The organism is Lawsonibacter sp. OA9 (genome assembly GCF_022440585.1).
Genome location: NZ_JAKNTI010000022.1, coordinates 1483218 through 1539904 on the forward strand (window position 1 = coordinate 1483218; position 56687 = coordinate 1539904).

At 54.6% G+C, this 56687-nt stretch carries 61 protein-coding genes (2 of these 61 cut by a window edge); 14 read left to right on the plus strand and 47 right to left on the minus strand.

Going from position 1 to position 56687, the window contains the following annotated elements; all coding sequences use genetic code 11:
* Positions 1–128: the 3' portion of a 4-hydroxy-tetrahydrodipicolinate reductase gene (gene dapB / locus MCG44_RS08310; protein ID WP_147571758.1), read on the plus strand. 628 nt of this gene lie to the left of the window's left edge; the window shows 128 of its 756 coding nt (coding positions 629–756); its start codon lies beyond the left edge, outside the window; the stop codon is at positions 126–128.
* 100 nt (positions 129–228) lie between these two features.
* Here the strand turns inward: dapB and MCG44_RS08315 are convergent, their stop codons facing one another.
* From MCG44_RS08315 to ruvC, 8 genes are all read right to left on the minus strand, one after another.
* The gene (locus MCG44_RS08315) at positions 229–510 is read right to left on the minus strand and encodes a zinc-ribbon domain containing protein (protein WP_147571757.1); all 282 of its coding nucleotides are present in this window, start codon (positions 508–510) and stop codon (positions 229–231) included.
* 93 nt (positions 511–603) lie between these two features.
* Positions 604–1212, minus strand: coding sequence for a sigma-70 family RNA polymerase sigma factor (locus tag MCG44_RS08320; protein WP_240287696.1), 609 nt, complete (start codon positions 1210–1212; stop codon positions 604–606).
* 85 nt (positions 1213–1297) lie between these two features.
* The gene (glmM, locus tag MCG44_RS08325; protein ID WP_147571756.1) at positions 1298–2656 is read right to left on the minus strand and encodes a phosphoglucosamine mutase; all 1359 of its coding nucleotides are present in this window, start codon (positions 2654–2656) and stop codon (positions 1298–1300) included.
* Between the two features lie 34 nt (positions 2657–2690).
* Entirely contained in the window at positions 2691–3764 is a 1074-nt protein-coding gene (ruvB, locus tag MCG44_RS08330) for a Holliday junction branch migration DNA helicase RuvB (RefSeq protein ID WP_240287698.1), read from the minus strand.
* Positions 3765–3785: 21 nt separating this feature from the next.
* Positions 3786–4118, minus strand: coding sequence for a DUF6054 family protein (locus tag MCG44_RS08335; protein WP_186852549.1), 333 nt, complete (start codon positions 4116–4118; stop codon positions 3786–3788).
* A 106-nt stretch (positions 4119–4224) separates the two neighbouring features.
* Positions 4225–4833: a Holliday junction branch migration protein RuvA gene (gene ruvA / locus MCG44_RS08340; protein ID WP_240287700.1), complete on the minus strand. Its 609-nt coding sequence runs from the start codon at positions 4831–4833 to the stop codon at positions 4225–4227.
* A gap of 33 nt (positions 4834–4866) precedes the next feature.
* Entirely contained in the window at positions 4867–5298 is a 432-nt protein-coding gene (locus MCG44_RS08345; protein WP_240287702.1) for a hypothetical protein, read from the minus strand.
* Between the two features lie 4 nt (positions 5299–5302).
* The gene (gene ruvC / locus MCG44_RS08350) at positions 5303–5824 is read right to left on the minus strand and encodes a crossover junction endodeoxyribonuclease RuvC (RefSeq protein WP_147572012.1); all 522 of its coding nucleotides are present in this window, start codon (positions 5822–5824) and stop codon (positions 5303–5305) included.
* A 199-nt stretch (positions 5825–6023) separates the two neighbouring features.
* Between ruvC and MCG44_RS08355 the strand changes: the two genes are divergently transcribed.
* Genes MCG44_RS08355 through MCG44_RS08365 form a run of 3 tightly spaced genes read left to right on the plus strand, consistent with a single transcriptional unit; the run spans position 6024 to position 8665 of the window.
* Positions 6024–6527 carry an RNA polymerase sigma factor gene (locus tag MCG44_RS08355; RefSeq protein ID WP_147571749.1) on the plus strand — a complete coding sequence of 168 codons (504 nt, stop codon included), beginning with the start codon at positions 6024–6026 and terminating at the stop codon, positions 6525–6527.
* Positions 6520–8061, plus strand: a complete 1542-nt coding sequence (locus tag MCG44_RS08360) for a hypothetical protein (protein ID WP_240287704.1) — start codon at positions 6520–6522, stop codon at positions 8059–8061. Before MCG44_RS08355 ends, MCG44_RS08360 begins: the two co-directional genes overlap by 8 nt.
* 58 nt (positions 8062–8119) lie before the next feature.
* A complete protein-coding gene (locus MCG44_RS08365) occupies positions 8120–8665 on the plus strand; it encodes a nitroreductase family protein (RefSeq protein WP_186852546.1) in 546 nt (181 codons plus the stop codon).
* 49 nt (positions 8666–8714) lie between these two features.
* On the opposite strand, the gene MCG44_RS08370 is transcribed toward MCG44_RS08365, so the two are convergent.
* The 13 genes from MCG44_RS08370 to MCG44_RS08430 form a co-directional block, all read right to left on the minus strand.
* Positions 8715–9431, minus strand: coding sequence for a Bax inhibitor-1 family protein (locus tag MCG44_RS08370; RefSeq protein WP_240287705.1), 717 nt, complete (start codon positions 9429–9431; stop codon positions 8715–8717).
* A 14-nt stretch (positions 9432–9445) separates the two neighbouring features.
* Positions 9446–9772 carry a phosphoribosyl-ATP diphosphatase gene (gene hisE, locus MCG44_RS08375; RefSeq protein WP_147571745.1) on the minus strand — a complete coding sequence of 109 codons (327 nt, stop codon included), beginning with the start codon at positions 9770–9772 and terminating at the stop codon, positions 9446–9448.
* 61 nt (positions 9773–9833) lie between these two features.
* The gene (gene hisI / locus MCG44_RS08380) at positions 9834–10154 is read right to left on the minus strand and encodes a phosphoribosyl-AMP cyclohydrolase (protein WP_147571744.1); all 321 of its coding nucleotides are present in this window, start codon (positions 10152–10154) and stop codon (positions 9834–9836) included.
* Between the two features lie 5 nt (positions 10155–10159).
* Positions 10160–10915 carry an imidazole glycerol phosphate synthase subunit HisF gene (gene hisF / locus MCG44_RS08385; protein ID WP_186852545.1) on the minus strand — a complete coding sequence of 252 codons (756 nt, stop codon included), beginning with the start codon at positions 10913–10915 and terminating at the stop codon, positions 10160–10162.
* On the minus strand, positions 10909–11409 hold the full coding sequence (locus MCG44_RS08390; RefSeq protein ID WP_147571742.1) for a DNA topology modulation protein FlaR: 501 nt from the start codon (positions 11407–11409) through the stop codon (positions 10909–10911). Before MCG44_RS08390 ends, hisF begins: the two co-directional genes overlap by 7 nt.
* On the minus strand, positions 11406–12125 hold the full coding sequence (hisA, locus tag MCG44_RS08395) for a 1-(5-phosphoribosyl)-5-[(5-phosphoribosylamino)methylideneamino]imidazole-4-carboxamide isomerase (RefSeq protein ID WP_147571741.1): 720 nt from the start codon (positions 12123–12125) through the stop codon (positions 11406–11408). Before hisA ends, MCG44_RS08390 begins: the two co-directional genes overlap by 4 nt.
* Before the next feature lie 64 nt (positions 12126–12189).
* A complete protein-coding gene (locus MCG44_RS15005) occupies positions 12190–14100 on the minus strand; it encodes an LTA synthase family protein (protein WP_240287707.1) in 1911 nt (636 codons plus the stop codon).
* A gap of 234 nt (positions 14101–14334) precedes the next feature.
* Complete coding sequence (gene hisH / locus MCG44_RS08405; protein ID WP_240287709.1) at positions 14335–14943, minus strand: imidazole glycerol phosphate synthase subunit HisH; 609 nt, start codon at positions 14941–14943, stop codon at positions 14335–14337.
* A 19-nt stretch (positions 14944–14962) separates the two neighbouring features.
* Positions 14963–15538, minus strand: a complete 576-nt coding sequence (hisB, locus tag MCG44_RS08410) for an imidazoleglycerol-phosphate dehydratase HisB (RefSeq protein ID WP_240287711.1) — start codon at positions 15536–15538, stop codon at positions 14963–14965.
* A gap of 112 nt (positions 15539–15650) precedes the next feature.
* The gene (gene hisD, locus MCG44_RS08415) at positions 15651–16952 is read right to left on the minus strand and encodes a histidinol dehydrogenase (protein ID WP_186852539.1); all 1302 of its coding nucleotides are present in this window, start codon (positions 16950–16952) and stop codon (positions 15651–15653) included.
* Positions 16949–17590, minus strand: coding sequence for an ATP phosphoribosyltransferase (gene hisG / locus MCG44_RS08420; protein ID WP_147571736.1), 642 nt, complete (start codon positions 17588–17590; stop codon positions 16949–16951). Before hisG ends, hisD begins: the two co-directional genes overlap by 4 nt.
* Positions 17587–18756, minus strand: a complete 1170-nt coding sequence (gene hisZ, locus MCG44_RS08425; RefSeq protein WP_147571735.1) for an ATP phosphoribosyltransferase regulatory subunit — start codon at positions 18754–18756, stop codon at positions 17587–17589. The genes hisG and hisZ overlap by 4 nt, the downstream gene beginning before the upstream one ends.
* Positions 18757–18888: 132 nt before the next feature.
* Entirely contained in the window at positions 18889–20271 is a 1383-nt protein-coding gene (locus tag MCG44_RS08430) for a sodium-dependent transporter (protein WP_240287713.1), read from the minus strand.
* A 203-nt stretch (positions 20272–20474) separates the two neighbouring features.
* Between MCG44_RS08430 and MCG44_RS08435 the strand changes: the two genes are divergently transcribed.
* From MCG44_RS08435 to MCG44_RS08445, 3 genes are all read left to right on the plus strand, one after another.
* Entirely contained in the window at positions 20475–21086 is a 612-nt protein-coding gene (locus MCG44_RS08435; protein ID WP_240287715.1) for a TetR/AcrR family transcriptional regulator, read from the plus strand.
* A gap of 130 nt (positions 21087–21216) precedes the next feature.
* Positions 21217–21699 (plus strand): hypothetical protein, encoded by a 483-nt coding sequence (locus MCG44_RS08440; protein WP_240287717.1) that lies wholly within the window; start codon positions 21217–21219, stop codon positions 21697–21699.
* Positions 21700–21702: 3 nt separating this feature from the next.
* Positions 21703–21876, plus strand: a complete 174-nt coding sequence (locus MCG44_RS08445) for a hypothetical protein (RefSeq protein ID WP_186852535.1) — start codon at positions 21703–21705, stop codon at positions 21874–21876.
* 52 nt (positions 21877–21928) lie between these two features.
* Here MCG44_RS08445 and MCG44_RS08450 read toward each other — a convergent pair whose 3' ends face one another.
* From MCG44_RS08450 to pyrH, 10 genes are all read right to left on the minus strand, one after another.
* Complete coding sequence (locus tag MCG44_RS08450; RefSeq protein WP_240287719.1) at positions 21929–22441, minus strand: ferritin; 513 nt, start codon at positions 22439–22441, stop codon at positions 21929–21931.
* A gap of 124 nt (positions 22442–22565) precedes the next feature.
* A complete protein-coding gene (locus tag MCG44_RS08455; RefSeq protein ID WP_240287721.1) occupies positions 22566–26750 on the minus strand; it encodes a PolC-type DNA polymerase III in 4185 nt (1394 codons plus the stop codon).
* A 64-nt stretch (positions 26751–26814) separates the two neighbouring features.
* Positions 26815–27852 carry a flavodoxin-dependent (E)-4-hydroxy-3-methylbut-2-enyl-diphosphate synthase gene (gene ispG / locus MCG44_RS08460; RefSeq protein WP_240287723.1) on the minus strand — a complete coding sequence of 346 codons (1038 nt, stop codon included), beginning with the start codon at positions 27850–27852 and terminating at the stop codon, positions 26815–26817.
* Between the two features lie 29 nt (positions 27853–27881).
* Positions 27882–28946, minus strand: coding sequence for a M50 family metallopeptidase (locus MCG44_RS08465; RefSeq protein WP_186852531.1), 1065 nt, complete (start codon positions 28944–28946; stop codon positions 27882–27884).
* Between the two features lie 22 nt (positions 28947–28968).
* Positions 28969–30105 carry a 1-deoxy-D-xylulose-5-phosphate reductoisomerase gene (locus MCG44_RS08470; protein ID WP_147571727.1) on the minus strand — a complete coding sequence of 379 codons (1137 nt, stop codon included), beginning with the start codon at positions 30103–30105 and terminating at the stop codon, positions 28969–28971.
* 1 nt (position 30106) lies between these two features.
* Positions 30107–30289: a hypothetical protein gene (locus tag MCG44_RS08475; protein WP_147571726.1), complete on the minus strand. Its 183-nt coding sequence runs from the start codon at positions 30287–30289 to the stop codon at positions 30107–30109.
* A gap of 85 nt (positions 30290–30374) precedes the next feature.
* The gene (locus MCG44_RS08480) at positions 30375–31196 is read right to left on the minus strand and encodes a phosphatidate cytidylyltransferase (RefSeq protein WP_186852530.1); all 822 of its coding nucleotides are present in this window, start codon (positions 31194–31196) and stop codon (positions 30375–30377) included.
* A 1-nt stretch (position 31197) separates the two neighbouring features.
* On the minus strand, positions 31198–31944 hold the full coding sequence (locus MCG44_RS08485) for an isoprenyl transferase (protein ID WP_186852529.1): 747 nt from the start codon (positions 31942–31944) through the stop codon (positions 31198–31200).
* An 80-nt stretch (positions 31945–32024) separates the two neighbouring features.
* Positions 32025–32579, minus strand: coding sequence for a ribosome recycling factor (gene frr / locus MCG44_RS08490; protein ID WP_147572011.1), 555 nt, complete (start codon positions 32577–32579; stop codon positions 32025–32027).
* Positions 32580–32621: 42 nt separating this feature from the next.
* On the minus strand, positions 32622–33338 hold the full coding sequence (gene pyrH / locus MCG44_RS08495; RefSeq protein WP_147571723.1) for a UMP kinase: 717 nt from the start codon (positions 33336–33338) through the stop codon (positions 32622–32624).
* 200 nt (positions 33339–33538) lie between these two features.
* On the opposite strand from pyrH, the gene MCG44_RS08500 reads away from it, so the two are divergent.
* Positions 33539–34366, plus strand: a complete 828-nt coding sequence (locus tag MCG44_RS08500; protein WP_147571722.1) for a putative RNA methyltransferase — start codon at positions 33539–33541, stop codon at positions 34364–34366.
* Positions 34367–34377: 11 nt separating this feature from the next.
* The gene (locus MCG44_RS08505) at positions 34378–35166 is read left to right on the plus strand and encodes a ZIP family metal transporter (protein ID WP_147571721.1); all 789 of its coding nucleotides are present in this window, start codon (positions 34378–34380) and stop codon (positions 35164–35166) included.
* A gap of 144 nt (positions 35167–35310) precedes the next feature.
* Here MCG44_RS08505 and gltX read toward each other — a convergent pair whose 3' ends face one another.
* Positions 35311–36798, minus strand: coding sequence for a glutamate--tRNA ligase (gene gltX / locus MCG44_RS08510; RefSeq protein WP_240287725.1), 1488 nt, complete (start codon positions 36796–36798; stop codon positions 35311–35313).
* 157 nt (positions 36799–36955) lie between these two features.
* Here gltX and MCG44_RS08515 point away from each other — a divergent pair, with 157 nt between their 5' ends.
* Genes MCG44_RS08515 through MCG44_RS08530 form a run of 4 tightly spaced genes read left to right on the plus strand, consistent with a single transcriptional unit; the run spans position 36956 to position 39953 of the window.
* Positions 36956–37696, plus strand: a complete 741-nt coding sequence (locus tag MCG44_RS08515; protein ID WP_147571719.1) for an SH3 domain-containing protein — start codon at positions 36956–36958, stop codon at positions 37694–37696.
* Between the two features lie 27 nt (positions 37697–37723).
* Entirely contained in the window at positions 37724–39043 is a 1320-nt protein-coding gene (locus MCG44_RS08520) for a LysM peptidoglycan-binding domain-containing protein (protein WP_240287727.1), read from the plus strand.
* Positions 39044–39076: 33 nt separating this feature from the next.
* The gene (locus tag MCG44_RS08525; protein WP_147571717.1) at positions 39077–39469 is read left to right on the plus strand and encodes a thioesterase family protein; all 393 of its coding nucleotides are present in this window, start codon (positions 39077–39079) and stop codon (positions 39467–39469) included.
* Between the two features lie 4 nt (positions 39470–39473).
* A complete protein-coding gene (locus MCG44_RS08530) occupies positions 39474–39953 on the plus strand; it encodes a YbaK/EbsC family protein (RefSeq protein ID WP_240287729.1) in 480 nt (159 codons plus the stop codon).
* Between the two features lie 83 nt (positions 39954–40036).
* Here the strand turns inward: MCG44_RS08530 and MCG44_RS08535 are convergent, their stop codons facing one another.
* On the minus strand, positions 40037–40804 hold the full coding sequence (locus tag MCG44_RS08535) for an SDR family NAD(P)-dependent oxidoreductase (protein ID WP_147571715.1): 768 nt from the start codon (positions 40802–40804) through the stop codon (positions 40037–40039).
* Between the two features lie 323 nt (positions 40805–41127).
* On the opposite strand from MCG44_RS08535, the gene MCG44_RS08540 reads away from it, so the two are divergent.
* Positions 41128–41991, plus strand: a complete 864-nt coding sequence (locus MCG44_RS08540) for a MurR/RpiR family transcriptional regulator (RefSeq protein WP_147571714.1) — start codon at positions 41128–41130, stop codon at positions 41989–41991.
* A gap of 87 nt (positions 41992–42078) precedes the next feature.
* Here MCG44_RS08540 and MCG44_RS08545 read toward each other — a convergent pair whose 3' ends face one another.
* The 14 genes from MCG44_RS08545 to rlmN form a co-directional block, all read right to left on the minus strand.
* Entirely contained in the window at positions 42079–43101 is a 1023-nt protein-coding gene (locus tag MCG44_RS08545) for a zinc-dependent alcohol dehydrogenase (RefSeq protein ID WP_147572283.1), read from the minus strand.
* An 18-nt stretch (positions 43102–43119) separates the two neighbouring features.
* Positions 43120–44049, minus strand: a complete 930-nt coding sequence (locus MCG44_RS08550) for a transketolase family protein (RefSeq protein ID WP_240287732.1) — start codon at positions 44047–44049, stop codon at positions 43120–43122.
* Position 44050: 1 nt separating this feature from the next.
* Complete coding sequence (locus tag MCG44_RS08555) at positions 44051–44881, minus strand: transketolase (RefSeq protein WP_240287733.1); 831 nt, start codon at positions 44879–44881, stop codon at positions 44051–44053.
* A gap of 158 nt (positions 44882–45039) precedes the next feature.
* Positions 45040–46317 carry a TRAP transporter large permease gene (locus MCG44_RS08560; protein ID WP_147572281.1) on the minus strand — a complete coding sequence of 426 codons (1278 nt, stop codon included), beginning with the start codon at positions 46315–46317 and terminating at the stop codon, positions 45040–45042.
* A 3-nt stretch (positions 46318–46320) separates the two neighbouring features.
* Complete coding sequence (locus tag MCG44_RS08565; RefSeq protein WP_240287736.1) at positions 46321–46791, minus strand: TRAP transporter small permease; 471 nt, start codon at positions 46789–46791, stop codon at positions 46321–46323.
* A 41-nt stretch (positions 46792–46832) separates the two neighbouring features.
* Positions 46833–47888 (minus strand): DctP family TRAP transporter solute-binding subunit, encoded by a 1056-nt coding sequence (locus MCG44_RS08570; protein WP_147572279.1) that lies wholly within the window; start codon positions 47886–47888, stop codon positions 46833–46835.
* 345 nt (positions 47889–48233) lie between these two features.
* Positions 48234–49016 (minus strand): FadR/GntR family transcriptional regulator, encoded by a 783-nt coding sequence (locus MCG44_RS08575; RefSeq protein ID WP_240287738.1) that lies wholly within the window; start codon positions 49014–49016, stop codon positions 48234–48236.
* Positions 49017–49056: 40 nt separating this feature from the next.
* Positions 49057–49227 (minus strand): hypothetical protein, encoded by a 171-nt coding sequence (locus MCG44_RS08580; RefSeq protein ID WP_240287740.1) that lies wholly within the window; start codon positions 49225–49227, stop codon positions 49057–49059.
* Positions 49228–49232: 5 nt separating this feature from the next.
* Positions 49233–50711, minus strand: a complete 1479-nt coding sequence (spoIVA, locus tag MCG44_RS08585) for a stage IV sporulation protein A (protein WP_186852521.1) — start codon at positions 50709–50711, stop codon at positions 49233–49235.
* 170 nt (positions 50712–50881) lie between these two features.
* The gene (locus MCG44_RS08590) at positions 50882–52411 is read right to left on the minus strand and encodes a DUF3794 and LysM peptidoglycan-binding domain-containing protein (RefSeq protein ID WP_240287741.1); all 1530 of its coding nucleotides are present in this window, start codon (positions 52409–52411) and stop codon (positions 50882–50884) included.
* A gap of 342 nt (positions 52412–52753) precedes the next feature.
* Positions 52754–53638 (minus strand): ribosome small subunit-dependent GTPase A, encoded by an 885-nt coding sequence (rsgA, locus tag MCG44_RS08595; RefSeq protein ID WP_240287742.1) that lies wholly within the window; start codon positions 53636–53638, stop codon positions 52754–52756.
* Positions 53638–55644, minus strand: a complete 2007-nt coding sequence (gene pknB, locus MCG44_RS08600; RefSeq protein WP_240287743.1) for a Stk1 family PASTA domain-containing Ser/Thr kinase — start codon at positions 55642–55644, stop codon at positions 53638–53640. The genes rsgA and pknB overlap by 1 nt, the downstream gene beginning before the upstream one ends.
* Positions 55645–55684: 40 nt before the next feature.
* A complete protein-coding gene (locus tag MCG44_RS08605; protein ID WP_147572275.1) occupies positions 55685–56398 on the minus strand; it encodes a Stp1/IreP family PP2C-type Ser/Thr phosphatase in 714 nt (237 codons plus the stop codon).
* 46 nt (positions 56399–56444) lie between these two features.
* Positions 56445–56687 carry the 3' end of a 23S rRNA (adenine(2503)-C(2))-methyltransferase RlmN gene (gene rlmN, locus MCG44_RS08610; RefSeq protein WP_147572274.1) on the minus strand. 783 nt of this gene lie beyond the right edge of the window, so the window shows 243 of its 1026 coding nt (coding positions 784–1026); its start codon lies off the right edge, out of view; its stop codon occupies positions 56445–56447.

Sequence of the window (56687 nt, forward strand, 5' to 3'; positions counted from 1 at the left end):
AAGTAATGGAGATCCGTCATATCGCCCATTCCCGTGAGATTTTTGCCAAAGGGGCTCTTGAAGCCGCAAAATTCATGGCCACAGTGGATGCTCCGGGCCTGTACGATATGAGTATGCTAGTCAAATAAGTCCATCAAAAACGCTCGGATGCCGATGTGGCGATCCGAGCGTTTTTGATGGGGCAAGAAAAAGGACGCCCGATTGGGCGCCCTTTTTTCTTGGCAGATATCAGCCCTGCTGCTCACGCATCTTGGCGAAGCAGTCGCTGCAGTAAACAGGACGGTCAGACTTGGGCTCGAAAGGAACCTTAGCCTCACCACCACAGGCAGCGCACACCGCAGTAAAATACTCACGGGGGCCGCGAGCAGCGTTCTTGCGGGCATCACGGCAGGCCTTGCAGCGCTGGGGCTCGTTCTGGAAGCCGCGCTCGGCATAGAACTCCTGCTCACCAGCGGTGAAGGTGAACTCGTTGCCACACTCTTTACATACCAGGATCTTGTCTTCGTACATGGACTTTCCCTCTCTTTGACTCGTTGCCCAAATCAATTCGCTTGGGCGATTGTAATATGCGATCAGCTCACGCTGGATACGCCGGGGATAAAATCACCGCGCCATTTTGCGGCGAATGCGTTGGATGGCGTTGTCTACCGACTTTTGGGAGCGGTCTACCTGCTTTGCAATCTCTCCACAGGAGAGGCCGTTTAAATAGAGCGGCAAAATATTGGCTTCAAGCTCAGACAACTGGCCCTTCAGAGCATCTAGCCGCTCTTTCAGTTCCTCCCTGCCGATGATGACGTCCTCCGGGCTTTCCACGATGGAAAACAGTCGCGCGTTGGTCCCGTCAAAAAGAGGGGGTTCAAAAGAGATGCTGTGATTCAATGGGGAATGCTTGCCGCCTTGGGCGGCTCGGACAGCAGTAATCAGACGGCTTCGGATACAAATTTCAGCATAAGTGCGAAAAGCCGTGTCCCGCCGGAGATCAAAGCCACGGATGGCAGTCAGTAGGCCCAACATACCTTCCTGGATCAGGTCCTCGCTATCCCCGCCTGCTAAGAACAGAGGGCGGGCACAAGCACGTACCAGCTGACCATATCGAAGGACCAATTCATCCTCCGCCTCACGGCAGCCATTGGAGATCTGCTGACATAATTCCTCATCGGACAAACTCTGGAATCGCGTTACTTCCATATCAATAGGATGGCTCTTAATCATAATAAACAAAATCAACGGATTTGTCAAGCCCTTGGCAGAAATATTTTGTCAAAACCTCCAAGCTCGACCATATCCGATTCATCTTTTATAGTTGGGGGATCAGATCTGCCAGCCGTTTGGCAGCCGCCTGGGCAATCTCCTCTGTCTTGGCCTCCACCATCACCCGCATCAGGGCCTCGGTTCCTGACGGGCGGACCAGCACCCGGCCCTCGCCGTTTAGGGCGCTCTCCTCCTGCTGGACAGCCTGGGCCAGTAACGGGCTGGCCATCGCCGACTTTTTTACATCGTTATCCGTGACCGGAACATTGATAAGCACCTGTGGGAAACGGGGACAGCATCCAAACAGCTCCGAAGCCCTTTTTCCACTCTCCTTCAGCAGGGCCAACATCTGTAACGCAGTCAACTGGCCGTCGCCAGTAGTTGCGTACTCCAGGAAAATCATGTGGCCAGACTGCTCGCCGCCTAGACGGTACCCCTTTTCCAGCATCCGCTCTAGAACATTCCGATCGCCTACCGCAGTACATTCCAGGTCCATACCTTTTTCCTTGCTGTAAAGATGTAGGCCCAGATTGGACATGACAGTGGCCACGATGGCATTCCCAGGCAGCTTTCCCTTGGCTTTCATATCCAGTCCACAGGCGGCCATGATCTGATCCCCGTCGATGAGATTTCCCAGTTCATCGACCGCCAGACATCGGTCCGCGTCCCCATCAAAGGCGATGCCAATGTCGTAGCCGCCTGCCTTGACCATAGCGGCCAATCCATCAATATGGGTAGAGCCGCACTTTTCGTTGATATTGATTCCATCCGGGTCGGCGTTGATGACGTCGGTACGCAGCTTAGAGAAGCGGTCAAACAGCCGCGCGGCAGTGGTAGAGGCCGCTCCGTTGGCACAGTCTACAAGGATACGCAGGCCACCCAGGGTGGAGTCTATAGTGCTCTCCAGGTGGTCGATGTAGTCCTCGCTGGCCTTGGGGGCCACATAGCTCACCTTGCCAATATCGCCACCTGTTTTCATAGGGACATTGTTGTGGCCAAAGAGGACAATATCCTCGATTTTTTCCTCCAGTTCATCGGACAGCTTGAAGCCCTGGCCGTTGAAGATCTTGATGCCGTTGTGCTCAAATGGATTGTGACTGGCGGAGATAACGATGCCAGCGTCCGCCCCCTCGTCCACAGTCACCCAGGCCACGCCTGGGGTGGGAAGAGTGCCCAAGTCCAGCACATCGGCCCCAGCAGTGCACAGCCCAGCGATGAGGGAGCCTTTCAGCAGATCCCCGGAGATCCGGGTATCCTTCCCGATGGTAACCAGAGGCTTCTCCCCCGGTTTTTTGTCCTTGGACAGCACAATAGCGGCAGCCAGTCCTACTTTATACGCCAAATCGGCATCAAGCCCGGCGTTGACTACGCCGCGGATTCCGTCAGTCCCAAATAATTTACCCATAAATTCGCACCTCTATCATACAAAATGTGTCAAGTCAGAATGTCAGTTGATCCAGCTGGTCCACGGCTGCCGCTCCCGCGACAGGCAGTCCTAAATGTCGATAGGCTTTTTCCGTGACGCACCGCCCTCTTGGGGTACGGGTGAGGAAGCCAAGCTGCATCAGATAGGGCTCATAAACGTCCTCTAGGGTAACAGCCTCCTCGTTGATGGTAGCGGCCAGAGTATCTAACCCCACTGGTCCCCCCCGATAGTTTTCAATAATAGAGCGAAGCATCCGGTGATCGATGGAATCCAGCCCCAGGTAGTCGATCTCCAGGGCGGTGAGGGCTTCATCAGCCACCTTCTTGGTGATGACACCGCCAGCCCTCACCTGGGCGAAGTCCCGTACCCGGCGTAGCATTCGGTTGGCGATGCGGGGGGTTCCACGGCTACGGCGCGCGATCTCCATGGCCCCGTCGGCTTCAATGGGCACCTCCAAGATGCCGGCGGATCGGGTAACGATCAACGCCAGTTCCGCCGGGGTATAGAGTTCAAGCCTTAAGGTCACACCGAACCGGTCCCGCAATGGGGCAGACAGTTGGCCAGCCCTGGTAGTAGCCCCAATCAGGGTAAACTTGGGCAGGTCCAAGCGGATAGAGTTGGCCGATGGGCCCTTGCCGATGATGATGTCGATGGCGTAGTCCTCCATGGCCGGGTACAGAACCTCCTCCACCGAGCGGTTGAGGCGGTGGATCTCATCCACAAAGAGTATGTCGTTCTCATTCAGGTTGGTGAGCAGGGCAGCCAGGTCCCCAGCCTTTTCAATGGCGGGGCCAGAGGTAATGCGCACATTGACCCCCATCTCGTTGGCGATAATGCCGCTAAGGGTAGTCTTACCTAATCCGGGTGGTCCGTGGAGGAGCACATGGTCCAGGGGCTCATGGCGCATCTTGGCCGCCTGGATGAACACCTCCAGGTTTCCCTTTGCCTTCTCCTGGCCGATATACTCCCGGAGGGTTCTGGGCCGAAGAGAATACTCCCCCTCGTCCTCCCTGGTGAGAGAGGTGGTCACCAGCGGTTCACCCGGCTCCTCACGGTCAAATTCTATGTTGGAAAAATCGATTGCCATGGGTTCACTTCCTGTTTTATTTTAGAGCTTTTCCGCCAGATCCCGGAGGGTATCTAAAAAGGCCTCCTCCCCCCAGGTGTTGAGCTTAAAAAACATGGCCTGGCTGCCGCCAGAGGTGATGGCGGACAGGAACAGCTCATCCCCATCCCCTGCCAAAGTCATGGCCAGGGACACTCGGTTACCACCGCCGAAGCTGTACCGCTCGTACACCCGTACACAGCAGCGCACTCCGGCGGACTGGAAATAACTCTCATCCTCAAAGCTTGCCGACATGCTGGCGTTCAAAATGCCCTCATGGATATACCGCAAGGTGTCGTCAAAGTCCCCATGAAGCCTTACTTCATACTTGGCCATAGCGTTTCACCTCAATCTCTTTTTTGAAATCAGTCCGCCCATAAAATGGCACAAGGTGCCTTGCGTCATATCGGGCCTTCACTACCTCGGAACTCAAGTCCGGCGCTCATCCCTTCATCATCTTTTTCAGGGCCTGCTTGATAATCTCCTCCAGCGCCAGGCTGTCCAAATCGATTCCCTTCAAAGCCAGATTGATCTCTCCCTGGGAATAGCCCAGTACCGCCAAAGCGGCGGACGCCTCTGACAGCTTATTCTCCGGGATGACGGTGATGCCAGTTCCGCCATAGGCCTCTCCCTTGGCAGAGATGGTCTGTCCTTTGGCCAGTTTATCTTTTAATTCCAAAATCACCCTCTGGGCAATTTTTTTGCCGATTCCTTGGGCGCAGGTAAGAGCCTTTTCGTCCCCAGTAATGATGGACAGCGCCAAATTGGCCGGTGTACTGGCAGACAGAATAGACAGCGCCGCCTTGGGTCCCACGCCGGACACAGAGATAAGATGCTGAAACAAGTTCAGCTCCTCCTGGGTGGCGAAGCCGTAGAGCTCCATGGCATCCTCACGGACATTCAGGTATGTAAAAAGTTTTCCCTTGTCTCCTTTTTTCAGCGCTGACAAGGTGTAGCTGGTGGTACGGCAGGCAAACCCTACCCCGCCGCAATCAATCACGGCCAGGTAGGGCTCAATATGGGCCACCGTGCCGCTGAGATAGTAAAACATAAGTTCCTCCGCATACCGCCTTTTGGGCGGTGTTTATTCTTTTAGCAAATACCGTATTTCCCCGGTATAGTAGATCTCCAGTTTAAATTCTAATATGTGGTCCTGCAGATTCAGAAAACCGCTCAACATGGTCAGCCGAAAGCCATAGCTCTCGTCCATAATGTCCAGGGTACCGTCGGAATGCTCCAGCAGGAAGGTCTCCAGGGTCATTTTTTTGCCAGTAAAAGCTCCACAGTTGCCGCACAGGACGTCCTGGTACTCTATTATGTAGATGTAAGAGGACTCCCAGTCCACCCCGGTGAGCTCCACATCCCCATCCACCTGTCCATAGGGGGCGGCGGTGCACACATAGCCGTACTGGGTCACCAGACGCAGGGTATCCTTCTCCGCCTGCAGTTCCATAATATGGGCGTCATGGAGGCTGTACTCCGGTTCTGAAGCGGGCTTTTTGACGATCATCCTCATCCCATTACCTCGTATCGTACTTTTTGGGGTCAAAGACCCGCTCAGTGTTCAGCAGAGATGTGGCCGCCCGGCTGTGGCAGATGGCGATGGCCAGGGCGTCGGCGGCATCGTCAGGCCGGGGGATCTCCTTCATGTTGAGAAGCCGCTGGGTCATGAGCATGACCTGCCGCTTGTCCGCCCCTCCGTAGCCAGCGACAGCTTGTTTCACCTGCATAGGGGTGTACTCAAAGACGGGCACGCCCAGCTTCTCCGCGGCCAGCAGAATGACTCCCCGTCCATGGGCTACGGCGATGCCAGTGGTAATATTTTTGGTAAAAAACAGTTCCTCTACGGCCATCTCGTCCGGATGAAAGGTGTGGATCAGCTCCTCCATATCGTCAGATATCTGACAAAGGCGGCGGGACAGAGGGAGCCCCGGCGGTGTGGTGATGACACCATATTGGAGCAGAGCGTTCCTGCCCCGATCAGCCCGAATGAGGCCAAAGCCAATGGTAGCGACCCCAGGGTCGATGCCTAAGACGACCATAATTCCCTCCGTGTCCATATCAATACATTGTAATGATAACATACTTTTGTTAGAATTGGAAGTTGGAAATAAACTTTGTTTTCAGAGGTGGTCGTCACAGGACTTCAGGGGCTTGCGATCTATCCGTCTAAAAATATTTCTTAAAGCGGTGACATTTGGCCTTCCAGAGTTGAGTTATGGTAGAAAGGAGGTTTTGCCGATGGACGCTAAACCGCTGCGTACGGGCGGCCAAGTGGAGGATATCCTGGTCCGCTATCAAAATACGGTATACGGTCTGGCTCTGGCTAGGACCGGCAGCCGAGCAGACGCAGAGGATGTATTTCAGGAGGTCTTTCTCGCTTACTTCCAATCAAACAAAGCTTTTCGAGATGAGGAACATCAAAAGGCATGGCTGCTTCGGACCACGATCAATTTCTGCCGGCGGGTCACCTCCTCCAGTTGGAGGAAAAGGACGGTCCCTCTTTCCCAGCGGGAAGACAGGCCTCTTCCCTTCCAGTCCGCGGAAGAAAACTCCGTGTGGCAGGCTGTGATGGAGCTGGAGGAGTCCCTCCGTGTCCCCATCTACCTCTTTTATTTTCAGGGGCTGACCACACAGGAAATCGCCCGCGCTCTGTCTATCCGTCCTGGTGCGGTCCGAATGCGGTTGTCCCGTGGTCGGGAGAGGCTGCGCCAGACTCTGAAAGGAGATTATTTCGATGAATAAGAATCTGTTTTGCTCCATGCAGAGAAAACTGATACCCAGCCAACAGGCAGTGGACCAACTGAAAGAGCGGCTTGTCCAATCCGCTCCCGCCGGACGGCAGCCCATCCCCTGGAAGTATGGGGCGCTGGCTGCCTGCGCCGCTTTATTGATCGCCGCGTATCCCATTTATCACACACTCTCCCCCACACTTCATCCTGTGTTGGATGGTGGTCAGGGCGGATATGGCACCTATGAGATAGCCAACGAGGATGCCTATGGCGAAATCGGGACGGAGCTGCCCCGGCTTAACATCTGGGATACCCAGGCACCATCCCAAGCCAGCGCGCACAGCTACGCCGCTGGAGAGGGGGTAAACCGAGAGGTTACTCAGTCCGACTTGGAGACCCTGCTGGGCGGCTTTATTCCCCAGGTATTGGGGTGGGAGGGGTTTGACCAGCTCTCCGGTATGTTAGCCTTCGGACCGGGGCACGGCGACCCCTTGGACACGCTGTTTTATGGTCACTTCTATGCCGACTGCGACTGGGGTAAGCTGACCCTAATGGTAGGAGGTCTAGGCACCAAGGTCTCTCCTGATGCCATTGGCCGCCCGGAGGGCTATCCGGGGGATGCCCTCACAGTCATCGAGGGTATCGAGGTCTTGGCAGCCCGATTCACCGATCTGGACGGCACAAACTATGGAGAGGTGTCCTTTACCACTAGGGACGGTTACAGCGTTTTTTACGCGGTAAACACTCCATCCCCGGAGCAGACGGAGGAACTTCTCGCCCGGCTGGTTCAGCTTGCGGTGTTGGAGGACGGCCTATCCCCTGAGGCTCTGGCCCCCGACCCTGACGCCTATGCCCAGGGCAGAGGAGAAACCGACCCCATGGAATCCAAAGACGCGGCCGCGCCGCCTCCTCTAGCCGGGGTATCTGCCTGGCAGAGTCAGCCTTGGTTCGGTGGATACTATTATGACAATGACACTGGCCGGTACGTCATCGTGCAGGTAGAGGGTCAGCCGCTCCCTGACCTGGACTTCGGAAACGCCGTCTTTGTCCCTGGAAAATATTCTTACACCTGCCTCAGCGGGCTGATGGACCAGCTCAACGAGCTTGTCCGTACTGACCCAGTGTGCAAGGCTGTCATGTCTGGCTGGTGGATCAATGAGATCGACAACCGTATCGACCTGACCATCACAGAGGAAGATCCCCATCTGCTGGCCATTCTGGCCCAGCTGGACCCGGAGGGGGACGCTGTCCAGGTCTCTCTGGGCGGTTTTGCTGCTACAGACGAGGATGTGTCCGTGTCCTATCAGGTCCTTCCCAGCGCCCTTCCAGGCAGCCTACGAGACGGAGATCCGGCAGGCTGCCCCACTTCGGAGGAACCAATAGTCATCGAACCTACCGAGCCACAGGACGGTGGGGAAGTCAGTCAGCCGGCCCGTGAGGATTTAGCGCAGGAGCCCTTCTGTAATCAGACTGCCTCCTCCTACTCCGGCAGCATACCTTCAGGCGCACGGGCGGCGAATACCGGGTCCTATGAGCCCCAGGCTTGACAATCCCTTTCGGGCGAGATACCATGAATACAGCTTATGAGAAAAGGAGCGTGTCGATATGGACGCCCAACGGTGTATTTTGACCCGGCGCAGCGTGCGCCAGTTTGCTGACCGGCCGGTCAGCCGCGAGCTGCTGGAGAAAGTCGTTTCTCTGGCCTCCTATGCCCCAAGCTGGAAAAACACTCAGATCAGCCGCTATATCGCCATCGAGGATCCGGCCACACGGGAAACCATCGCTTCGGAGTACTGTCTGCCAGGGGCTAACAACCCCACCATTATCCGTGCTTGTCCCCTGCTTGTGGCCCAAACCTTCGTGAAGGCACGCAGCGGCTATGAGCGGGACGGCAGCTTTACCACAGACCGAGAGGCCGGTTGGCAGTATTACGACTGCGGTATCGCAGCCCAGACCTTCTGCTTGGCCGCTCATGAATTAGGGCTAGGTACCGTCATCATGGGAATCTTTGACCGGAAGAGGCTTCAAGCCTATCTAGAGGTGCCAGAGGATCAAGAGCTGATGGCCCTCATCGCGGTCGGCTGGCCAGGAGGGGCCGAGCTGACTGCTCCAAAGCGGAAGGACGTAGACATTCTGCTCTCCTATCGATAAATTGAGACAAAAAGCTCCCCAGTGCTAATTTAGCACCGGGGAGCTTTTTTTACCGTCTGCGATTTCCCAGGAAACGAAGGAGATATAAAAACAGGTTCAGGAAATCCAGATAAAGCTGCAAAGCGGAGAAGATAGACGCCTTGGCCAGCATGTCGGGATAGCTGGCATAATATTGATAGAAAGCCTTGATCTTCTGCGTGTCATAGGCGGTATAGGCCAGGAACACCGCGATGCCGAACAGGCAGGCCACCCGGTCGAACATTGCCAGTCCGGGGATAAACATGGATAAAAGGCCAAAGGCGATGAGGAAAAGCAACCCGAAGAACAGAAACGGCCGCAAATTGGACATGTCCCTGCGTGTCAAAAAGCCGTAGGCAGACAGGGCGCCAAAATAAAGCCCCGTGAGCAGGAAACTCCAAATGACTGACTCTATCTCATAGACAAACAGGTAGATGGACAGTGTAAAACCAAACAGGACGGAGAACAGAACGAATATCAGAACAGCCGTGCTGACCCGCATCCGCTCGATCCTTCGAGCCATGGTAAAAGATAAAATCATTGTAGCCACCAGAGCCAGCAGATGGAGATAGGGGACAGAAACCAAAGCATAGATGGTGAAATAGGACATCCGGCAGGCCAGCGCCGTACCAAAGGTGATTAATAGGCCCAGCATCACCCACAGGAAGGTCTTGGCTGTATACTGACCAAGGGGCTCAACATAACCGCTTGCGTAGCTGCGGTCAAATTCATTGGGATCAAAACTCAATGGAAACACTCCTTTCAGGTCTCATGATCGCTGACATGGAATTGTTTTAAGTTGCCGATCTTGGTGCTGCGGCGATCCAGCTCCTCCATGACCGCCTCCAACGGGATATCCTGTTGGACCATCATAACAGTCAGATGATAGAGAAGATCGGAAATCTCCCCCACCGTTTCCTCCTGCCTGCCGTTCTTGGCGGCAATAATGGTTTCCGAACACTCCTCCCCTACTTTTTTCAATATCTTATCCAGGCCCTTTTCTAACAAATAGCAGGTGTAAGAACCCTCTTGCGGTTGCGCTCTCCGGCTCTCTATCACCCGGTATAGCTGGGCCAAAGTATCATTCATCCTTATCGCTCCCATCCTAGGACAGTTTTCCCTCATTGAAAAAGGATACACTGTGTTTTTATTATATCTCGATTTCCCGGAAAAAGCAACTGTGTGCTCCGGTGTGGCAGGTAGGTCCATCTGGAATGCACAGGTAAAGCAGGGTATCGGTGTCACAGTCTGTCATAATGCGCTTCACATGGAGAAAGTTGCCGGAAGTGCTCCCCTTGTTCCAGAGCTCCTGCCGGCTTCGGCTCCAGAACCAAGCCGTCCCCGTTTCCAGTGTCAGCTCCACCGCTTTTCTATTCGTGAAACCCAGCATCAGGACATCCTTGGTGTCCACATGCTGAATAATCACCGGAATCAGCTCTGACTTTTGAAAAAGGAGGTCTAAATCAAACATATCCATCACCTCACCGGGATATTCTTGCCCCGGAGAAAATCCTTGACCTGGGGCACCGTCAGCTCGCCAAAATGAAACAGGGAAGCCGCCAGGGCCGCATCGCAGCCTGTTTCCTGGAAAACCTGAGCAAAATGCTCCAGAGTGCCGCAGCCGCCGGAGGCGATCACCGGGATCGATACCGCCTGAGTGACCGCACGGGTCATTTCCAGGTCAAAGCCGGCCTTGGTGCCGTCCGCATCCATGGATGTAAGGAGGATCTCCCCCGCGCCCAGAGCTTCCCCCTGTTGAGCCCACTCCACAGCGTCCAGGCCAGTCGGAGTCCGGCCTCCGGCGGTGACCACCTCAAAGGTGCCGTCGGTCCGCTTGCGGGCATCGATGGCCAAAACGACACATTGGGAGCCAAAGCGTTCCGCGGCTCTGGAGATCAGAGTCGGGTCCTGAACCGCAGCCGAATTCACAGATATCTTATCCGCTCCCGCCCGGAGCAGACGCTGAAAATCCTCCAGCGTGCGGATCCCGCCGCCAACGGTCAGCGGAACAAAGACCTGGCTGGCTGTGCGCTCCACCACATCAGCCACCGTATCCCTTTTGTCGCTGGTGGCAGTGATGTCCAAAAAGACGATCTCGTCCGCCCCCTGATCCGAGTAAAATTTGGCCAGCGCCACCGGATCGCCCGCGTCCCGGATGTTGACAAAGTTGACTCCCTTCACCACCCGTCCGTCACGGACATCGAGGCAGGGAATGATTCGTTTGGCTAACATGACAGTCCCTCCAAAAATCGATTGATGGCCCTCTGGTCGTTCAGAACCACCGTCTTGTGGGGATACCGCAAGGCAACCGCTCTATAAAAAGCTCGGTTCCGCCCCTTCCACAGCAGCCAGGCAAGGAATTCCGGGTCCAACTTTTCCAGGCAACCTTCCGCCATATCCTCCCGAGTGCGGCCGTGGTAGATAACATATCTTTTGACCGACCTTACCAGACAGGAAAAGCGGTTCAAAAGTAGGATTATAACACAGTCCGCCTCTTCCAGTCTTCGTTCTTGGAGAAAGGCACTATAATTTCCATCTATAACCCAGCTCTCTTGGGACATAAACTGTTCCACCTGGGACAGGGCTTCTCCCCTGTCCCGTTCTATCCATCCAGCCTCAAACTGCACCTGGTCCAGATGAAGGACAGGACAGCCGTACCGCTTCCCCAACTCCCGGGATAACGTGGACTTTCCGGCCCCGCTGTATCCCAGGACCGCAATCTTCATTCCTGTGTGCCTCCGTCCGCCACCGCCCGCGCCAGATCAATCGTTCCGGCGTAGTACGCCTTGCCAATGATAGCGCCGTACAGTCCCATGGCGGCTAGTACACGGATATCTCCGTTATTCGATACGCCGCCGGAGGCCACGATATGGCAGCCGACGGTCCTCTGCAGCTCCTCCAGTCTTCCAAAGTTGGGGCCGGACAGAGTCCCATCTGTCTCAATATCTGTAAAGATGATCGTCCTTACACCGAGCTTCTCCATGGACCGCGCAAATTCCAGGTAATCCAGGCCAGAGTCCTCTACCCAGCCAGCGGTCTTGACCCGTCCGTCTTTGGTATCGACGCCCACCGCGATCTTATCTCCCCATCGTTTCACAGCGTCGGATACCAGTTGGGGATGGGTGACAGCGGCGGAACCGATGACGGCCCGAGATACGCCCAGGTCAAAGACCTCCTCCAGATCCGACATAGAGCGGATTCCCCCGCCCAGTTCGACATGAAGCCCCACATCTGACACCGCTTGGACGATCTCTCCATTTTTTCTGGTTCCATCTCTGGCTCCATCCAAATCCACAATATGGACCCAGCGAGTTCCAGCGCGCAAAAAGGCCCGTGCCGTCTCCACCGGATCTCTTGCCACCTGGTGGACTGTATCAAAATCCCCCTTGTAGAGTCGGACAACCTTTCTGTCTTTCAAATCGATGGCGGGAAGTATCTGCATAGGACAGCTCCTCCTTTGATTCAGATAAAAGCGGGACGGGGCCACTGGTCCCGCCCCAGCTTATTTAGCCATTCCCAAACACATAGCCGTAAAAATCATTCTCTATGACCAACGCTGTGCTGTCCAGCTTATATTGTACTAGCTTCTTCATGGCGGACACATAGTCCTCCTGTTCCTCTGCGGTCATGGAGACTCCCGCAGCCGGGGTAAAGGTACTGGTATAGCGGTCATAGAACCCCCGATCTGACCTCCAGCACTTGGAGGAAAAGACCACCAATCCCTCGTTGTCTGACAGAATATCGCTTCCGTCCAGCATCCGTGAGTCGTACTCCAGCCCCAGAAGATTGGACACCGTAGGCAGGATATCCACCTGGCAGCACACCTTATCTACCTCTACAGGCTCCTCCATGCTGGCCGACCACAGGATCAGGGAATTTCTGTATACGTCAAAATTGATGTTGCCCTCCTTCAGATACTCCAGGTCCTCTGAGCTTCCAAAGGATTCACCCGCCAGCTCCTCCAGTGTCGCTACATCGAAGTAAGGGATATGGTCGGGGGCAGCAACAATCAAGGTAGAGTCCAGCTTGCCCGCCTCCTCCAGCCGCTGGATGAGATACTCCAAAGCCCGATCCACTTCAATCACGGTGGCCACATAGTTCTTGGTGGTATCGCTGTAAGGCAACGGGTCCACAAGATCTCTGTACTGATTGGCCACACGGTTGTTGGAGTATGGCATGTGGCCGCTGATGGTCAGATAGTACACATGGAAGGGCGCCTCGCTATTGAGATAGTTGTCGATGCTGGCTTGGATCATATACTTGTCCCGCTGGGGCCACAGCAGCTTGCCGCTTTCGGACAGCTCCAAATTGTCAAAGCCCATGCCGAACTGTCGCCAATCGTAGCCCAGGTTAGGATGAGACTTCTCCCGGTTATACATATTGGAGTTGGGGTGATAGCCCTGGACCAGGTATCCCTCCCGTCCCAACTGCTGGGCCAGGGAGAAGTACAGGTTGGTCCCCAGGTCCCCGGTCCGGGGCAGGGTGGCCGGATTCCCGTTTTTCGGGTATAGTCCTAGCAAGTTCTGACACTCGCCGCCGGAGGTGCTGGTAAAATGGAGGGCGGTATAGAAGTTGTTGAATACAAAGCCCTCGTGGGTCAGCTTATAGAGTGTAGGGGTCAGCTCCGGGTCAATAGCGTAGCCAGAGAAACCTTCCAGTGTCAGGAAAATCACGTTATAGCCCTCGAACATCCCGGTATATTCATTCTTTCTGGTGGGAGTCACGCTGTTGAAATAGTTGGCTAACCACTGGATGTCCTGATTCGTAGCCGTTTCCGCAATTTGGGACAGGTCCACATCCATCACGTTGGGTGATGTGTCGATGACCGGCTCCGGGTCCTCTAGATTCTGGGAGGAGCCGCCCTCTTCCGAGGAGGAACTGCCTCCCAAGTCGCCCAGACCACTAAAGTCCGCATCTAATGTGTTGTCCGCCGGGAAAAAGAGGTGCTTCACATCCAGTCTCAGCGATGTCCACATACCGAGCTGCTCTACCTGGTCATCCATATTGGTGTCCATGCGGTACAGCTGCTTCGGAGTCAAATCCCCCTTCCAGGGCAGATGGACCATACCCAGGCCAAGCAGATGAAAAATTACCGCCCCGGCCAACACTACCCCGGAAAAACGGATATCAAATCGTCCAAAGCCCAGTAGGCGCCCCCCAAAGGCGATGATCAAAATCGCCGGAAGGAAAAGCAGCAAAATGATGGGAATGGAGCGCACTAGGGTAGATACGATCACGTCGGCGTAGTCAATGAGCCGATTTCCCGCCGCCATTTTCACAGCGCTGAACCCATAATAAGTGGTCAAAATCTTTTTTGCGATAATCTCCACCACATAAATCAGAGAAAACAGGAACGCCAGCACTTTGGTGATAATACAGTTGGCCAGCCGAGAGAACGGCAGGGTAAATGCGGCCACAAAAAGGCCTCCCGCCAGGCTGAACACCAGATAAATAGGCAAGTACCCTAAATAATTGCCCATATAAATATGAAGCACCAGCTCCAAATAGAGGATCTGTAGGGGAAAGAACATCACTCGCCCCAAAGTCTGCCCAGAGCCGGACCCTGTTCGGCTAGACCGGCGCTCCTGATAAATGCGTTTACCACTGTAAGGACGGGACATGGGAAATTACCCCCTGGAAATTCAATAGGTTCAGCGGGTTAAACCCGCAAAATTTTGTAAGATAGCCAGCCCGGTCTCTCCGCTCTTTTCCGGGTGGAACTGACAGCCAAAAAAGTTCCCGTTTTGGACGGCGGCAATCACAGGGACCCCATATTGGGACACAGCACTAACCTGGTCTGGATCTGTGTGCTGTGCGGAGAAGGAATGGACAAAATATACATAGCTGCCCTCATCTACCCCTTCAAACAACGGGGATCGACTAGGAAATGTCAGGCTGTTCCAGCCGATATGGGGCAGTTTTTCTTCCGTGGGGATCCTGGCACAGACTCCTTTTATGACACCCAGACCTGGGCAGGGTCTGACCTCCTCTCCCCTGTCCAACAGCAGCTGCATTCCAAGGCAGATCCCCAGCACAGGCTTTTTACGGCCCTGTTTCACCACAGACTGATCCAAGCCTGTGGCCCTTAGTTTGTCTGCCGCATCCGGAAAGGCACCCACTCCAGGCAGGACGATGGCCTGAGCCAGCTCCAACTCGTCCGGGTCTCCGGTAATTTTCGTTTCTATTCCCAGATAGGCAAAGGCGTTGGATACGCTTTTCAGGTTGCCTACACCATAATCTACAACAGCGATATAGCTCATAACTAGTCTCTCTCCCGGCTTACAGCAGCCCCTTAGTGGACACCACCTGATCCCCTTCCACTCTGATGGCCTCTTTGACGGCCAGTCCCAAGGACTTGAACAGCCCTTCTGTGATATGGTGGGCATTGGACCCGTAATGGCACTTCTGGTGCAGTGTCAGCCCACCGTTCATCGCTAAGGCACGCATAAACTCGACCGTCAAACAGGAGTCGTAGCCACCGATCATCCCCTGGGGCATCTCCGCGTCAAAAACCAGGAAGGGCCGGTTAGAAAAATCCAGGGCGGTAAAGCACAGGGCTTCATCCATGGGAACAAAGGCAGCGCCAAAACGCCGGATGCCCGTTTTTTCCCCAAGCGCCTGCTTCAGTGCCTGGCCCAAGACGATCCCCGTGTCCTCTACCGTGTGGTGTCCATCCACATGAAGGTCGCCCTCTACCTCCAGTTCCAAACCCCAGCCGGCATAGAAGGCCAGGGCGGTGAGCATATGATCAAAAAAGCCGATTCTTGTTTTTATTTCAATTTTTCCGCCTTCTAAGGTCAACTTGACCTGTATATTTGTCTCCTTTGTCACACGGGAAATTTCAGCCGTCCGCACAGCACGACCCCTCCCTCTATGTTCTATTCTGATTCGCTTCTCGGGACTTTGTCCCGGCAGTTTTTTAGTCAAGAAGATTAAGTGTAGTAGCGGATGTCTATCCACCGCGGTTTTACCCCCGCCTAATCTCAGGCTCCCCTTCCTCAAACCTCACACGGATCGAGTTGGCATGGGCGGTAAGCTTTTCTGTCTGGGCCAACGTCATGATCTCGGAAGAAATAGGTGCCAGACTGGACCGGTCAAACTGAATAACACTCATTGTTTTCAAAAAGCTGTCAACGCTCAGTGGGGAGAAGAACCTGGCCGTCCCACTGGTAGGAAGCACATGGTCAGGTCCCGCCAGATAATCACCCAGGGGCTCCGGACTGTAGGCCCCCAGGAATACGGCTCCAGCGTTTTTGACGCGGGGCAGCAGCTCCCGTGGCTGGCAGGTCATGATCTCCAGGTGCTCCGGCGCGATTTCATTGGCCAGCTCCACACACCAGTCCAGATTCGGGCAGACGATGGCGCAGCCGAAATCCCGCAGAGACGCCTCCATGATCTCAGACCGCTCCAGATAGCCGGTCTGGCGGATGATCTCTCGGTCCACGCTTCGAGCTAACTCCATGCTGTCCGTCAACAGTACCGCGGATGCTAGTTTATCATGTTCCGCCTGACTTAGCAAGTCCGCCGCCACATATTTCCCATCGGCTGAACCGTCAGCAATAATCAACACCTCAGAGGGGCCGGCCACCATATCGATATCCAGCGTACCATAGGCCATCCGCTTTGCCGCGGCGACAAAGGCATTGCCAGGGCCCACCAGTTTATCCACCTTGGGAATAAAGCCGGCGCCATAGGTCAAAGCGGCCACAGCCTGGGCCCCACCCACAGCGATAACCCGGTCCACTCCGGCGATCTTAGCAGCAGCCAGAACGCCGTCATTCAGATTATCTGTAGGAGGAGTCACCATAATGATCTCCTCCACACCAGCCACCTTGGCGGGAATGGCGTTCATCAGTACGGAGCTGGGGTAGGCGGCTGTTCCACCGGGAACATAGATTCCAACCCTGGTCAGTCCCCGTACGATCCTCCCAACAGTGCCACCGTCCGGAGAGGTCCACTCCACTGTTTTGGTCAATAATCGCTGATTATAGTCACGGATATTGTCCGCCGCATGTTCCAGGGCAGATATCAACTCCGGCGGGCAGCTCTGATAGGCCTGTTCCAGCCTCTCATTAGGTACCTCATAGGGCATCCGGTGGTCAAACTCCCTGGTATATCGCTCTACTGCCGGCAGGCCTTCTTCCTTTACATTCTCCATAATGGAGGAGACAGCCAGTTCTATCGCTTCGTTCTTTTGGGCAGCCCGGGCCCGCATGGCCTCCAACTGCTCACGCTCTCGCCGTCCATCCGCTTCGATAATAGTAATCATAGCTCTTTCTCCAATCCAGTCTCACATTTGGCAATCAAATCGTTGATCTGACCCTTATAGAGCTTCATACTGGCCGTGTTGATGATAAGGCGGGCGGATACATCAGCCACTGTCTCAATGGGCTCCAGTCCGTTTGCCTTTAAGGTAGCCCCGGTCTCCACGATGTCCACGATGGCGTCAGTTAGGTCCAGGAGCGGGGCCAGCTCCACACTGCCCTCAATCTTGATGATATCTACATCCATCCCTTTCTTCTCAAAAAAGGCCCGTGTCACCTCAGGATATTTGGAGGCCACCCGGCGGGTCTTATACGTCCCATAAAAATCGCTGCCTGACTTCACTGCCAAAGCAAAGCGGCACCGTCCAAAGCCCAGGTCCAGGACCTCATAAAAGCTGCCGCCCTTCTCCAGAATGGTATCCTTTCCCACGATGCCCAGATCGCATACCCCATGCTCCACATAGGTAATAACGTCTGGAGCCTTGGCCAGCACGGCATCCAGCGGATAGTTAGGCAGCGAGTGGATAAGCCGGCGGCCCGGGTCCCGGATGGGTCCGCAATCCAGCCCGACCCGTTCAAACAACTCCACAGACTGGTCCAGGAGCCGCCCCTTTGTGATTGCGATTCGCAGCCGTTCGCTCATACCAACACTCTCCTCTCTCCGTCCTTATCAAAGACTAGCACCATCTCCGCCCCCTTCTCCCGTGCCATATTTCTGCTGGACTCCAAGGTACGGCAGGGGGACAGCTCACAGGTGCCGGCGGGGCGCCCGTCCACAGCCTCCAATGCCTGGGATAGGTAGCCGGGCTCATAATGGACCACCGCCCGAAGCTGGGGCAGCGCGGTCTCCGGCAGGGTACGGGCCACAGCATCCACATCCACCGCAAAGCCAGTGGCCTGGGCCTCACGGCCAAATATCTCTACCAGCGCGTCATACCGGCCGCCTGACAGGACCGCGTCACCAGCCCCCTCTACATAGCCCCGAAAAACGACACCAGTATAGTAGTCGATCTGGTGGACCATCCCAAGGTCAAAACGGACATACTGTCCGTATCCAGCGGCGGACAGCTCGTCATAGAGGGCATGGAGATAGTCCACCGCCTCTGTTTTCCCCGCCAGCCTCTCCGCTTCGGCCAGGACCTCTGTCCCGCCGAAGAGTCGGGACAGCCGCTCCAGCGCGGCACAAGCCGGGTTACCTCTATAAGGAGATAAAAAGGCGTTCAGTGCCGCAAAATTTTTTCCCTCTACCAGGGTGCGTATCTCCTCCTCCTGGCCATCGTCCAGGTCCAGACGGGCGGCCAGGTCCCGGAAAAAGCCGGCGTGTCCCAACTCCACATGGAAGCGGGGCGCTCCACAAGACCGCAGGGAGTCAATGGCGGTAACGATGATTTCCAGATCAGCTTTCAACCCTTTGGCTCCAATAAGCTCAACACCACACTGGGGAATCTCCCGGCTGCTGCCGTTGTGGGCAGGGTTGGCCCGGTAAACCTTCTGGTCGTAGTACAGCCTCTGGGGCAGCGCCATAGAGCGGAGCTTTGTGGCAGCCACACGGGCGATTGGAGTGGTTGAGTCTGGCCGCATCACACAAATTTTTCCACTTGGATCCCCGACTTTTAACATCCGCTCCTGGGGAATCGCACTGCCAGACAGCGCAAATAGATCATAGTACTCTGTTTCCGGTGTAGAAACCTCTAAGTAGCCTCGCTGCCGAAACAAGCGGATCAGACGGCTCTGGACTTGGCGGCGCTCCTGGCACTCCGAGAAAAGACGGTCCCTCGTTCCCTCTGGCGTATTGACTGTCAGCTTCATGGTATCGCTCCCTCTGTCTGGTGAGAAGCTTCCTTCTCAAATTCTTTACCACGCTAATATACTACCATACTAAAAATATGTCAAGAAAAATAAAAAGCAGGGCGCTTAACGCGCCCTGCTGACACAGCCGGTTCAGCCCTTCCAAAAGGTATTCCAATATCCCATCACGAAAATGAACAGCACAATCAGCGGCAGGACATAGGTGACATAGAAGCGAGTAGCGGCCGGAAAACGCAGTCCGCTGCCGGCGTTGGCCTCGGCAAGGAAGGCGTCCCAGCCCCATCCCCGTTTGGAGACGCAGAACAATAGGTAGAGCAGCGAACCTAGGGGCAGAATGTTCTGGGACACTAAAAAGTCCTCTATACCAGAGATATCCATTCCAAGGGGCCGGAAAGCTGCCCACAGGTTAGAGCCCAGCACACAGGGCATGGACAGGATCAAGACCCAGATAAAATTGACCAGCACAGCTTTTTTCCGGCTCCATCCCTTGTCCATACAAAAGGAGATGATATTCTCAAAGACAGCAATGATGGTGGACAAAGCCGCAAAGGACAGGAATAGGAAAAAGAGAGCTCCCCACAGCCGCCCCATTGGCATATGGTCAAAAATATTGGGCAGGGTAACAAAAACCAGAGAGGGCCCCTCTCCGGTGGGGACTCCAAAGGCGGAGCAGGCCGGGAAGATGATTAGCCCGGCTACAAAAGCTACGCAGGTATCCAGTACGCCGATCCGCAGAGCCTCCCCGGTCAAGCGGTGCTCTTTGCCGATGTAACTCCCAAAAATGGCGATGGCGCCAATTCCAAGCGACAGGGTGAAGAATGCCTGCCCCATAGCGGCAAAGATCGCCTCACCCAAAATCCAATTTCCTTGGGCGTCATACATCAAATTCCGAAAATTGGGCTGAAGATAAAACTTCAGCCCCTCCCCCGCTCCCTCCAGAGTGATGGAGTTGACCGCCAGCACCAACATCAGCGCCAGCAGGCACAGCATCATGACCTTGTTAACTCGCTCCACTCCATTCCGCAGCCCCTGGGCACACACCAGCATTCCGATACATACCACGATCACCATATATATGGTCATAATGCCGGGGCGGGCCTGCATCTGGCTGAATTGCTCTGCCACGCCGGCGGCATCCAAACCCATAAAATCGCCCCGTAGCATTTTGACAAAGTAGTAGAGCAGCCACCCAGCTATGACCGTGTAGAACATCATCAGTAAATAGTTGCCCGCAAAACCGAGATAGCTGTACCAATGCCATTTGGAACCGGCCGGCTCCAGAACGTGGAAGGACAAGGCCATGCTCCTCTGGCTGGCCCGGCCGACCGCCAGCTCCGTCACCATGACGGGCAGTCCAAGAATGACCAAAAACAGCAAATAGATCAGGACGAAGGCCGCACCTCCGTACTTTCCTGTGATGTAGGGGAATCTCCATACATTCCCTAGCCCAATCGCGCACCCGGCTGAAATCAAAATAAATCCCAAGCGGGACGAAAAGCTTTCTCTCTCGTCCATGGCTCCTGCCTCCTAAAATTTGTCTGATTATCCATAACACAGTGACTACATTGTACCGAAACTCTCCAGCCAGGTCAACTCAATGACTTATGTTTGCCCGATTTTTCTTTTCAGAAAAAGACCTTCTGTGAAAAATATCCATTCCCTCCCGCCGGATATTCTGATATACTTGATTCTATCCAGAGGGAAAAAGGAGGGATACCATGGCGAAAAAAACTTATACCGTCCAGGATCGGGAGGATATTCGGGAGCGGCTGCTGGATCTGGGGCAGCGTTCTTTTTCCCAAAAGGGATATCGTGAGGCCTCTCTAAAGGAGATCTATGAGGCCGTCGGGATATCCAAAGCGTTTTTCTATACCTTCTTTCCCTCTAAAGAGGCTCTAGCAATTCAAGTGCTTCGTCGTCAGCGGACCAAGATGCTGGAGCGGGCCCGGAAGGTGGCACAGGAGAGCGCCTCTTGGAGAGGCAGTCTGGAGACTGTGTTTGACCTGTTCTTCCACGGCGACCGGCATGGCGTATTTGTATTGGAGTTAGATGATCTCCCCCATCTGTGCCGCCATATGTCCCAGCATGAATTGCAGGATTTCGAAATGGGACTTACTCAATTTTATCAGGCGCTTTTGGAACTTTGGAACATCCCCGTCACCGCTGGTCAGTGTCATCTGATCCAGAACATGGTCAATACGCTCTTACTCAGCTATCATTCCCATCTATACTCCTCCTTTCCCTTCCATCCTGGTGTCGATGAGGAAACGGTGTCCCTCCAGATTCGGCTGATCATTGACTACTTAGAGGGAATTTATCGAAACGCATAACTCGACTCCGGGCCCGGCAGAGTCGCTGGGCTTTGTCTTGACAAATAGACCTTCTGTTATTATACTGCATTTATAAATACCTTTTTATAAAAAAGTATTTATAAATCAAAGAATAGAAAGAGGTTTTCTCATGGGACTGTTTGGCAAGCTATTCAAAGGGCCTGAAGTTGATCAGGAGAAAAGTGAGAACAACAAGAAAAAGATGCGTGCTCTTTTTGACCAGGTAGTGGAAAACGGGGCACAGTATAAGCTGCTGGCCTGCTACACGGAGGATGTACGCCGGTTCAATTATGGTCTGGTCCACGGCAGCAAAAGCACCATCGCCAGTCTGATCGTGGGATGGAAGGAGGAGGACCCAACTGTGGTCATCCTTCCAACTGTGCCGGACTTGTCCGGTTGCGGTGACCCTCTAGTCTATAAAAAGTCCGAAATTGAAAAGGCGTATCGGGAAAAAATGCTGGATAGCCTTGTGATCTATCCCGATAAAAAGGGGTATACGGCACTCAAAACATTCAGCTGGCTGGATGACGAAAATTTGTATATCTATGTAGACCAGGAACAGGAGGAAAAAGACTTCCGCAACTTCTTCCTCAACGTTTACGCTACCAAATAAGGTATGGAGCATCTGATTTTATTTGGCGGCCTGTTAGCTGTCCTGCTTCTGATCCTCGTCGTGGGAAATCTCTGGTTCCATCTGGTAGAGTGGGCACTAGCACGAATCAAAGAGCTCTTCCTTCCGCAAAAGAGAGAAAACTGGCATACTTTTTCAGACCATGAAGAAAAGAAGTAAAAAGGCCCGCCCCGCTTTCAGCGGGGCGGGTCTCTATTTTCCTTCTGGTCCCTTACAGTGTCAACGATGGGGCGGTATAGGTCCGGCCGGCCATCTCGCTGTTCAGCGCATACAGGCTTTTAGCATCGTCGCCAAAGAGCCTCATCTTCTTAATCATATCCTCAGCTGTCTTTTCTTCTTCGCCTTGCTCCTTAACAAACCAATCCAGGAACTGCATGGTCCGGAAATCCTTGGCGGAATAGGCAGCCTCATAAATCGTGTGGATCAGGCTGGTAACATATCTCTCATGCTCAAGCCCCAGTTCCAGCACCTGCAATTTGTCCTTCAACTCCTTGTCAGGCTTGGCAATAGCCTCCAGGGTGACCTTCTCACCATTATTCTGCAGGTACTGCAGCATCAGTACGGCGTGGTCTCTCTCTTCCTGGGCCTGGATCATATACCAGTTGGCGAAGCCGTCCAGCCCCACCTCCTCATAGTACACAGAGAAGTCCAGATACAGATAAGCGGAGTAAAACTCCTTATTGATCTGGTTATTGATGAGTTCCGCAACTTTTTTATCCAACATAAAAATGACCCTTTCTTTGCATGATTACCCCTTATGAGGCAGATGTATCCTATCACAGCAGGTAAACTTTTACAAGTCCCTTTCTTCCCCTTCCCTGGAAAAGAAGATCGTCCAGTCAAATGCTCTAACCAAATAGAGAAAACAGATCTATTTGACTGGTTTCCGGCATATCTCCGAAGGCTCCGGCCTCCTTCAGCATCTCAATGTGTGTCTTGGACACTTTGGGGCAGGCCGCTGTCACCTCTTCAATGGAGATAAAATGCCGGTCCCTGGCCTGCTCCGCCAGAGAGATGGCCGCTGTTTCCCCCAGTCCAGCCACAGACACAAATGGGGGGATCAGAGTTCCCTTTTCCTCATCCATAGCGAAATGGATGGCCTGGGATTTATACAGGTCCAGCCGCTCGAAATGGAAGCCCCGGAGATAGAATTCATAACAGACCTCCAGGGTGATAAGCATATCCTGCTCCACCGCTGTGGCCTCCTTATCCTTGGCGATGATCTCTCTCATCTTCTTTTGGCACACATCCATGCCCCGGCACATAAACTTCTCGTCAAAAGCCTTGGCCCGGATGGAGAAGAAGGCCGCGTAGAAAGCCAAAGGGCGGTGGGCCTTAAACCAGGCGATGCGAAACGCCATCATCACATAGGCTACTGCGTGAGCCTTCGGAAAGAGGTAAGCAATCTTTTTACAGGAGTTGATGTACCAGTCAGGGACGCCTGCCGCCCGCATCTCCTCCTCCGCTCCTTCGGGCAGGCCCCGGCCCTTTCGGACCGACTCCATGATCTTGAACGAGCGCTTAGGCGGCATCCCCTTGGAGATAAGGAACAGCATAATGTCATCACGACAGCCTACGCACTCCGACACGCCGCCCGTACCGCTCATGATAATATCCCTGGCATTGCCCAGCCATACATCCGTACCGTGGGTAAAGCCGGAGATCCGAAGCAGCATATCAAATTGGGTAGGTTGCGTTTCCTCCAGCACCCCACGAGTAAATCTGGTGTTGAACTCCGGAACGGCTACGGCGCCAGTGGGCCCCAATACCTTGTCGTTCTCAAACCCAAGGACCTTGGATGAGGTAAACAGTGACATGGTGTCTGGATCATCCAGCGGGATCTCCCTGGCATTCACCCCCGTCAGATCCTCCAGCATACGCACCATCGTCGGGTCATCGTGTCCAAGCATATCCAGCTTGAGCAGGTTGGACTCCATGGAGTGGTATTCAAAGTGGGTCGTGATGATGTCACTGTTCGGGTCGTCCGCAGGATGCTGGACGGGACAGAAGTCATAGATCTCCTTATCCTGGGGAATGACCACCATTCCGCCCGGATGCTGTCCGGTGGTGCGTTTGACGCCGGTGCAGCCGATGGCCAGCCGGTTCTCTTCCGCCTTTGAAACACTCTTTCCTTTTTCCTCAAAATATTTTTTTACATAACCAAAAGCGGTCTTCTCCGCAACGGTCCCGATGGTGCCCGCCCGGAACACATGGGTCTGACCAAAGAGCTCAAAGGTATACTTGTGGGCGCTGGACTGGTACTCGCCGGAGAAATTCAGGTCGATATCTGGGACCTTGTCGCCGCCGAACCCCAGGAAGGTCTCGAAGGGGATGTTGAAGCCGTCCTTGACATATTTTGTCCCGCAAACGGGACAGACAGCGTCCGGCATGTCCACTCCGCAGCCATAGAGGTGAGCGGGATCCTGGGCATAGTCAAAGTCAGAATGCTTGCACTTGGGGCAGCGGTAGTGGGCTGGCAGGGAGTTGACCTCGGTAATACCGGACATGAAGGCGACCAGAGAGGAGCCCACCGATCCCCGTGAGCCTACCAGATAGCCATGCTCCAAGGAGTTTTGAACCAACTTTTGGGCGGACATATAGATGACGTCATACTTACACCGAATAATGTCTCCCAGCTCGGCGTTGATCCGGTCCACCACAATCTGGGGCGGCTCCTCTCCATAGAGCTCATGGGCCTTCCCCCAGACCAGACGGGTCAGCTCTCCATCAGAGTCCTCAAGCTTGGGGGCAAACAGCCCCTTTGGGAGCGGTTCGATAGGATCGCACCAGTTGGCGATCAGATTGGTGTTTTCCACCACCACCTGATGCGCCTTCTCCTTTCCAAGATAGGAAAACTCCTTCAGCATCTCGTCCGTAGTCTTGAAATAGATTGGCAGGGCCTCGTCGGCATCCTCAAACCCCTTAGAGGCCAACAGGATGTGCCGATATATCTCGTCCTCTGGGTCCAGGAAGTGGACGTCGCCGGTGGCGCAGACTGGTTTCCCCAGCTCCTCCCCCAGCTTGACGATGGTACGGTTGAAGTCCCGCAGCTCCTCCTCGGTGCGGACCATCCCCTTACGCAACATGAACATATTGTTGCAGATCGGCTGTATCTCCAGATAGTCATACCAGGAGGCAATACGCTTCAGCTCTTCCCAGCTCTTCCCGTCCACCACGGCCCGGAACAGCTCTCCCGCCTCGCAGGACGAACCGATGATAAGCCCCTCCCGATTCTCTTCAATAAGAGATTTGGATATGATAGGGACTCGCTTAAAGTGCTCTAAGTAGGACAGGGAGATCAGCTTGTATAGATTGCGAAGGCCGGTCTGATTCTTAGCTAGAACAATCAGGTGCTTTGGCTGGCGCTTGGCTCTGCCGCCCTTGCGCAGCTTGGGCATGTAGCCGTTGATCTGGTTAAGGTTATCAAGGCCGGCTTCCTCCAGCATTTCAAAAAAGTGGGGCAGCATATAGGCCACTGTGGCTGCGTCATCGCTGGCCCGATGATGGTTAAAGGCCGGGAGATGCAGATGCTCCGCCACAATATTCAGCTTGTGCTTGTTCAGCTCCGGCAACAGGTTCTGGGCCAGGATCAGGCTGTCAACGGAGGGATTGTGAAAGGGGATGCCATATCGCTGACACCCCTCCGCAAGAAAGCCCATGTCGAACTCGGCGTTGTGTGCAGCCAGAGGCCGATCACCGGCAAACTCCAAAAAGGCACGAAGTGCCTCCTCCTGGGATGGGGCTCCTACCAGCATTTCATCCGTGATTCCGGTCAGATTGATAATGTCGGCAGACAGGATACGGCCTGGTGAAACAAAGGTATTGAAGGTATCGGTGACCTCGCCGTTCTTCAGCACCACGGCACCAATCTCAATAATGACCTCATATTTTTTATGAAATCCGGTGGTTTCCAGGTCAAAGCATACGATTTCTTCCTCAAATCCCTGGTCCGGTGTCCCATGGATGGCCACCCGGTCGTCCACGTCGTTGACAAAATAGGCCTCTACGCCATAGAGCAGCTTGATCTTTTTGGCCGAATGCCAGGCGTCTGGGAAAGAGTGGGCCACACCGTGGTCGGTGATAGCGATGGCAGGATGTCCCCAGGCCTCAGCCCGTTTTACCACATTTTTGTCCGGCCCCAGCTTTGGTCCCACAGAGGTCAGCGCATCCATGGAGGACATGGTAGTATGCAGGTGGAGCTCCACCCGCTTCTCCGGTGCTGTATCCTCCTTCATTTTCTTTTCCACAGCGGTAACGGCCACAGGTTCCAGCACCATATCACCATAAAACCGGTCCATGTTCAGCCGGCCCTGGACCTTGACGTGCATCCCTTTTTTGATCCCATCCACCAGCGGTTTTCCCTCATCGCCTGGAAAAAATTTATTGACGCGGATAGAGCCGGTATAGTCGGTCATATCAAAGGCGACTACCCAGGCTCCCCGCTTTTTCAGCTCCCGGTTATCCACAGCAAAGACATCGCCTTCCACCACCACTGTACCCATGTCCAGCTCCAGGTCCCCCATAGGGGTGGGAGCTTTGGTGATAGTCTTGCCGAAGATCGCTTTGCCGGTGCTCTTCTTCTCCCCCTTAGGAGCACAAGGGCCTGAGGGCTTTACGCCGGCCCGCTTCAAGGCTGCCTGCCGAATGGCCTCGGTGCGTGCGAAGGGATCCTCGTCGCCGCGGGGTTCGCATCCTTCGCTTCCGGCTGTTGGCAAAAGCTCACTTACTTCGCCGCTCCTTTTCTCCAAACCGGGCCCGCTTCTCTGGGCTCCAGTTTGGGATACGGAGTTGTCTGCCGGAGCTGCCGCCTCGATTTTCACACTGCCCAGGCCATAGGCTCTGCACACCGCCTCCTCCGCCTGGGCTATTAGGTTCGGCCCCGCGCCTTCCGCTCTCTCCACCAATATTTTAGCGCTTCGGCTGCCTTTGTCGATGGCGGCGGATACGATCAGCCAGCCCTCCACGCCGTTGGACAGCTCGGTCCACTGGCGCAGGGCGGCAAACATCTCTAAAAAAGGTATCTTCTGGGACATTGGTGCTCGATTCTCCTTGCGCTTCTTACCTGGAACGCCCTCACCGCGCCCAGTCCATCTGTTTTTATAGTGTATCGATCAGTGCAAACAGCTCGTCCACCAACTGATCCTGTGGGACCTTTTTGACGATCTGCCCCTTTTTGAAGAGCAGGCCTTCCCCCTGTCCTCCCGCAATCCCACAGTCGGCGGCGGAGGCTTCCCCAGGACCGTTGACTACGCAGCCCATGACCGCTACGGTGATCGGCTTATCCACCGCCTTCAGACGCTCCTCCACCTCCCCAGCCAGGGAGATCAAATCGATACGAGTACGACCGCAGGTGGGGCAGGAAACCAGTTCCGCTCCCTCTCTTCGGATGCCTGCCGCCTTCAGGATATCCCGTGCGGCCATGACCTCCTGTACCGGGTCGGCGGACAGGGACACCCGCATCGTATCACCGATGCCCAAAGCCAGCAGCCCACCTATTCCAATGGCCGACTTTAGAGTGCCCATACGGACCGTGCCCGCCTCAGTTACTCCAATATGTAAAGGGTAATCACTTTTCAGACTCATAAGCTGATAGGCTTTCATAGTAGTGGGGACACCGGAGGACTTCAGGGACACGCAGATATCATCAAAGTCAAATCGGTTCAGCAACCGAATATGGCCGAAGGCAGATTCCACCATCGCCTCTGGGCACACCTTGCCGTATTTGGCCAGAATATCCTTCTCCAGCGAGCCGCCGTTTACCCCGATGCGGATCGGGATGTTCCTCTGGCGGCAGGCATCGGCCACCGCCTTTACACGGTCCTCACTCCCGATATTTCCGGGATTGATTCGGACCTTGTCGGCGCCGGCCGCAATGGCTTCCAGAGCCAGCCTATAATCAAAGTGGATATCCACCACCACAGGCAGCGGACTGCGCTCCTTGATTTTTCCTACCGCATGGGCCGCCGCCTGGTCAGGGACAGCCACCCGGACGATATCGCACCCGGCGGTAGCCAGAGCCCGTATCTGGGAGAGAGTGGCATCCACATCATCTGTACGGGTATTGGTCATAGACTGGATGGAAACCGGCGCCCCGCCGCCTATAGGTACGCCTCCTACATGGATCTGTCTGGTCATGTCACAAATCCTCCCTTTCCGGACACTTCTTATCTTCCGAACAGCTTGCCCACATCACTTAGGGTGACCACCAGCATCAGGCACATCAGCGCAGCCAGACCGGCCATGTGAACGTATCCCTCGTACCTGGGATCTATTCTCTTTCGGAACAGTCTATAAAGCACGGTGTTAAGCAACAGGAAAAACACTCTCCCGCCGTCCAACGCTGGCAGCGGCAGAAGATTCATGACCGCGAGATTGACCGCGATGAGGGCCGCAAAATAGGTCAGGCTGTAAAAGGCCGCATAGGCAGACGTAGCCGAGCTCCCCACTTCCGTCATGGTATCCACGATGCCGACAGGTCCGGACAGGTCGCGGACTCCCACAGATCCTGAAATCAGGTCCCCCAGACTGATCCACACCAGGCGGACAAAGTCCAGAGACATATTCCAGGCGTATTGCACCTTTCCAAATCCGGACAGAGGCGCAGCCTCCGAAGCCACCAGGATTCCGCGGCGGTTTGTGGTCACTCCTTCTTCGTCGGTACGCTCCTGACGGGGCAGATAGAGGCCGTCCAGTCGCACCGTCTGCCCGTCGCGCTCCACTACGATGTCTAGCGTATCCCCCGCCCGCTCCAGATACATCTGGGCATTGCCGTAAACCAGGATTCGGTGACCGTCAATAGACAGAAACCGATCCCCTGGCAGGAGCCCGCATTCTTCAGTTCCATAGCCGGGGGTAGAACCTCCGTAGGTTTCCACAAGGACAGCCTGCTGTGGAACATAGAGAATCAGGATCAGAAGCAGTCCAGTGAGAAAATTCATTGCGGCTCCGGCGCACAGAATGACCATTTTCTTCCAACTGGCCGCCTTTCCAAAGGCCCGCGGATCAACGGAGTCATCGTCCTCCCCCTCCATGGCACAGTATCCGCCAATAGGAAGGATACGGACGCTGTAAAGGGTGTCGCCTCGCTGCTTTTTCCAGATAGCTGGGCCCATCCCCACAGAAAACTCGTTGACCTTTACCCCCAGCAGCTTTGCCGTGGCGAAATGGCCCAATTCATGGGTGGCGATCAGGACGCCGAAAATCAGAATTGCGACGATGATATAGAGCATAGAACCTCCAAAAAAGGTAAAATCAATCAATGGCCTCTCGCGCTGCCCGGTCAGCCTCCAGGACGTCGTCTAACCCAGGCTCCCGAACTACTGGTACCCGCTCCATGGCCAAGGCCACCTTCTCAGCGATCTCCAGGAATCCGATCTTCCCGGCCAGAAACTGGGACACCGCCTCCTCGTTAGCGCCGTTGAGGATGGCGCCGGCTGTTCCCCCTGTTTCGGCTGCCTCCATCGCCAGCTTTAGGCACCGGAAAGTATCTGTATCCGGTGTCCCGAAAGTCATTGACCCACAGTTCCACAGGTCCAGTGGGACAGCCGGACCGGGCGTCCGCTTAGGCCATGTCAGGGCATATTGGATGGGCAGACGCATATCTGGCGCGCCAAGCTGGGCAATCATGGCATTATCACAGTATTCCACCAGCGAGTGGATAATACTCTCCCGGTGGATCAGGACAGAAATTTTCTCCGGTGGCATCCGATATAGGTGCATAGCCTCAATAAATTCCAGCCCTTTATTCATCAGGGTGGCCGAATCCACAGTGATCTTCGCCCCCATTGACCAGTTCGGATGCTGTAAAGCATTTTCCCTGGTCATTCCTTTCAATTCAGCAGGTTTTTTGCCATAGAAAGGGCCACCGGAGCAGGTGAGAATCAGCCGTTTGACCTCTCCCCTGTCCCTGTTGCCCTCCAGACATTGGAATAGGGCGGAGTGCTCTGAATCCACAGGTATAATCTGGGCCCCATAGTCCCGAGCCTCCTCCAGTACAAGCTGGCCGGCACATACCAGCGTCTCTTTGTTGGCCAGAGCGATCCGCTTCCCCTCACGAATCGCGGCCAAGGTGGGACGCAGACCGATCATTCCCACCACAGCGGTAATGACAGTGTCAGCGCTGGAAAGGGAAGCTGCCTCCAGAATGCCCTCCATACCACCTAACACCCTGACGTTCGTATCGGCAAGTTTGACCCGCAGATCGCCGGCCGCTCTCTCGTCCATCAGAACAGCAAGCTCAGGCCGGTATCGGCGCGCCTGCTCCTCCAGCAGTTTCACACTGGAATTGGCTGTAAGCGCCACCGCCTCCATACCGCAGGCGGAAATCACCTCCAGAGACTGCCGCCCGATGGAGCCTGTGGAGCCTAAGATTGTGATTCGTTTACTCATATTAAAATACCCTCAAAATCAAAACGGCAAGGCACACAACAATCCCGGTCAGAAGGGAGGCAATCACTGTGTGCGGGTCCCACTGTTTCTTCTGTGCCGGGGTCTTATAGCACGCGGCAGCTCCAGAGAATATGGCAACGAAGATTGCCAGCCAAAGAAACCAGGGCAAACCGGCAAATTCCAAGTTTATCCTCCTTACAACGCCAAGTACACGAAGTTCGCCCGACCAAAATTTTCTTTACCTCTTTTCTTTTCTAAAAGAGAGGAAATTAGAAGGCCGGAATCAGCTCCACTAAAATCAACAGCATGGGTGCGGCGAAGATCATAGAGTCAAACCGGTCCAGCATCCCTCCATGTCCTGGAAGCAGAGTCCCATAATCCTTGATGCCGAACTGCCGCTTTACCAAAGAAAAAGACAGGTCACCCAACTCAGTAATAGCGCTTCCCAGTATCCCATAGAGCGCCATGATGTGAAGTTCCACAGACAAGCCTGCGAATTGCCGCAGAAGCAGGCCGTAACCCAGGAGGAACAGACCTCCGGTCAGCAGTCCTCCAATATAGCCTTCCACAGATTTATTAGGGCTGACCTTGGTGACACCCCGGTGTTTCCCAAGAAATACGCCCGCAAAATAGGCTCCGATGTCGGTAGTAAAGGCGCAGAGCACAGGCAGCAGCACTAAAAATCTGCCGTTCTCCATCATTTTGAGGGGTATCAGTGAGGACAGAAACAGGGGAACAGCGATGCCCCCAAAGAGGCAGACAACAATCTCACTGAATTTGATCTCTCGCTCTGTGCCGTACTGGCGGACAGCAAAGAAAAAGGCCACAGCCATCAATGCGAGAGAAACCGCCCGGATATACCAACCACCATAGCCCCACCGCCAGCATCCAAAGGGAATCATAGCCGCAGCGATGGCAGTAAAAATATACAGTCCATTATGGTGAGCTACCTGTGTCGCCCGCAGCAGTTCAAAAGAGGCAAGGGCCAAAATAAAGGCCAGCATCACGACCAAATAGATTGGCGGCAGGAAGAATAGCACGCTTAGAAAAAGGGGGGCCAGTACCACCCCGACACAAATACGTTTCAGCAAATCACACACCTCCAAACCGACGATCTCTATTCTGATACGCCGCAATAGCCTTGTGGAGCTCAACCTTAGAAAAGTCAGGCCAGAGTACATCAGTGAAGTAAAACTCCGAATAGGCAGACTGCCACAGGAGAAAATTGGACAGCCTCAGCTCCCCACTGGGGCGGATGACCAGATCCGGGTCCGGGACTCCTCTGGAAAAAAGGTATCGTCCAAACTGCTCTTGTGTCAGATGGTTCGGGTCCGCCTTTCCCTCCAGGCAATCTTTGGCATAGTTCATGGCCCCCCTAAGCAGCTCGTCTCGCCCCCCGTAATTTAGGCAGATATTGACCTGGCAGCCCTCGTAGTGGCGGGATATCTCTCTTGTCCGCTCACACAGCTGTCGAAGCTCAGGGGTCAGAGGGGAAAGATCTCCAAAAAATTCCATTTTTACTCTATCCCGCTCCATCTGCCCGATGGCCTCCAAAAGATATTTCTTCAACAGGCCCATGATGGCAGATACCTCATCCGGAGGCCGCTTCCAATTCTCTGTAGAAAAGGCATAAACTGTAAGGTATTCCAGTCCAATCTCCTTGCAGTAGGTGGCTATGGTACGGAAATTCTCTGCGCCGGCGGCGTGGCCGGCTGTACGCGGCATTCCTCGTTTTTTTGCCCAGCGACCATTTCCGTCCATGATAATCGCGATATGCCGGGGCAGCCGCTTCAGGTCCACCGCTGGCGCTCTATCCGCTTTTGATCTGAAAAAATCCATAAATTGATATCCTATCCGCACAAATGCAGAATGCAGAAGAAAAAATCATTCCGCATTCTGCATTGTGCATTTTCAGTTCATTAAACTGCCATCAGTTCGGCTTCCTTTTTGGCTGTCAGGTCATCGATATCCTTGCATCGCTTATCTGTCAGGTCCTGCAGCTCCTTCTCCATGGATTTCTGGTCGTCCTCGGTGAGCTCGCCGTTCTTCTTCATCTTTTTGAAATCTTCCATGGCGTCCCGGCGAATATTACGGACGGCCACCTTGCCCTCCTCGCCGTACTTGCGGACCTGTTTACCCAGTTCTTTACGGCGCTCCTCCGTGAGCTGGGGAAAAGCCAATCGAATCACACGCCCGTCATTCTGGGGGTTAATGCCCAGGTCAGAGGTCTGAATTGCCTTTTCAATTGCCCTAAGCAGGGTGGCATCCCAAGGCTGGATCACCAGGGTCCGGGGATCGGGAGAGGACACGGCAGCCACCTGATTCAGCGGCGTGGGCGTTCCATAGTACTCTACCATGATCCGATCCAGCACGCCGGCATTGGCGCGGCCCGCCCGGACAGAGGCAAAATTGGACTTGACTACCTCGATGGTTTTGAGCATCTTATCATCGTATACCTTATTCTCTGGACTCATGGTCTTAACTTCCTTTCCTTGTTCCATTTCTCTGTTCAGGGCTCATCCGCCCACAATAGTACCGATCTTCTCCCCCATAACTACTCGGAGGATATTCTCCGGGTCCTTGAGTGCAAAGAGCAAAACAGGGATCTTATTGTCCATAGACAGAGATGTAGCAGTGGAGTCCATCACCTTCAGATGCTGGGCTAGCACATCGTCATAGGTGATGGCGTCATACTTGACCGCACTGGGGTCCACCTTGGGGTCTGCGGAATAGACACCGTCGATATTCTTGGCCAGCAGGATGACATCGGCGTCGATCTCCGCGGCACGAAGGACCGCCGCAGTATCGGTAGAAAAGAAGGGATTTCCAGTGCCGCAGCCGAAGATGACCACTCTGCCCTTCTCCAGATGGCGGATGGCACGGGATCGGATATAGGGCTCTGCCACGGACCGCATCTCGATTGCCGTTTGGACCCGAACTGGCACCCCCTTTTGCTCCAGCACATCTGCGACCGCCAAGGCGTTGATGGTCGTAGCCAGCATACCCATATGATCAGCGCGGACCCGCTCCATCTGGTCGCCGCCGTCTTTTACTCCGCGCCAGAAGTTTCCGCCGCCGACGACCACGCCTACCTGGACACCAAGCTCCACACACTTCTTCACTACATCACAGACACTGCCGATCACATGAAAATCCAGGCCGCGGGAAGCTTCGCCAGCCAGGGCCTCACCGCTGATTTTCAGCAGGACTCTTTTATATTTGGGCTGCTCCATAGGAACCACTCCTCGTGTTTCATTTTTTCTATTTTAATATAATTCTTTCCATTTGCATAGAGGGAAAGACAAAGTTTTTGAAAATATCTTTTTGTTCATGGCGGCCCCTAATCACGCTTGCAGCCCGGTCTCCTGCTCTGCTATAAAAATTCCTTGCCTTTTTCTTTGTTGCGCCCCATAATAAAGCTTGAGGTGACACCATGGAAAGTCTGTTTTGCTGTCCTCTCTGCTTAGGAAACTTGGAGCGAAGCGAGGGACGATACCACTGCTCTTCCGGACACAGCTTCGATGTGGCGTCGGCCGGCTATACTCATCTCTTGCCCGCCAACCGCAAGCACTCCAAGAATCCCGGTGACGACAAAGAGATGGTGGCCGCTCGTGCGGCCTTTTTGGAGCGCGGGCACTATGCCCCGCTGCTGTCTGCCCTGTGCGCCGCCGTGCTAGACCAGGTGACCGCCTCCTCCCCTGTCCTGCTGGACAGCGGCTGCGGCGAGGGCTATTATACCGCCGGACTGCACAATGCCCTTACTCACTCCGGGCGGCAGCCCAGAACAGCCGGCATCGATATCTCCAAATTCGCCCTGCGCCGTGCGGCCAAGCGGATTCCCCAGGGGGAGTTCGCCGTAGCTTCAGTCTACCGGCTTCCCCTTGCCGCCCGGAGCGTAGACCTAGTAACAAATATCTTCTCCCCGTTGGCGGCGGAGGAGTTTGCTCGGGTGCTTCGGCCTGGTGGACTATTCTGCTACGTGGTCCCCTCAGCCCGTCATCTTTGGGAAATGAAAGAGATCCTATACCCCGTCCCCTATGAAAATCCTGTAAAGCGGGAAGACTATCCAGGCTTTGATTGGGTTGGGGCGGAACAGGTTCGCTATGGTCTCCACTTGGATCGCCCTGAGGATATTATGGCACTGTTCCGCATGACTCCCTATGCCTGGAAAACACCCCGTGAGGGCATAGAACGGTTGAGCTCACTAAGCCAGATTGACACACAGATTGGATTTGACATCCACCTGTATCGCAGAGAGTAAAGGAGCGTTATATGTATCATCCTGTCCTATGGGCGGCCTTTGGCACCGGAATTACCTGTCTGTCCACGGTTCTTGGCTCCGCCACTGTTCTATTTGTCCGGGGTAAGACTACCCCCACCCTTCAGCGGATGTTTTTGGGCTTCGCGGCCGGGGTAATGGTGGCCGCCTCAGTATTCAGCCTGCTCCTGCCCGCTATCGAGGAGGCGGAGGCCGCTGGCGGGGTTGGGTGGCTCCCAGCAGCAGGAGGCTTTATTCTGGGGGTGCTGTTCCTGTGGGGACTAGACTCCCTTCTCCCCCACCTACATCCGGAGTCAGACGCTCCAGAGGGTCTCCCTTCCTCCTGGCGGCGGACCACCCTGATGGTGCTGGCTGTCACCCTCCACAACATCCCAGAGGGAATGGCGGTAGGCCTTTCCTTCGCCCTGGCCGCCCAGAGTGACGGCGGAAGCCTGTCTGCCGCCATGGCGTTGGCGGTGGGCATTGGCCTTCAGAATTTTCCGGAGGGTGCCGCTATCTCCCTCCCCCTTCGTCAGGAGGGGATCAGCACCGGCCGAGCCTTTCTGTATGGCGCTCTTTCCGGAGTGGTAGAACCTATTTTCGGCATTTCAGTGGTTTTGGCCGCGGGAACCATCACCCCCTTTATGCCCTGGCTGCTCTCCTTCGCCGCCGGCACCATGATGTATGTAGTCACAGAGGAGCTCATCCCGGAGGCGCATTTGGGAGAGCACTCCAATACCGGCACGATGAGCGTGATGTTTGGCTTTGTCGTAATGATGATCTTAGACATCGCACTGGGATAGAAAAGCTTATAATTCTTATATGTCAACGCCCGTCCATCTACTTTCGTCAGATGGGCGGGCGTCTCTGTTTCCTGGGGTAGATTGAACACTGTTACGTCGGCCCATTAGGGAACGTTTCAGAGGGGGCTCCCACTTCTGCCTTGTTCAGCTCAACTTCTCCAGCCCCAGCTTCAGCCGGCGAATCGTTTCCTCCCGACCGAGGATCTGGCAGATCTCTACCGCTCCTCCAGGTGTCACCGCCTTGCCGGCGGCGGCGATGCGAATGGGCCACATCAAGGTGGCGTTCTTGACCTGCAGCCCCTCCGCCAGACCGACCAGGCTGTCGTGGATCATCTCCTGGTTCCATACAGGGATAGCCTCAAGCATGGGGATAGCCGCGTGGAGCATATTCCGGCAGACACCGGGATCGGTTTTTGATTTCTTGTTGGTAAACAGCGCCACATCATACTCTGGCAGAGCATCAAAGAAGTCCACCTTTTCGGGAATGTCTATCAGTTTCTCGCATCTGGCCTGAAGCAGGGCCGCCACGGCTTCTGCCGAGATATCCGGGTTCTTCACCCCCTGGCGGATATAGGGCTCCGCCGCCCGAGCAAATGCTTCGGGGGACATGGCCCTGATATACAGGGCGTTGAAATGGGTCAGCTTCTCTATATCGAAGATGGCCGGGGACTTGGACATCCCCCCAAGATCAAAGGCCCGTGCCAGCTCTTCCAGGGAGAATACTTCCTGCTCGGCCAGTTCTCCTCTGGGCGACCAGCCTAACAGGGCCACATAGTTCAAAATGGCCCCGGTCAGGAACCCCTGGGCCTTCAGATCCTCATAGGAGGGGTCTCCGTGGCGCTTAGACATCTTGTTCTGGGCGTCCCGCATGACAGGTGAGCAGTGGACATAGGTGGGAATGTCCCAGCCAAAGCCCCGGTACAACAGGTCATATTTTGGGGCGGAGGACAGGTACTCGCTCCCACGGACCACATGAGTAATGCCCATTAGGTGGTCGTCGATGACATTGGCGAAGTTGTAGGTGGGCATCCCATCCCTCTTGATGAGCACCTGGTCGTCCAGCGTGTCGTTCTCTACGGTGATATCGCCAAAGATGGCATCGTGGAAGGTGGTGCTCCCACCATGAGGGATCTTCTGCCGGATGACATAGGGCTGCCCGGCGGCCACACGGGCCTCCGCCTCCTCTTTGCTCAAGGAGCGGCAGGGGTCATCGGACCGGTCAAAATCACCGGAGTCCTCCTCCGACTCGCACTTCTCGCAGAAGCAGTAGTAAGCGTGCCCCCGCTCCACCAGTAGCCTTGCATATTTTCCGTAGGTATCCCTTCGCTCTGACTGGATATAGGGAGCCACAGGGCCACCCACATCCGGGCCCTCGTCATGATCCAGCCCGCACTCGGCCAGAGTCTTATAAATGACCTCGGTGGCTCCATCCACCAGGCGGCCCTGATCGGTGTCCTCAATACGCAGGATGAAGGTTCCGCCGGCGTTCCGGGCGATCAGCCAGGTATAAAGGGCTGTTCGCAGATTACCCACGTGCATATATCCTGTGGGAGAGGGGGCAAATCGGGTGCGTACCTTCCCTTTGGGGATTTTAGCCTCCATCTCCTCAAAATAGTTTCTATCCAGTTCCATATCTTGTTTCCCTCCGTCGCAGCGGTCATACCGCTTTCTCGCCAAGTGGTCTGCCGTTATTATATTGGATTTTTTTGCTCTTGGCAAGTGGTCAAGGACTCTGGCGCACCAGATACTCCCGTTTTTCATAGAATGGAGAAAAAACGGAGGTATCTCTATGCCCATTATCTATCTCTCCCCCTCCACCCAGGAGTGGAATTACTTTGTCACTGGCGGCACGGAAGAGCAGTACATGAACCAACTGGCTGACCTGATGGTACCCTATCTGGATGCCTCAGGTATCCGGTATGTCCGCAATACCCCTGATATGACCGCCGCCTCGTCCATTGCCGCCTCTAATGCCGGAAATTTTGACCTGCACCTGGCTCTTCACTCCAATGCCGCGCCGGAAGGACAGTATGGCACCGCACGGGGCTCCCTGATCTTCTACTATCCCGGCAGTGTCCAGGGAGAAAAGGCGGCACAAATCGTGGCTGATGGTTTGAAAGCGATCTATCCGGTCCCTAATCTGGTACAGACAGTTCCCACCACCTCCATTGGTGAGGTGCGCCGGGTCCGGGCTCCCTCTGTTTTCATTGAGCTGGCATTCCATGACAACCTGGAGGACGCAAACTGGATCATCGACAACTTGGGCGCCATCGCCCGCAATATTGTTCTCTCCCTCACTGAATATTTCCAGATTCCCTTTTTTGAATCAGAAAACCGCCATCCCGGCGTAGTAGATGTCACTTATGGTTACTTGAATATCCGCTCCCGTCCCACTACCCAGGCCCCTGTGATCGCCCAAGCGCCGGACGGAGCTCCCATCACCATCATCAATCAGTGGGATGGCTGGTATTTGGTCAACTATCAGGGCTCTATCGGTTACGCTAAGGACGATTTTGTAACACTGAATTAGCTTTTTCCTAAGAAAGGAGGCTTTCCTATGGATATCCATGTAGTCAAGTCCGGAGATACTCTCTATTCCATCGCCCTCCAGCATGGCGTGCCCATGTCACAGCTAATCCTTGATAATCAGCTGCCGGAGCCGGACCGCCTGGTCGTAGGGCAGGCCATCGTAATCCAATACCCGGAACAGACCTACACGGTCCAGGCGGGCGATACTCTTTTTTCCATCGCTGCCGCGCACCAGACTACTGTGCGCCAGTTGCTGCGCGATAACCCGGCGCTGGGCGGCGGGGACCGGATCTTCCCCGGTCAGGTCTTGATTCTCTCCTACCGTCAGACGAGGGAGGGCACCTTATCTGTCAACGGATACGCCTATCCCCATATCGACCGTGGACTGCTCCAGCGCACGCTCCCCTTCCTCTCCGATTTGACGCCCTTTACCTATCGATTTACAAACCAAGGGGCACTCATTCAGCTAGACGACCAGTATATGATCGATGCCGCCCAGTATATGGGAGTTCGGCCTGTCTTGCATCTCTCCAACCTTGATGACACTGAGGGAGCTTTTTCCCAGGATCTGGCCCACATTGCCCTCACAGACCAGCAGGTCCAGACTAGGCTGATCCATGAAATACTGGGAACTTTGCACAGCCTTGGCTATCAGGGACTGGATGTGGACTTTGAAAATGTGGCCGCCCAAGACGCTCAGGCTTATGCCCAGTTCATCAGCCGCCTCCGTGAAGCCCTATCTCCGCACAACATCCCTGTCCTAGTGGCCCTCACAGCCAAGACCTCACGGGATCAGCCCGGTTCTCTCTACGAGGGCCATGATTACCGCCTGCTGGCCCAGGCGGCGGACTATGTTCTGCTGATGACCTATGAGTGGGGCTACTCTTATGGACCTCCTATGGCCATAGCGCCTATCCGAAACGTACGTCAGGTGATAGAATACGCGCTAACGGAGATGAAAGCAGAACAGATCTTTTTGGGTATCCCCAACTACGGCTACGATTGGCTGCTCCCCTATCAGCAGGGGCGGCGCGCGCCCTCCATTTCTAACCAGGAGGCAGTCCAACTGGCGATCCGCCATTACGCCGCCATCCGCTATGATCAGGAGGCTCAGTCCCCCTGGTTCCGGTATGTGGATGGAAGTGGGCAGGAACACGAGGTCTGGTTCGAGGATGCCAGGAGCATCAAGGCCAAGCTCGCCCTGGCTCAGGAATACGGTCTCTATGGAGTGGGGTATTGGAACCTGATGCGGCCCTTCCCGCAGAACTGGACGGTCCTCAATTCCCTGTACCACATCCGGGAAGAGCTTTCATCGGGGACTGGATTTTTTTCCTCCTCTGCTGTATAATAGGCATTGATTTATACAAAGGAGGACGTTTTCATGTCTGTCACGATTGGAATGAAAGGCAGTGCAGAGGCCCTTGTCTGTGAAAGCAACACAGCTCAGGCGGCCGGCTCCGGCACGCTGCCTGTCTTCGCCACCCCGTGGATGTGTGCTTTGATGGAACAGGCATCTTGGACCGCCGTGGCCCCCGGACTAGAGGAGGGGGAGAGTACCGTAGGAACTAAGCTGGACGTCTCCCATGACTCCGCCACGCCCTTAGGTCTGAAGGTGTGGGCTGAAAGCGAGGTCACTGAAGTGGACGGCAAGCGCATCCTTTTTCAGGTAACCGCCTACGATGAGAGAGGGCCCATTGGGAAGGGCACCCATGAGCGGTTCATTATCACGGACCGGCGTTTTCTGGATAAGGCCGCCCGGAAGCTGGAGGGCTGAGTCCATGTCTATCGAGAAGGTCAAAGCCTACTTCCGTCCACTGGGCCGGGAACAGGATATCCTGGAGTTCCCGGTATCCAGCGCGACAGTGGAACTGGCCGCACAGGCGGTCGGTGTTATCCCTGCCCGGATTGCCAAGACGCTCTCTTTCCTGGTGGACGGGGCGTGTATTCTGGTGGTCACCGCTGGAGACGCAAAAATCGACAACAGCAAATTCAAGGCTTTCTTCCATACCAAGGCCAAAATGCTGACTCCGGAACAGGTGTCCCAGCTCACCGGACACACGGTCGGCGGCGTCTGCCCCTTCGCCAACCCTCCGGGGGTGAAAACTTATCTGGATATTTCTCTCCGCCGGTTTCAGAGCATCTTCCCTGCCGCCGGCAGCTCCAACTCCGCCATTGAGCTGACCTGCCCGGAGTTGGAGGAATATTCCGGCAGTCTGGAGTGGATCGATATCTGCAAGGGCTGGCAAGAGGAATCCTAAACCATTTCACTTCCCCACAGCATGAAAAAACAGCGGACCCGACGTTTGTCGGGTCCGCTGTTTTTATGTAACTGTTCCAAGGCTCAACCAAAGTAGGAGGCGCCGTTGATGTTGACGTCCTCACCAGAAATATAGGAGGCCTCGTCAGAAGCCAGCCACACAATGGTATTAGCCACCTCACGGGCAGTGCCGGCGCGGCCCATAGCCTGCTTGGCGCGGGACTCCTTCTCCGCCTCATCAGAGAGTTCAGCACGGATATCAGTGGCAATCAGACCGGGACACACACAGTTGACGGTGATCATATCCTTGTACCGCTTGCACAGTTCCATGGCTTGGGCACGGGCAAAGGCTATGATGCCAGCCTTCGCAGCGCAGTAGTGAGCGCCGCCGTACACACCGCCGCCGCACTTGGCGGAAACGGAGGAAGTATTGACAATACGGCCATAGCTGTTTTTGACCATGTAGGGCACGACTAGCTTGGAGCACAGGAAGGTACCCACCAGGTTAACGTTCATAATGCGAATAAAGTCATCCTTGGTCATATCAGCGATGGCGACGGGCTGGGTGATACCGGCGTTGTTGCATAGCACATCGATACGGCCGTACTTGGCAAACACAGCCTCAAACATAGCGGTAACAGAGTCAGCATCGGTAACGTTGACGCTGACGGCCATGGAATCACAGCCAAATTCCGTCTTCAGGTCGTCGGCGTTCTTCTGGGCACCCTCCAGATTCATATCAGCGACCACGACGTTACAACCCTTCTCGGTCAGAGCGCGGGTGATCTCCCGGCCAATCCCGTGTGGAGAGCCGGAGCCGGTAACAATGGCGACCTTACCTTCAAAATCCATGATGATTTCCTCCTGTTCAGCTTTTTTGATACTCCACAGTCCGAGCCCATGGAGCGGTTACACAGGGAATCTCTCCCCCGGTTCCCTTCAGCTCATGAGTATCATATCATTTAAATTATGAAATTTCAATCATTATATTTTAAAAATATTGAAATATTATTTCATTTATAATGCACAAAGAAATTTGTAGGTTGCCGCCGCCTCTCTGGGGACAATGGACCGATATGAGGCTGTCATCCTTGACTTTACATTGAAAAGCAGTATAATTTCACTATACTGACCATGTCTTGACAGAAATAAGCCGGATAACAGGAGTTTTATTCATGGAAGAATCCTTGCTTTATATCCAGCGCATCAAAGCTATGTATCAATCGCGGACCTTCTCCAAATCTGACCGCCTGATTGCCGACTATATCCTAGCGCATCCGACCTGTGTTGCCTCCACCACGGCTGCCGAGCTGGGAGAGGTCACCGGGACGAGCTCTGCAACGGTGGTCCGTTTCTGCCGGAAGCTGGGGTTTTCCGGTCTTGTTGATTTGAAAATGAGCATGGCCTATCGCTATGCCAACGGTGAAAACATCATCATGGACCTGGACCGAGGGGATAATGTCCATCAGATCAAGCAGAAGGTCATCAGCTTTACCAAAATGGTGGCAGACCATTTGATGGAAAGTCTGGATGATCAGGCCCTGGCCTGCGCGGCCCAGGAGATTCTCAGGGCAGAACAACTGGTTATCGTTGGCGAGGGGGGCTCTGGCACCATTTGTAGAGCTGCTTACGACATCTTTCTAAAGCTGGCGATCCAATGCCGCTATGTATCAGATCCCCTCTTTCAAGCCATGGAGATCGGGTCTATGAAGCAGACAGATGTACTGCTCCTAATCGTCAACTCTGGCCGTACAGCCAACATGGTCCAAAATGCCCAACTGGCCCATGCCTGCGGGATCAAGACCATCGGCATCGTCGGTTCCTCCAATTCTCCCATCTCACAGTATTTGGACATTGAGATCCGGACAAGCCTTTTCCGCAGCGACTACTTCAGCGATCTGGCTGCTGCCAGGACCTGCGAGTTGACCGCCATCTCCATTCTCCATTCTATCATCGCTCTGTCCTGTGACGAGGCGCGGCTGGCAAAAGGACAGCGGATCGCCGCTTTCATGGAGAAAAAAAGACTGCCAAATAGCTGACCCACCGCATGATGCTACAAATATAATAAGGCGGCCGCCCCTGTGGGGCGGCCGCCTTATTATATTTGAATATTGACACGTTATTGCTCAGAAGTCTACAACAACCTTGACCACAGGTTCCGGTCGCTTATCGGCCCACTCCATGGCATCGTGGAACTCCTCGACAGGGAACCGCTTGGTGATAAAGCCATCTAACTTGATATCACCCTCATTGATTCCGTCAATAACTTCCTTAAAGTCATCAGCGGTGTACATATTGGAACCGCACAGCTTCAGCTCCTTGATCTGGATCAAGTCAAAGGGAGCCTGTACATTGGCCATAATGGCAATTTCAGAAATAATGCCACCGCGCTTCGTAATCTCAGCGGCCTGCTGCACACAGGGCGCATTTCCGAAGGCCAAGAAGGTCATGTCCACGCCATAGCCATCCGTTTCTTCCAAAACACGGTCCAAAACCGGGTCCTTCATCGAATTCAGCACCAAATCGGCGCCCATTTCCTTGGCCTTCTCCAGATTGAAGTCCACCACATCAATGGCGATGATCTTCTTCGGATTGAATCTCTTTGCACTGAGCAGAACACCCAGCCCAATGGTGCCACAACCAATGATGGCGATAACGCTATCCTCATTAACCTTATGCTCTCGGACTGCGTGCATACCAACAGCCAAAGGCTCAATCAGCGCGCCCTGGTCAAAGCTGACGTTCTCCCCCAGGGGGATCACGCATCCCTCAGGAGCTACAATATACTCACCGAAGGAGCCGCTCCAGTAATAAGCGCCCAATATTTTCTTATCCTGGCACAGATTATATTTACCGGCCTTACAGAGCTCACAGTGACCGCAACCGTACTGGGGCTCTGCGGTAACACGGTCGCCAACCTTAAACTTCGTGACGGCGCTGCCAACTTCACAGACCTCACCCGCAAACTCATGTCCGGAAACCAGGGGGGGAACACGCCAAGCGTGTTTTCCATGGTAAGCATGGACCTCGGACCCACAGATACCAGTCACCTTGACCTTAATTTTTACATCAGTAGGGTTGTTGATCTGCGGTTCTTCAGTCTCTTTAAAATAGGCGACTTCCGGCTTTTCGATAAAACCAGCTCTCATGACCACGCTACCCCTCTCTTACCAATTCTCAGCCTGGGCGACAATGTTCTCAACAGTGATGCCGTTGATTGCCAGCAGGCGCTCATAGGGGGCAGACTGGCCGAACTGATCCTGGATGCCGACGCGCTTGACCTGGCCCTTGCCCATCTCGGCCACGACTTCGCAGACAGCGCCGCCCAGGCCGTTGATGATGTTGTGGTCCTCCACTGTGATAATCTTACCGATGTCGTTGACACAAGCCTTGACCGCCTCTACGTCCAGAGGCTTGATGGTGTGCATATCCAGCACTCGGGCGGAGATTCCCTTGCCAGCCAGCACCTCGGCGGCCTCCAGAGCCAGACGGACGGTGTCGCCGTTGGCGATGATGGCCACATCCTTGCCGTCCTTCAGCAGGTTGGCCTTGCCGATCTCAAAGGTGGTGTTCTCGTCATAGATGACGGGGATCGCGTCACGGGTAAAGCGCAGGTAGCAGGGGCCTTTCATCTCCGCCGCCGCGGCCACCAGCTTGCGGGCGGACCAGTAGTCAGCCGGCATAATGACCGTCATGTTGGGCAGGGTGCGCAGAACACCCATATCCTCGATACACTGATGGGAAGCGCCGTCATTGGCGGGGGTAACGCCGCCGTGAGAGCAGGCAATCTTCACATTCAGGTTGGGATAGCAGATCTCCTGACGGATCTGCTCGCACATACGCAGGGAGCCGAACACAGCATAGGTAACCACGAAGGGGATCTTGCCGCAGGTAGCCAAGCCGGCTGCCAGACCGGCTCCGTTCTGCTCCGCGATGCCCACGTTCACATGCTGCTCCGGATAGGCCTTAGCAAAAGCGGTGGTTTTGCAAGACTTTCCGATGTCTACGTCTACTACATAGATGTCCTTATTGTTCTTTCCGAGCTCAACCAGCTCGTCCCCCAGGCCATCGCGGGTAGCGATCAACTTTTTATCCATCTCAGATACCCTCCTCAAGCTCACGCATAGCCTGCTGATACTGCTCATCGTTGGGAGCCATACCGTGCCAAGCCAGTTGATTCTCCATGTAAGACACACCCTTGCCCTTTACGGTGTGGGCATTGATGAACTTAGGTCTTCCATCCTTGGCAGCATGGATCTTATCAAAGGTCTCCATGATCTGCTCCATATTGTGGCCATCGATCTCATAGGTGTCATAGCCGAAGGCGTCAAACTTCTTAGTCAGATCCAGCTGAGGCATAATTTCATCTGTGGTGCCATCAATCTGCAGGCCATTGTTGTCGATGATGACCACCAGATTGTCCAGATGATACCGGTAGGCAGCCATCACTGCCTCCCAAATCTGGCCCTCATCAGCCTCGCCGTCGCCTACGACAGCGTAGACCATGTAGTCTTTATGATCGCGCTTCCCAGCCAGAGCCATACCCACGGCGCAGGACAACCCCTGTCCAAGAGAGCCGGTAGAGATATCGATGCCAGGACACTTGTTCATAGAGGGATGGCCCTGGAGCTTGGAACCCTCCTTCCGCAAGGTGTGCAGGTCTTCCTCTGGGAAGAAACCCAGCAGACCCAGCGCGGAATACTGGATGGGGCATACATGGCCCTTTGACAGCACAAAGCGGTCACGGTCTGCCCACCTTGGATTCTTGGGGTCCACATTCATTTCACGGAAGTAGAGACAGGCCACGATATCAGCGATGGACAGAGACCCTCCTGGATGACCAGACTGTGCCTCGTAGATCATGGTCACAGCAGTATTCCGGAGCTGCTTGGCGTACTCTTTTAGCTCCTTTGCACTAATGTTTTTCATGACTTCACCTCATAAAATTATTTCATTTGAGCAGAACACCCAATGTCCTAACATGGGATGTTTTTTGGGAAAAAAATTTGTTTCTTCCCTGCCTCTCTCCCCTGCCGGCACACCCAATCGTGTACCGGCAGAGAAGCTTGGCAGATCAGAACAACGGTTTAACCCAACAAGTTGGGAAGCGTCATAGGAATGAAGGGCAGGTAAGTCGTCAGCAACAAGGCTATGATGGATGCCACCACAAAGGGCAACACCGACTTTGACATTCTCTTCAAGCTGATATCGGCGATACCGCAACCCACATACAAATTGACGCCCACAGGAGGAGTAACCAGGCCAATCGCCAGGTTCATGACCATGATACAGCCCAGGTGTACGCCGTCGATACCCAGAGCCTCAGCAACAGGGTACAGGATGGGGACGATAATATACATGGCGGAGTTTGCGTCGATGAAGCAGCCGGCAATCAGCAGGATGATGTTGACGATCAACAGGAAGATGTACTTATTGCCCGCGGAAACCTGAATCAGCAGGTTGCTCGCATCAGCAGCCACACCAGTCACGGTCAGCACCCAAGCGAAGAGGCTGGCTGTACCGACGATAAACATGACCACGGCGGTCTGAGATACAGAATCACGCAAGATGGGCATGATGTCCTTCAGGGAAAGAGTACGGTAGATAAATAGACCGACAATCAGTCCATACAGAGCGGAAACAGCAGCAGCCTCAGTAGGGGTGAAGATACCACCATAGATACCGCCCAAGATGATGACAGGCATCAACAGACCCCAGAAAGCCTCCTTAAAGGCTGCCCAGCGTTCTTTCCCATTGGCCTTCGGCAACAGGACCAACTCACGGCCCCGGCTGACAAACTGCATGGCGAACACAAGGAAAATACCCATCAGGATACCAGGGACGATACCGGAGGCGAACAGAGAGCCCACAGACTTGCCGGTAACGGAGCCGTAGATGACGAAGGTGATAGACGGCGGGATGATGATGCCGATGGCACCGGCGGTAGACATCAAGGCGGCAGAATCGCCCTTATCATAGCCAGCCTTCACCATAGCGGGAATCAGGATCATGCCCAGAGCAGCCACTGTGGCGGGGCCGGAGCCGGAGATGGCAGCAAAGAAGCAAGCCACGATGACGCAGACCAGAGCCATACCGCTCTTTCGATGGCCCACCAGGGTCCGGCAAAAATCGATCAGCCGGGCGGAGATCCCGCTCTTTTCCATGACGTTGCCGCCCAAGATAAAGAAGGGAATGGCCAGCAGTACAAACTTACCCGTAGAAGAGTAGAGGTTGCTGGGGATCATAGAGAAGGGCAGATTCTCAGCAATCAGAGCGGCCACGCTGGAGATTCCCAGTGAAAGTCCAATCGGCACATTGAGGAGCAGAAGGACAAAGAAGGAGCCGAACAGAATCAGTGAAACCATAGCTTACTTCTCCTCCTTCTTCACCAAATGGGTAATGAACAGCTGAATATAACGGATGACCAGCACGCCACCACTGATGGGTACAAACATGCCAAACATCCACTCAGGCCACTGCATACCAGCGGTAAGCTGACCCAAAACGTACTCCTGCTTGGCCATGAAGAAACCAAACCAGAGAATGAGGACACCAAAAACAATCCCCATCAAGTCGCCCAGCAGAGTGCAAAACTTCTGCCCTTTCGCTGGGAAAAAATCGGTCAGAACAGTCAAGCCAAGGTGCGCGCCACGCTTGGCGGCCACAGCGGCGCCGGTCAGGCTTAGGATGATAAGACCCAGACAGGTCAGCTCCTCAACAAAGGGCATAGAAGCCTTCAGCACATACCGGGCAACTACGTTGACACAGGTCAACAGCATCATGACGAGCAGGATGATCGCACAGATGTTGTCTTCCAACAGTGAGAAAAACTTTTTCATTTGTGGTCCCTGCCTCCTTAATTACTTAGAAAACTCTGGAATCACTCGATGCCAAAGGCAGCGCAAGCATCCGCACCGTAGATCTCCTTGTACTCGTCAATGACAGGCTGAACAACAGCGGTAAACTCAGCCACATCTTCGTCGGTGAACTCGTAGATCTCACAGCCGTTCTCCTCGGCAAACTTAGTCTTCAGGTCCGCCTCCTCGGCGATGAGGGTCTGGTTCATTTCCTTGCAGGCCTCCTCCACACACTCGCGAATCAAAGCCTGGGTATCAGCGTTCAGCTTGTTGAAATTGTTGGAATTGGCCATCCAAGTAAACGCCTCGTACACATGGTTGGAAATGGAGATGTACTTCTGGACCTCCTGGACGTTGCCGGAGTTGATGGTACCAAGGCTATTATCATGGCCGTCGATGGTGCCCTGCTGCAGAGCAGTAAAGACCTCACTCCAGCTCATGGCCTGGGGGCTAGCGCCAAAGGCGGTATAAAAAGCGGAGAAGAAGTCACCGCCGGGCACACGGATCTTCAGTCCCTTCAGGTCATCAGGATCCTGGATGGGATGCTTGCTATTGGTCATAGCTTTAAAGCCGTTGTGGACAGCGCCCAGATAAGTGATGCCTTTCTCAGCCAGAACAGAGCTCAGGAACTCACCGCCCTCGCCAAAGAAAGCGTCCTCCGCCTCCTGATAGTCGGCAAAAATCCAGGGCAGAGTGCTTACCATCATTCGGTTATCCAGGTTGGCGATGATGGAGGTGGAATGGATGTCGATATCCACAGTACCGTCGGCCAGCAGTTCCAGGCCCTTGCTCATATTGCCGCTGGCCAGCTGGTCATTGGGGAATACATCAACAGTGACCAGTCCGCCGGACTTCTCCTCAATCTTCTCGGCAAACAGCTTGGCAGTACGGGTGTCGTTGCCCAGGTCCGTACCGTTACAGCTCAAACGCAGGGTCACTTTATCATACTGAGGTCCAGAAGCGGTACCCCCATTGCTGCCAGTGCTATTTGTGTTTGTGTCATTGCCACTGCCGCATCCAGCCAGCAGGGACAGCGCCATGGCAGAAGCCATAGCCAAAGCTAAAATTTTCTTCTTCATGTGTTTCCCTCCAAAAAATGTGTTTCCCTTTCCTCATTCTTCCATCCGCTGAAGCGACCGCTTTTAGTAGATTTGACAGCAAACTTCCGAACATAGGATGTTACGACCATCATAATAGACTATCTTTTAGGGAAAGTCAATGTCCTTTTTTTCAACTCGGGCAACTTCGTTGAACTAACTAATTTTTAAATCTAAAGCTGTATAATTTCACCAAAGCAGGCTTTCTGAGTTAATTTCTGGACATTTTCGCTTTTTATTTCAATCTTTTCGGAATGTCAGACAAAAAAAGAGGCCCAGGCCAAAAGCCGGACCTCTTTCCTTTGGTACGAATCGAAACACTGTACCCTATTGATCCTTATAAACTCCACGCCAATAGAAGTAGCTGTCATTGATTGCCTGATACAATTCTTCCATATTTGTACCAGCCAACTTATCCAGCAGATTTTTGTGCGTATCGATCAGGTACTGCCTGTCCCCTTTCTGAATGACTGTTTCAATAGTCTTTAGTCGAGATGCCTTGGTCAGCTCCACGATATTACTATGTACAATCATGATGGCAGCGTTCTCGGTGGACCGGGCCAGCTCATCATGAAACTCGATATCGGCGTCGGCAATCTTCTGAAAATCCGGGGGATCCTCCATCAAATAGCCTCTTAGTTTCTCATACTTCTGGTAAAGCACCTTCCATTGTTCCTCTGAAATGCGCTTTTCCAGCAGCATCTGCATAATACCGTTCTCCACCACTTCACGCAGACCAATCAACTCATTAAAAGAGCTCCCACTGCGCAGAATGATGCTGTATACCATTGGATTGAGTACCTTGGGAGAAAACCCGTCACATACATAGGTCCCTTCGGCCCGTCGAATCGTCAATACGCCATAGGCGACTAAAATACGAACCGCTTCACGCACTGTATTTCGCCCGACGCCAAATTTCCGGACCAGTTCCGACTCCACTGGGATCTGGTCGCCAGGTTTTAACTCTCCACTGATAATCGCTTCGGTCAGTCTGGACACCACAATATCCACCATCGATTTACTTGCAATCGGCGCAAGATAGTTTTTGTCCAGCTCCTTCATATAATCACCCGCGTCTGCTTTAATAATTATATCCTTACGATACCCCATTCTATGATATAATTTCTTTTACATTATACCTTCAAATTTTTTATAATACAAGAGCTAATTCCGAAAGGATTTCGCTCAATCTATTTTGTGCTAAAAATTTTCTTTTCTGTTGTTTTAACTTGAAACACCCAGAAGCGGGTCTTTTGTCTCTTTTAGAAAAATCGCGCCTCTCCGGCAGATCTGCCGGGGAGGCGCGGGCTATATCCTTCATTCTCACTACAGGATGATGCAAATCAACCCTCCAGATCCCTCGTTGATGATACGCTGGAGGGTCTCCCTTAACTTGGTCCGGGCATCCTCAGGCATCCGTTTGATCTTGGAATTTAGATCCTCATTGACCAGCTCATGGAGAGACTTTCCAAAAATATTGGCCTCCCAGATCTTGCTGGAATCACCCTCATATTCCTGAAGGAGATAGTTAATCATATCCTCGCTCTGCTTCTCTCCCCCTACGATGGGCGAGACCTCTGTTTCAATATCTGCTCGGATCATATGAATGGAGGGGGCGCTGGCTTTTAGACGTACCCCGTATCGTCCTCCCTGCTTGACGATTTCAGGCTCCTCCAGCACGAGGGAGTCAATAGAGGGCACCACAATTCCGTATCCCGTCTGCTCCACCTGCTCTAAGGCGTCCGATACTTTGTCGTAGGCGCATTTCACCTTGGCCAGTTCTGTCAGCAGGGCCATCAAATCTCCGTCATCCCCTACCTGGAAGCCAGACTGCTGGGACAGTGTAGCGTAGAATAGGCTACGGGGCAAGTCCAGTGTGGCCGCGGACAGCCCTGTGCCCAAATCGATTGAGGTGATCCGCGCTCCACTTACCACTTCGCAGTTCTGGAATGAGGAGACGGCCTGCTCCACGTCCCGTATCCGGCGCAGTTCACTGGTCCCCTCCCGGATGGCGCTGTATAGCTCCGCTTTGATGGGATGCTCCTGGGGCAGGGCATCCACCCAAGGCGGAAGAAACAGGTCCAGCTCCTTAATGGGGAACTCATAGAGGACGCCCTTGAGTAGATCGTTGATCTCCTCTTGGCTCAGTTCCAGGCAGTTGACCGCTACACAGGTAACGTCGTACCGTTGCGCGATATCCGCCCGGATGGCCTGGGCGCGGTCAGATTCCGGATAGGCGGAGTTGAGCAGTACAACAAAGGGCTTGCCCAGCTCCTTCAGTTCGGAGATGACCCGTTCCTCAGGCTCTAAATAATCCTCCCGCTGGATGTCGGTGATCGTCCCATCTGTTGTGATTACGATGCCAATCGTGGAGTGCTCTGAAATCACTTTTCGGGTACCGATCTCCGCGGCCTCAGCCATAGGGATCTCATGGTCAAACCAAGGAGTGGTGACCATGCGCTCATTCTCCCCCTCTAGCTGGCCCACGGCCCCACTGACCATATAGCCTACGCAGTCGATCAGCCGGACCTGAAAGGCAGCTCCCCCCTCTACCTGGACAGAGACGGCCTCCTCGGGGACGAACTTTGGCTCGGCGGTCATGATGGTGCGGCCGGAGCCGCTCTGAGGCAACTCATCCCGTGCCCGTTCCCTCCGGTATACATTCTCGATATTGGGAATCACCAGAGTCTCCATGAACCGCTTGATAAAGGTGGATTTTCCTGTACGAACCGGCCCCACGACGCCGATGTAGATATCCCCTTCGGTCCGCAGGGCAATATCCTCGTAGATTTTGCGATCTTCCACTGCAATTCCTCCTTCGGCTCTTTGGTCAGCCGGTAGTTTCCATACAATCTATGAGGATAAGCTGTATAATATAACAGCAGGAAACCTCTTTTCCATAAAAACATAGAGAGGATGGCCGCAGAGCGCATCCATCCTCCCTATTCTCTATGTCCGGAGCACAAGCACTCCTTTCACCGGGTACTGGGAATCAACAGCATGATACCAGTGGGCAGTGTGCCCTCTTCCAACTCATTGGCCTGCAGTATCTCTTGGGTAGTTGTGCCGTAGGCCTTGGCAATATCCCAGATATCCTCTCCGGGGGCAGCCAGCCTCAGCACCACAGAGGGTCTAACGCCGCTGCTGCACCGTGCCTCCCCAAGTCTGGCGCCACGAACCACAGGCACAGAGATGCACTCCGTAGTCAGGCAGTGGAATTCGACGGTAAACCGTACCTCCACGCCGCCGGCGGAGGGGGTGGCAAATACTTCGCCTGAGGTGGAACAGCGGCAGCTGCACCGACTGCCCTCGGAACAGTTCAGGCGGCACTGGACTGGAATAGTCCGGCGGACACACTGGACCATCTCATTTTCATCCAGGTACATGACAGTGATCCAAGCCTCGGCGGTCAGGACTAACTCTTTCCCCTCCCTGCTCTGGCTCACCTGGCCCAGAGCCAGGCGGCTGTCTACCACGCTTCGTACCATCTCACCTGTCTCCAGCAGCTCCCGGACGGCCTGGGGACGGATCGACTGCTCCCCCAGCTGGAACAGCTGCTGATTGTCCCGGTCCGCCTCCAACTGCCAGCTGGTGCTGTATAGGTCTTGGAGCAAGGTTACCGGACGGTGGCAGCGCACCTCAGCCTGGGCCAGCAGCTCCAGCGTCACCTCCAAGCTGCGGCTGTCCTCACTGCTGGGACCGCACCGGAAGTCTGTAATCTCCACCAGGACCTGGCAATCTCCCTCTTCTCCAGCACCTGTTACCTCCAAAATCTGAGAGAAAGGCATGGACTCGTGGTTAGTGGTCAATCCGCCGCCCGCCTCCAGAAGGAGCAGCTCCAGCTCAACCACCCCTTTCAGAATCAGTTTGGTTCCTATGAGCTTGTTTTCTGAGCATACAGCACTGGCCCGGCTGGCCAGAAGTTGAGGAATCTCTCCTTGGTTTCCCTGAAGTCTGATCTGTTCAGTAAATGTAAAGGGTTTTTCCTGGACAGATGAAATCTGATAATTTTCTCCCTGATACTGGCGCTGGCACAGTGTATGGTCTTCAGTATCAGACGCGCCGCTACAGATAGGGATTTCTGTTGGCTGGAGTGCTGTCACATCTACCGCTAGATCCACCCGGAGCAGCACCTTCCTGGGGTTTAGTGCTCTCGCTTCAGCGCAGCGCAGGCGAGGACTGGCCTCTACATATCCCTGGTCCGTGAGCCCTGGGGCCTCGGCCTGACAGGTAAATGGAAGTCCCACCTCCATACGGCGCAGCCCGGCAGAACCCTCAGGCTGGTACAGAATGACAGCCCGGACCATGCCGGTTACTACCGCCATACCCTCTTTGGCTGCCTTAGAGCTGAGTGTAGCCTGACCGCACACATCCACGATCCGCAGAATATCCGGACAGGCGTCCGGAACAATGGACTCCAGCGTTTCCTCCTGGCAGAGCGTCACCTCAGTCAGTGTTTCATAACATACGATCGTATCCCGTTCAAATTCCAGTTCCATGGTCATTGTCCTCTCCTTATCATGGTGTCAGGCCGGCGGAACGCGGCCCCGGCTTTGTGACACCATATGAGAGAACGGCAGAATGTATGACTGCTTTTTCCCCTCTCAGGACTTATCGCACCCCGAAGATCCTGCGCAGCAGTCCCCGCAGGCATTTGGGGGAACGCACCACTACGATACCCATGAACACGCCTCCCCTCCCCTAAATTGACCGTCTCCGGCTGTTACCATTATATGGCGGAAGGGCTGGTCCGTGTCACTGATCCTCCTCTTTTCTCTCCATCTCCTCCACTTTGGGATTTAGAAATAGGAAAGGAGCGGATGACGAAATCGTCATCCGCTCCTTTCCTATCCGCGCTCCCAATCTGGAATCGCTTTGGCCTGTTCATACAGGCGTACATAGCTCTGATGCCGAGTTGGTTCAATCTCTCCCTCTTTCAGAGCCGCCAAAACGGCGCAGCCCTTCTCCTTCACATGAGCGCAGTCTTGAAACCGGCATCGTCCCAGGTAGGGCGCAAAGTCTGGAAAGGCATACTGCAACTCCTCTTTGCGGGCCAGCTCCATGCGGTCCACATCGAAGGAAGAGAACCCCGGCGTATCCGCTGCCAAGGCGCTACACGACAGGCGGTACAGCTCCACATGGCGGGTGGTATGCCGGCCCCGGCCCAGCTTTTGGCTCACATCCCCGGTGGAAAGGGCAATTCCAGAGTCCAGCGCGTTCAATACGCTTGATTTCCCTACCCCCGAATTTCCTGTAAAGGCAGATACCTTTCCGGTGATTAGACTGCGAAGCTCCTCCAGTCCCTCCCCGGTTTCCGCGCTGATGCGAAGGGTTGGAAAGCCAGCCCTGTGATAGATTCCAGCCAGTTTCTGGCCATCTGCAAGGTCGCATTTATTGATGCAGATGATACACTGGCAGTTCCTGCTCTGGGCGATGGCGGCCACCCGGTCGATAAGGAAAGGGTCTGTAACCGGTACAGCTTCCGAAGCGATGATAACCAGTTGGTCGATGTTGGCTACCGCAGGACGGAAAAACTCATTTCTCCTAGGCAGGATCTCATCCAGCGTGCCCGGGCTGCCATCTAAGGATGGGGTAAACCGTACCCGGTCCCCCACCAGAGGCGTCATCTTAATATGGCGAAGCCTGCCCCGTCCCCGACAGGTATAGACGCTCGCTCCGTCATCCACATAATAGAAGCCGCTGAGGGCCTTCATGATCGTACCTTCCGCCATCATCCTTCAAAACTTTCTGTCCAGCTGTTCTGTAGGACGCCATCTACATAGAGGGACATATTCTTGCTTTCTCCCGCTTTGGCCGTCACCGATACTTCAACCAGCATTTCCATTGTGGTGTCTATATCGTCGGAAAAAACGACCTCTCCGTCCGCCAGGATCTGAATAAACGCTACTCCACCAGTTTCCGGCAGAGGGACGCTCAACGTCTTGGTGACATCCTTAGCCTGGGTGCTGGGGTCCGGTCCCTGGCTGACCTGAAGACTGACAACGCTTCCAGCCTCGACCTCTTTATACGCCTCAGGATACTGCCACACTACCTGCCCCGCCTGAGCGGTATCGCTGTACACAGGGGTGACAGTCCCCACCTTCAGCCCAAGGGCGGTAATATCTTCTTCCGCCTTTTCCTGGGTTAAGCCTACCAGGCTGGGCATGGAAAAGGTCTCCGTAGCTGGCCCCAGGCTGACTACCATATGGACCTCCGTTCCCAGGGGAACCGGATTATTTTCCAGCGGCGTGAATGATATGACATGGTTGTAGGCAATCGTATCGTCATGCTCATAGGTGGGGGTGGCCACCTTCAGCCCCATCTCTGTGACCGCCAGATAGGCTTTGGAATACTCCATATTTTTTAGGTCAAGCATATTCACTGTTTCCGGTCCGCCACTGACAGTCACGGTGATAGGTGTCACCTCATCCTGGACCTTGGAGTCCGCTGCCGGGTCCTGGTGGAGGATTACACCTGCGTCGGTGTCCTCGTCGGTCTTTGTTTCTCCCAGGACCACCGTAAAATGCTCACCCAGTATGGACGGGTCCGTCATCACTTCCTCATAACTCTTACCAATCAAATTTGGTACATCATAGCTGATCTGCGGTGTAAACAGGCCGGACAGGAAGGTATTGTAGAGGAAATAGACAACCACGCCGATAAAAGCCAGTATAGCTACCACAGCCCCCACCACCGGCCAAGGGAAGCCTCCCTGCGGCCCATCCTCGTCCTCCTCCTGGCGGCGAGGGCGGTGGTCCTCTCTGTGGCCGCCGGAATGGCGCCGCTCTGGTCTTGCCTCCCGGCTCCGATGTGAGGCCGATACCGCATGGATCTGAGTCTTGTCTCTGTCTTCCTCTTCAGGGGATGCGACGGAAAATTCGTTGAGATTATACTCAAAATTAATGGTAGGATTCTTCCGAAACTCCTCCAGATCCGCCAGCATTTCATCCGCGTTGAGGTATCGGTTGTCCGGATTGGGGGCCATCGCTTTCATAGTGATGGCCTCCAGTGCCTCAGGGATTGATGGATCGATCTCTCTGGGAGACAGAGGGATCGAGTTGATATGCTGAATGGCCACCGAAACCGGGGTATCCCCTTCAAATGGAAGCCGTCCGGTGATCATTTCATAGAGCACCACACCGGCGGAGTACAGATCGGAGCGTGCGTCAATAAAGCTACCCCTGGCCTGCTCCGGAGAGATATAGTGGACAGAGCCCAGCGCCTCCTGGGTCAAAGTGCTGTGGCCCCCGGAGGCCACCCGCGCGATGCCGAAGTCGGCCACCTTTACGCTCCCGTCCCGGAGCACCATCACATTGTGGGGCTTGATGTCCCGATGGATAATGCCCCGGCTGTGGGCGTGGCCCAGCGCCTTGGTAATTTGTGTGATGAAGTGGAGGGCCTCACGCCAGTTCAGCTTGTTCCCCTTCTTCTGCATATATTGCTTCAGGGTAATCCCGTCGATCAGTTCCATGACGATATACTCCAGCTGGGAGGAGCGGCTCACGTCATAGACAGCCACGATATTTGGGTGGGACAGCATGGCTACAGCCTGGGACTCGTCGTGGAAGCGGCGGCGGAACTCGGCGTCCTGGGCCAGATCCTCCCGCAAAATCTTGATAGCCACCAGCCGGTTCAGGCGGTGGCACCGTGCCTTATACACCCTGGCCATGCCGCCGGAGCCGATAAGCTCCAGTATCTCATATCGGTTGTCGAGTAATTTACCTATGTATTGATCCATGGTAACATCCTCCCTATCTTCTTGTTCATAACCGGGGCCGTCAGCAGCGGATCAGGACCGCTGTCACGTTGTCCGGCGCGCCCCGGTGAAGGGCGATGTCCAGCAGACGCTGGGGACAGCTTTCGCTGTCACCGCCGTGGATCACCTCGTAGAGCATCTCCTGCTCTGTGACCAGATTGCTCAACCCATCGCTGCACAGCAGGAGAAAATCACCCTGGGCCAGCGGCTGGCGAAAGCAGTCCGCCAACAGCACAGGCTCGGCGCCCAGGGCCCGGGTAATCAAATTTTTATGCGGATGAGTCCTGGCCTGTTCTCTCGTCAGCTCTCCCCGCTCCACCAGGTCCTCGACCAGAGAGTGGTCCCTGGTGATCAGCACGATGCCGTCCCCATTGATATGATAGGCCCGGCTGTCCCCCTCGTTAAGGATGACCGCCTCCCCCGCTCCGGCCAGAGCAGCCACCAGTGTGGTGCCCATCCCAGTGCAATCCTCATCTGTGGCTGCCTTTTGGAATATCTCTTGGTTGGCCTGGGAGGCCGCCCGCTGCATCCGCTCCTGGTCATCGCCACTCTCCCGGAGAAAGCGGTCCATAAACAGGTCCACAGCCATAGCGCTGGCCACATTGCCTGCTCTGGCGCCTCCCATTCCATCACAGACCAGAGCGATCACCCGTCCGTCATCCATTGTCCGGGCAGAAAACGCATCTTGATTTTGTTGCCGAACCACACCCCGATGGGTGATCCCCCATACTTCCATGGAATGTAACCTCACTTCTTAGCGGTACACCACCGGCACCGCTTCGTCAATTTTCCTCTCTCATGGCCTTTCTCCGCAGTTGGCCGCAGGAGGCGTCGATATCTCCCCCCAGCTTGCGCCGGACGGTGACGGTAACCCCCTGGCTCTCCAGCCGCTTCTGGAAAGCCGCCACTCGCCTGCTTGGTTTCAGAGGACTCTCCTCCACGTCGTTGAGAGGAATTAGATTCACATGACCGGGTGTTCCCTTCAGCAGGCTGGCCAGCCGGTCGGCCTGTTGGTCAGAGTCGTT

Coding starts and splice junctions, on each gene's coding strand:
- MCG44_RS08315 (WP_147571757.1), bottom strand. CDS start 510: ATGTACGAAGACAAGATCCTGGTATGTAAAGAGTGTGGCAACGAGTTC.
- MCG44_RS08320 (WP_240287696.1), bottom strand. CDS start 1,212: ATGATTAAGAGCCATCCTATTGATATGGAAGTAACGCGATTCCAGAGT.
- glmM (WP_147571756.1), bottom strand. CDS start 2,656: ATGGGTAAATTATTTGGGACTGACGGAATCCGCGGCGTAGTCAACGCC.
- ruvB (WP_240287698.1), bottom strand. CDS start 3,764: ATGGCAATCGATTTTTCCAACATAGAATTTGACCGTGAGGAGCCGGGT.
- MCG44_RS08335 (WP_186852549.1), bottom strand. CDS start 4,118: ATGGCCAAGTATGAAGTAAGGCTTCATGGGGACTTTGACGACACCTTG.
- ruvA (WP_240287700.1), bottom strand. CDS start 4,833: ATGTTTTACTATCTCAGCGGCACGGTGGCCCATATTGAGCCCTACCTG.
- MCG44_RS08345 (WP_240287702.1), bottom strand. CDS start 5,298: ATGAGGATGATCGTCAAAAAGCCCGCTTCAGAACCGGAGTACAGCCTC.
- ruvC (WP_147572012.1), bottom strand. CDS start 5,824: ATGGTCGTCTTAGGCATCGACCCTGGGGTCGCTACCATTGGCTTTGGC.
- MCG44_RS08355 (WP_147571749.1), top strand. CDS start 6,024: ATGGACGCTAAACCGCTGCGTACGGGCGGCCAAGTGGAGGATATCCTG.
- MCG44_RS08360 (WP_240287704.1), top strand. CDS start 6,520: ATGAATAAGAATCTGTTTTGCTCCATGCAGAGAAAACTGATACCCAGC.
- MCG44_RS08365 (WP_186852546.1), top strand. CDS start 8,120: ATGGACGCCCAACGGTGTATTTTGACCCGGCGCAGCGTGCGCCAGTTT.
- hisE (WP_147571745.1), bottom strand. CDS start 9,772: ATGAATGATACTTTGGCCCAGCTATACCGGGTGATAGAGAGCCGGAGA.
- hisI (WP_147571744.1), bottom strand. CDS start 10,154: ATGTTTGATTTAGACCTCCTTTTTCAAAAGTCAGAGCTGATTCCGGTG.
- hisF (WP_186852545.1), bottom strand. CDS start 10,915: ATGTTAGCCAAACGAATCATTCCCTGCCTCGATGTCCGTGACGGACGG.
- MCG44_RS08390 (WP_147571742.1), bottom strand. CDS start 11,409: ATGAAGATTGCGGTCCTGGGATACAGCGGGGCCGGAAAGTCCACGTTA.
- hisA (WP_147571741.1), bottom strand. CDS start 12,125: ATGCAGATACTTCCCGCCATCGATTTGAAAGACAGAAAGGTTGTCCGA.
- hisH (WP_240287709.1), bottom strand. CDS start 14,943: ATGAGCTATATCGCTGTTGTAGATTATGGTGTAGGCAACCTGAAAAGC.
- hisD (WP_186852539.1), bottom strand. CDS start 16,952: ATGATTACTATTATCGAAGCGGATGGACGGCGAGAGCGTGAGCAGTTG.
- hisG (WP_147571736.1), bottom strand. CDS start 17,590: ATGAGCGAACGGCTGCGAATCGCAATCACAAAGGGGCGGCTCCTGGAC.
- hisZ (WP_147571735.1), bottom strand. CDS start 18,756: ATGAAGCTGACAGTCAATACGCCAGAGGGAACGAGGGACCGTCTTTTC.
- MCG44_RS08430 (WP_240287713.1), bottom strand. CDS start 20,271: ATGGACGAGAGAGAAAGCTTTTCGTCCCGCTTGGGATTTATTTTGATT.
- MCG44_RS08435 (WP_240287715.1), top strand. CDS start 20,475: ATGGCGAAAAAAACTTATACCGTCCAGGATCGGGAGGATATTCGGGAG.
- MCG44_RS08440 (WP_240287717.1), top strand. CDS start 21,217: ATGGGACTGTTTGGCAAGCTATTCAAAGGGCCTGAAGTTGATCAGGAG.
- MCG44_RS08445 (WP_186852535.1), top strand. CDS start 21,703: ATGGAGCATCTGATTTTATTTGGCGGCCTGTTAGCTGTCCTGCTTCTG.
- MCG44_RS08450 (WP_240287719.1), bottom strand. CDS start 22,441: ATGTTGGATAAAAAAGTTGCGGAACTCATCAATAACCAGATCAATAAG.
- MCG44_RS08455 (WP_240287721.1), bottom strand. CDS start 26,750: ATGTCCCAGAAGATACCTTTTTTAGAGATGTTTGCCGCCCTGCGCCAG.
- ispG (WP_240287723.1), bottom strand. CDS start 27,852: ATGACCAGACAGATCCATGTAGGAGGCGTACCTATAGGCGGCGGGGCG.
- MCG44_RS08465 (WP_186852531.1), bottom strand. CDS start 28,946: ATGCTCTATATCATCGTCGCAATTCTGATTTTCGGCGTCCTGATCGCC.
- MCG44_RS08470 (WP_147571727.1), bottom strand. CDS start 30,105: ATGAGTAAACGAATCACAATCTTAGGCTCCACAGGCTCCATCGGGCGG.
- MCG44_RS08485 (WP_186852529.1), bottom strand. CDS start 31,944: ATGGATTTTTTCAGATCAAAAGCGGATAGAGCGCCAGCGGTGGACCTG.
- frr (WP_147572011.1), bottom strand. CDS start 32,579: ATGAGTCCAGAGAATAAGGTATACGATGATAAGATGCTCAAAACCATC.
- pyrH (WP_147571723.1), bottom strand. CDS start 33,338: ATGGAGCAGCCCAAATATAAAAGAGTCCTGCTGAAAATCAGCGGTGAG.
- MCG44_RS08500 (WP_147571722.1), top strand. CDS start 33,539: ATGGAAAGTCTGTTTTGCTGTCCTCTCTGCTTAGGAAACTTGGAGCGA.
- MCG44_RS08505 (WP_147571721.1), top strand. CDS start 34,378: ATGTATCATCCTGTCCTATGGGCGGCCTTTGGCACCGGAATTACCTGT.
- gltX (WP_240287725.1), bottom strand. CDS start 36,798: ATGGAACTGGATAGAAACTATTTTGAGGAGATGGAGGCTAAAATCCCC.
- MCG44_RS08515 (WP_147571719.1), top strand. CDS start 36,956: ATGCCCATTATCTATCTCTCCCCCTCCACCCAGGAGTGGAATTACTTT.
- MCG44_RS08520 (WP_240287727.1), top strand. CDS start 37,724: ATGGATATCCATGTAGTCAAGTCCGGAGATACTCTCTATTCCATCGCC.
- MCG44_RS08525 (WP_147571717.1), top strand. CDS start 39,077: ATGTCTGTCACGATTGGAATGAAAGGCAGTGCAGAGGCCCTTGTCTGT.
- MCG44_RS08530 (WP_240287729.1), top strand. CDS start 39,474: ATGTCTATCGAGAAGGTCAAAGCCTACTTCCGTCCACTGGGCCGGGAA.
- MCG44_RS08535 (WP_147571715.1), bottom strand. CDS start 40,804: ATGGATTTTGAAGGTAAGGTCGCCATTGTTACCGGCTCCGGCTCTCCA.
- MCG44_RS08540 (WP_147571714.1), top strand. CDS start 41,128: ATGGAAGAATCCTTGCTTTATATCCAGCGCATCAAAGCTATGTATCAA.
- MCG44_RS08545 (WP_147572283.1), bottom strand. CDS start 43,101: ATGAGAGCTGGTTTTATCGAAAAGCCGGAAGTCGCCTATTTTAAAGAG.
- MCG44_RS08550 (WP_240287732.1), bottom strand. CDS start 44,049: ATGGATAAAAAGTTGATCGCTACCCGCGATGGCCTGGGGGACGAGCTG.
- MCG44_RS08555 (WP_240287733.1), bottom strand. CDS start 44,881: ATGAAAAACATTAGTGCAAAGGAGCTAAAAGAGTACGCCAAGCAGCTC.
- MCG44_RS08560 (WP_147572281.1), bottom strand. CDS start 46,317: ATGGTTTCACTGATTCTGTTCGGCTCCTTCTTTGTCCTTCTGCTCCTC.
- MCG44_RS08565 (WP_240287736.1), bottom strand. CDS start 46,791: ATGAAAAAGTTTTTCTCACTGTTGGAAGACAACATCTGTGCGATCATC.
- MCG44_RS08570 (WP_147572279.1), bottom strand. CDS start 47,888: ATGAAGAAGAAAATTTTAGCTTTGGCTATGGCTTCTGCCATGGCGCTG.
- MCG44_RS08575 (WP_240287738.1), bottom strand. CDS start 49,016: ATGGGGTATCGTAAGGATATAATTATTAAAGCAGACGCGGGTGATTAT.
- MCG44_RS08580 (WP_240287740.1), bottom strand. CDS start 49,227: ATGAAGGATATAGCCCGCGCCTCCCCGGCAGATCTGCCGGAGAGGCGC.
- MCG44_RS08590 (WP_240287741.1), bottom strand. CDS start 52,411: ATGACCATGGAACTGGAATTTGAACGGGATACGATCGTATGTTATGAA.
- rsgA (WP_240287742.1), bottom strand. CDS start 53,638: ATGGCGGAAGGTACGATCATGAAGGCCCTCAGCGGCTTCTATTATGTG.
- pknB (WP_240287743.1), bottom strand. CDS start 55,644: ATGGATCAATACATAGGTAAATTACTCGACAACCGATATGAGATACTG.
- MCG44_RS08605 (WP_147572275.1), bottom strand. CDS start 56,398: ATGGAAGTATGGGGGATCACCCATCGGGGTGTGGTTCGGCAACAAAAT.